General features: G+C 34.2%; 61 protein-coding genes, 3 pseudogenes and 2 other annotated features. Of the genes and pseudogenes, 54 read left to right on the top strand and 10 right to left on the bottom strand.

The window, feature by feature from the left end; genetic code table 11:
• Window positions 1-119: 119 nt before the first annotated feature.
• From ADJ83_RS12115 to ADJ83_RS12135, 4 genes are all read left to right on the top strand, one after another.
• Window positions 120-1,529, top strand: a complete 1,410-nt coding sequence (locus ADJ83_RS12115) for an IS110 family transposase (RefSeq protein WP_016205067.1) — start codon at window positions 120-122, stop codon at window positions 1,527-1,529.
• A gap of 1,307 nt (window positions 1,530-2,836) precedes the next feature.
• Window positions 2,837-3,085 carry a DUF3841 domain-containing protein gene (locus tag ADJ83_RS26225; protein ID WP_231512558.1) on the top strand — a complete coding sequence of 83 codons (249 nt, stop codon included), beginning with the start codon at window positions 2,837-2,839 and terminating at the stop codon, window positions 3,083-3,085.
• A 367-nt stretch (window positions 3,086-3,452) separates the two neighbouring features.
• On the top strand, window positions 3,453-4,337 hold the full coding sequence (locus tag ADJ83_RS12130) for an NAD-dependent epimerase/dehydratase family protein (protein WP_031537789.1): 885 nt from the start codon (window positions 3,453-3,455) through the stop codon (window positions 4,335-4,337).
• Window positions 4,338-4,415: 78 nt separating this feature from the next.
• Window positions 4,416-4,829, top strand: a complete 414-nt coding sequence (locus tag ADJ83_RS12135; protein ID WP_031537790.1) for an HIT family protein — start codon at window positions 4,416-4,418, stop codon at window positions 4,827-4,829.
• 225 nt (window positions 4,830-5,054) lie between these two features.
• On the opposite strand, the gene ADJ83_RS12140 is transcribed toward ADJ83_RS12135, so the two are convergent.
• On the bottom strand, window positions 5,055-5,513 hold the full coding sequence (locus tag ADJ83_RS12140) for a DinB family protein (protein WP_031537792.1): 459 nt from the start codon (window positions 5,511-5,513) through the stop codon (window positions 5,055-5,057).
• A 134-nt stretch (window positions 5,514-5,647) separates the two neighbouring features.
• Here ADJ83_RS12140 and ADJ83_RS12145 point away from each other — a divergent pair, with 134 nt between their 5' ends.
• From ADJ83_RS12145 to ADJ83_RS12175, 7 genes and pseudogenes are all read left to right on the top strand, one after another.
• Window positions 5,648-5,956: a hypothetical protein gene (locus tag ADJ83_RS12145; protein WP_031537793.1), complete on the top strand. Its 309-nt coding sequence runs from the start codon at window positions 5,648-5,650 to the stop codon at window positions 5,954-5,956.
• A gap of 227 nt (window positions 5,957-6,183) precedes the next feature.
• A complete protein-coding gene (locus ADJ83_RS12150; RefSeq protein ID WP_031537795.1) occupies window positions 6,184-6,876 on the top strand; it encodes a response regulator transcription factor in 693 nt (230 codons plus the stop codon).
• On the top strand, window positions 6,854-9,121 hold the full coding sequence (locus ADJ83_RS12155) for a sensor histidine kinase (RefSeq protein WP_031537797.1): 2,268 nt from the start codon (window positions 6,854-6,856) through the stop codon (window positions 9,119-9,121). The genes ADJ83_RS12150 and ADJ83_RS12155 overlap by 23 nt, the downstream gene beginning before the upstream one ends.
• 291 nt (window positions 9,122-9,412) lie before the next feature.
• Entirely contained in the window at window positions 9,413-10,333 is a 921-nt protein-coding gene (locus ADJ83_RS12160) for a ketopantoate reductase family protein (protein WP_031537798.1), read from the top strand.
• A gap of 31 nt (window positions 10,334-10,364) precedes the next feature.
• On the top strand, window positions 10,365-10,796 hold the full coding sequence (locus ADJ83_RS12165) for an NUDIX hydrolase (protein WP_031537800.1): 432 nt from the start codon (window positions 10,365-10,367) through the stop codon (window positions 10,794-10,796).
• A 31-nt stretch (window positions 10,797-10,827) separates the two neighbouring features.
• Window positions 10,828-11,502 (top strand): HAD family hydrolase, encoded by a 675-nt coding sequence (locus ADJ83_RS12170; protein ID WP_031537801.1) that lies wholly within the window; start codon window positions 10,828-10,830, stop codon window positions 11,500-11,502.
• A 20-nt stretch (window positions 11,503-11,522) separates the two neighbouring features.
• Window positions 11,523-12,015: pseudogene (locus ADJ83_RS12175) on the top strand (dihydrofolate reductase).
• A 29-nt stretch (window positions 12,016-12,044) separates the two neighbouring features.
• Here ADJ83_RS12175 and ADJ83_RS12180 read toward each other — a convergent pair.
• The 4 genes from ADJ83_RS12180 to ADJ83_RS12195 form a co-directional block, all read right to left on the bottom strand.
• Window positions 12,045-12,590, bottom strand: coding sequence for a GNAT family N-acetyltransferase (locus tag ADJ83_RS12180; RefSeq protein ID WP_031537802.1), 546 nt, complete (start codon window positions 12,588-12,590; stop codon window positions 12,045-12,047).
• An 83-nt stretch (window positions 12,591-12,673) separates the two neighbouring features.
• Window positions 12,674-13,180, bottom strand: coding sequence for a GNAT family N-acetyltransferase (locus tag ADJ83_RS12185; RefSeq protein WP_031537805.1), 507 nt, complete (start codon window positions 13,178-13,180; stop codon window positions 12,674-12,676).
• Window positions 13,181-13,372: 192 nt separating this feature from the next.
• Window positions 13,373-13,627, bottom strand: coding sequence for a YueH family protein (locus tag ADJ83_RS12190; protein ID WP_048717823.1), 255 nt, complete (start codon window positions 13,625-13,627; stop codon window positions 13,373-13,375).
• Between the two features lie 140 nt (window positions 13,628-13,767).
• Window positions 13,768-14,295: an isochorismatase family protein gene (locus tag ADJ83_RS12195; RefSeq protein WP_031537807.1), complete on the bottom strand. Its 528-nt coding sequence runs from the start codon at window positions 14,293-14,295 to the stop codon at window positions 13,768-13,770.
• Between the two features lie 235 nt (window positions 14,296-14,530).
• On the opposite strand from ADJ83_RS12195, the gene ADJ83_RS12200 reads away from it, so the two are divergent.
• From ADJ83_RS12200 to ADJ83_RS12235, 8 genes are all read left to right on the top strand, one after another.
• Complete coding sequence (locus tag ADJ83_RS12200; protein WP_031537809.1) at window positions 14,531-14,968, top strand: DinB family protein; 438 nt, start codon at window positions 14,531-14,533, stop codon at window positions 14,966-14,968.
• Between the two features lie 55 nt (window positions 14,969-15,023).
• Window positions 15,024-15,857 (top strand): alpha/beta fold hydrolase, encoded by an 834-nt coding sequence (locus ADJ83_RS12205; RefSeq protein WP_031537810.1) that lies wholly within the window; start codon window positions 15,024-15,026, stop codon window positions 15,855-15,857.
• Window positions 15,858-16,147: 290 nt separating this feature from the next.
• The gene (locus ADJ83_RS12210; RefSeq protein ID WP_109769020.1) at window positions 16,148-16,792 is read left to right on the top strand and encodes a TVP38/TMEM64 family protein; all 645 of its coding nucleotides are present in this window, start codon (window positions 16,148-16,150) and stop codon (window positions 16,790-16,792) included.
• 119 nt (window positions 16,793-16,911) lie between these two features.
• A complete protein-coding gene (locus tag ADJ83_RS12215) occupies window positions 16,912-17,139 on the top strand; it encodes a hypothetical protein (RefSeq protein ID WP_031537814.1) in 228 nt (75 codons plus the stop codon).
• A 79-nt stretch (window positions 17,140-17,218) separates the two neighbouring features.
• Window positions 17,219-17,686, top strand: a complete 468-nt coding sequence (locus ADJ83_RS12220) for a hypothetical protein (protein ID WP_031537815.1) — start codon at window positions 17,219-17,221, stop codon at window positions 17,684-17,686.
• 354 nt (window positions 17,687-18,040) lie between these two features.
• Entirely contained in the window at window positions 18,041-18,898 is an 858-nt protein-coding gene (locus ADJ83_RS12225) for an AraC family transcriptional regulator (RefSeq protein ID WP_031537817.1), read from the top strand.
• 177 nt (window positions 18,899-19,075) lie between these two features.
• Window positions 19,076-19,234: a hypothetical protein gene (locus ADJ83_RS25610; RefSeq protein ID WP_204375766.1), complete on the top strand. Its 159-nt coding sequence runs from the start codon at window positions 19,076-19,078 to the stop codon at window positions 19,232-19,234.
• A gap of 192 nt (window positions 19,235-19,426) precedes the next feature.
• Window positions 19,427-19,852 (top strand): hypothetical protein, encoded by a 426-nt coding sequence (locus tag ADJ83_RS12235; RefSeq protein WP_031537820.1) that lies wholly within the window; start codon window positions 19,427-19,429, stop codon window positions 19,850-19,852.
• 77 nt (window positions 19,853-19,929) lie between these two features.
• Here the strand turns inward: ADJ83_RS12235 and ADJ83_RS12240 are convergent, their stop codons facing one another.
• Window positions 19,930-20,223 carry a hypothetical protein gene (locus tag ADJ83_RS12240; RefSeq protein ID WP_031537821.1) on the bottom strand — a complete coding sequence of 98 codons (294 nt, stop codon included), beginning with the start codon at window positions 20,221-20,223 and terminating at the stop codon, window positions 19,930-19,932.
• 122 nt (window positions 20,224-20,345) lie between these two features.
• Window positions 20,346-20,560: a binding site (T-box leader), on the top strand.
• A 52-nt stretch (window positions 20,561-20,612) separates the two neighbouring features.
• Between ADJ83_RS12240 and argS the strand changes: the two genes are divergently transcribed.
• From argS to ADJ83_RS12295, 12 genes and pseudogenes are all read left to right on the top strand, one after another.
• Window positions 20,613-22,289 carry an arginine--tRNA ligase gene (gene argS / locus ADJ83_RS12245; protein WP_031537823.1) on the top strand — a complete coding sequence of 559 codons (1,677 nt, stop codon included), beginning with the start codon at window positions 20,613-20,615 and terminating at the stop codon, window positions 22,287-22,289.
• 208 nt (window positions 22,290-22,497) lie between these two features.
• Window positions 22,498-23,166 (top strand): YcnI family protein, encoded by a 669-nt coding sequence (locus tag ADJ83_RS12250; RefSeq protein ID WP_031537824.1) that lies wholly within the window; start codon window positions 22,498-22,500, stop codon window positions 23,164-23,166.
• A 218-nt stretch (window positions 23,167-23,384) separates the two neighbouring features.
• Complete coding sequence (locus ADJ83_RS12255; RefSeq protein WP_031537825.1) at window positions 23,385-23,756, top strand: VOC family protein; 372 nt, start codon at window positions 23,385-23,387, stop codon at window positions 23,754-23,756.
• Window positions 23,757-23,837: 81 nt separating this feature from the next.
• On the top strand, window positions 23,838-24,764 hold the full coding sequence (locus ADJ83_RS12260) for a DUF2268 domain-containing putative Zn-dependent protease (RefSeq protein WP_048717827.1): 927 nt from the start codon (window positions 23,838-23,840) through the stop codon (window positions 24,762-24,764).
• A 143-nt stretch (window positions 24,765-24,907) separates the two neighbouring features.
• Complete coding sequence (locus ADJ83_RS12265) at window positions 24,908-26,344, top strand: PLP-dependent aminotransferase family protein (RefSeq protein WP_031537829.1); 1,437 nt, start codon at window positions 24,908-24,910, stop codon at window positions 26,342-26,344.
• 167 nt (window positions 26,345-26,511) lie between these two features.
• Entirely contained in the window at window positions 26,512-26,946 is a 435-nt protein-coding gene (locus ADJ83_RS12270) for a YfmQ family protein (RefSeq protein WP_031537830.1), read from the top strand.
• A gap of 245 nt (window positions 26,947-27,191) precedes the next feature.
• Window positions 27,192-27,485, top strand: a complete 294-nt coding sequence (locus ADJ83_RS12275; protein ID WP_031537831.1) for an antibiotic biosynthesis monooxygenase family protein — start codon at window positions 27,192-27,194, stop codon at window positions 27,483-27,485.
• Window positions 27,486-27,616: 131 nt separating this feature from the next.
• A pseudogene (locus ADJ83_RS12280) lies at window positions 27,617-27,946 on the top strand (DUF2441 domain-containing protein); the annotation flags it as partial.
• 120 nt (window positions 27,947-28,066) lie between these two features.
• Entirely contained in the window at window positions 28,067-28,255 is a 189-nt protein-coding gene (locus ADJ83_RS12285; protein WP_031537835.1) for a hypothetical protein, read from the top strand.
• 227 nt (window positions 28,256-28,482) lie between these two features.
• Entirely contained in the window at window positions 28,483-28,638 is a 156-nt protein-coding gene (locus tag ADJ83_RS24915) for a DUF3934 domain-containing protein (RefSeq protein WP_081836642.1), read from the top strand.
• Between the two features lie 141 nt (window positions 28,639-28,779).
• Window positions 28,780-29,235, top strand: a complete 456-nt coding sequence (locus tag ADJ83_RS12290; RefSeq protein WP_031537838.1) for a GNAT family N-acetyltransferase — start codon at window positions 28,780-28,782, stop codon at window positions 29,233-29,235.
• 60 nt (window positions 29,236-29,295) lie between these two features.
• Window positions 29,296-29,829 carry a dihydrofolate reductase family protein gene (locus ADJ83_RS12295; protein WP_031537839.1) on the top strand — a complete coding sequence of 178 codons (534 nt, stop codon included), beginning with the start codon at window positions 29,296-29,298 and terminating at the stop codon, window positions 29,827-29,829.
• Window positions 29,830-29,949: 120 nt separating this feature from the next.
• Here the strand turns inward: ADJ83_RS12295 and ADJ83_RS12300 are convergent, their stop codons facing one another.
• Window positions 29,950-30,132 (bottom strand): hypothetical protein, encoded by a 183-nt coding sequence (locus ADJ83_RS12300; RefSeq protein ID WP_414630339.1) that lies wholly within the window; start codon window positions 30,130-30,132, stop codon window positions 29,950-29,952.
• 178 nt (window positions 30,133-30,310) lie between these two features.
• Here ADJ83_RS12300 and ADJ83_RS12305 point away from each other — a divergent pair, with 178 nt between their 5' ends.
• From ADJ83_RS12305 to ADJ83_RS12320, 4 genes are read left to right on the top strand one after another with little or no spacing between them, the layout of a single operon-like run.
• Entirely contained in the window at window positions 30,311-30,481 is a 171-nt protein-coding gene (locus tag ADJ83_RS12305) for a hypothetical protein (RefSeq protein WP_031537842.1), read from the top strand.
• A gap of 20 nt (window positions 30,482-30,501) precedes the next feature.
• Window positions 30,502-30,729, top strand: coding sequence for a hypothetical protein (locus tag ADJ83_RS12310; RefSeq protein WP_031537843.1), 228 nt, complete (start codon window positions 30,502-30,504; stop codon window positions 30,727-30,729).
• 24 nt (window positions 30,730-30,753) lie between these two features.
• The gene (locus tag ADJ83_RS12315) at window positions 30,754-31,227 is read left to right on the top strand and encodes a GNAT family N-acetyltransferase (RefSeq protein WP_031537844.1); all 474 of its coding nucleotides are present in this window, start codon (window positions 30,754-30,756) and stop codon (window positions 31,225-31,227) included.
• Window positions 31,228-31,265: 38 nt separating this feature from the next.
• Window positions 31,266-31,970: a hypothetical protein gene (locus ADJ83_RS12320; RefSeq protein WP_081836643.1), complete on the top strand. Its 705-nt coding sequence runs from the start codon at window positions 31,266-31,268 to the stop codon at window positions 31,968-31,970.
• A 225-nt stretch (window positions 31,971-32,195) separates the two neighbouring features.
• Here the strand turns inward: ADJ83_RS12320 and csaA are convergent, their stop codons facing one another.
• Together csaA and ADJ83_RS12330 are read right to left on the bottom strand one after the other, a co-directional pair.
• Window positions 32,196-32,525, bottom strand: a complete 330-nt coding sequence (gene csaA / locus ADJ83_RS12325) for a chaperone CsaA (RefSeq protein WP_031537846.1) — start codon at window positions 32,523-32,525, stop codon at window positions 32,196-32,198.
• 70 nt (window positions 32,526-32,595) lie between these two features.
• Window positions 32,596-33,372 (bottom strand): class I SAM-dependent methyltransferase, encoded by a 777-nt coding sequence (locus ADJ83_RS12330; RefSeq protein WP_031537847.1) that lies wholly within the window; start codon window positions 33,370-33,372, stop codon window positions 32,596-32,598.
• 179 nt (window positions 33,373-33,551) lie between these two features.
• Between ADJ83_RS12330 and ADJ83_RS24920 the strand changes: the two genes are divergently transcribed.
• Genes ADJ83_RS24920 through ADJ83_RS12340 form a run of 3 tightly spaced genes read left to right on the top strand, consistent with a single transcriptional unit; the run spans window position 33,552 to window position 34,935 of the window.
• A complete protein-coding gene (locus ADJ83_RS24920) occupies window positions 33,552-33,713 on the top strand; it encodes a sigma factor (protein ID WP_081836644.1) in 162 nt (53 codons plus the stop codon).
• 15 nt (window positions 33,714-33,728) lie between these two features.
• Entirely contained in the window at window positions 33,729-34,082 is a 354-nt protein-coding gene (locus tag ADJ83_RS12335) for a sigma factor-like helix-turn-helix DNA-binding protein (protein WP_109769017.1), read from the top strand.
• On the top strand, window positions 34,042-34,935 hold the full coding sequence (locus ADJ83_RS12340; RefSeq protein WP_031537850.1) for a DUF4367 domain-containing protein: 894 nt from the start codon (window positions 34,042-34,044) through the stop codon (window positions 34,933-34,935). Before ADJ83_RS12335 ends, ADJ83_RS12340 begins: the two co-directional genes overlap by 41 nt.
• Before the next feature lie 106 nt (window positions 34,936-35,041).
• On the opposite strand, the gene ADJ83_RS25615 is transcribed toward ADJ83_RS12340, so the two are convergent.
• The gene (locus ADJ83_RS25615; RefSeq protein WP_155986752.1) at window positions 35,042-35,188 is read right to left on the bottom strand and encodes a hypothetical protein; all 147 of its coding nucleotides are present in this window, start codon (window positions 35,186-35,188) and stop codon (window positions 35,042-35,044) included.
• 379 nt (window positions 35,189-35,567) lie between these two features.
• Between ADJ83_RS25615 and ADJ83_RS12345 the strand changes: the two genes are divergently transcribed.
• The 16 genes and pseudogenes from ADJ83_RS12345 (at window position 35,568) to ADJ83_RS12420 (ending at window position 46,204) form a co-directional block, all read left to right on the top strand.
• On the top strand, window positions 35,568-36,227 hold the full coding sequence (locus ADJ83_RS12345; protein WP_048717832.1) for a Type 1 glutamine amidotransferase-like domain-containing protein: 660 nt from the start codon (window positions 35,568-35,570) through the stop codon (window positions 36,225-36,227).
• 106 nt (window positions 36,228-36,333) lie between these two features.
• Window positions 36,334-37,036, top strand: a pseudogene (locus ADJ83_RS12350) (class I SAM-dependent methyltransferase).
• A 106-nt stretch (window positions 37,037-37,142) separates the two neighbouring features.
• Window positions 37,143-37,436 carry a hypothetical protein gene (locus ADJ83_RS12355; RefSeq protein WP_048717834.1) on the top strand — a complete coding sequence of 98 codons (294 nt, stop codon included), beginning with the start codon at window positions 37,143-37,145 and terminating at the stop codon, window positions 37,434-37,436.
• A 7-nt stretch (window positions 37,437-37,443) separates the two neighbouring features.
• Window positions 37,444-37,623 (top strand): hypothetical protein, encoded by a 180-nt coding sequence (locus ADJ83_RS12360; RefSeq protein ID WP_031537854.1) that lies wholly within the window; start codon window positions 37,444-37,446, stop codon window positions 37,621-37,623.
• Between the two features lie 68 nt (window positions 37,624-37,691).
• Complete coding sequence (locus ADJ83_RS12365; RefSeq protein WP_031537855.1) at window positions 37,692-37,895, top strand: hypothetical protein; 204 nt, start codon at window positions 37,692-37,694, stop codon at window positions 37,893-37,895.
• 61 nt (window positions 37,896-37,956) lie between these two features.
• Window positions 37,957-38,493 (top strand): DUF5412 family protein, encoded by a 537-nt coding sequence (locus ADJ83_RS12370; protein ID WP_031537856.1) that lies wholly within the window; start codon window positions 37,957-37,959, stop codon window positions 38,491-38,493.
• A gap of 165 nt (window positions 38,494-38,658) precedes the next feature.
• The gene (locus tag ADJ83_RS12375; RefSeq protein ID WP_031537858.1) at window positions 38,659-38,976 is read left to right on the top strand and encodes a HesB/IscA family protein; all 318 of its coding nucleotides are present in this window, start codon (window positions 38,659-38,661) and stop codon (window positions 38,974-38,976) included.
• Between the two features lie 266 nt (window positions 38,977-39,242).
• A complete protein-coding gene (locus ADJ83_RS12380; protein ID WP_152910821.1) occupies window positions 39,243-39,578 on the top strand; it encodes a hypothetical protein in 336 nt (111 codons plus the stop codon).
• Between the two features lie 180 nt (window positions 39,579-39,758).
• Complete coding sequence (locus ADJ83_RS12385) at window positions 39,759-40,148, top strand: VOC family protein (protein WP_031537860.1); 390 nt, start codon at window positions 39,759-39,761, stop codon at window positions 40,146-40,148.
• A gap of 228 nt (window positions 40,149-40,376) precedes the next feature.
• Entirely contained in the window at window positions 40,377-40,847 is a 471-nt protein-coding gene (locus ADJ83_RS12390) for a hypothetical protein (protein WP_031537861.1), read from the top strand.
• A 126-nt stretch (window positions 40,848-40,973) separates the two neighbouring features.
• Window positions 40,974-41,228: a binding site (T-box leader), on the top strand.
• A 72-nt stretch (window positions 41,229-41,300) separates the two neighbouring features.
• Window positions 41,301-42,977: a glutamine--tRNA ligase/YqeY domain fusion protein gene (locus ADJ83_RS12395; RefSeq protein WP_109769022.1), complete on the top strand. Its 1,677-nt coding sequence runs from the start codon at window positions 41,301-41,303 to the stop codon at window positions 42,975-42,977.
• 224 nt (window positions 42,978-43,201) lie between these two features.
• Entirely contained in the window at window positions 43,202-43,717 is a 516-nt protein-coding gene (locus ADJ83_RS12400) for a GNAT family N-acetyltransferase (RefSeq protein WP_031537863.1), read from the top strand.
• 238 nt (window positions 43,718-43,955) lie between these two features.
• Window positions 43,956-44,432, top strand: coding sequence for a DUF2975 domain-containing protein (locus ADJ83_RS12405; RefSeq protein WP_031537864.1), 477 nt, complete (start codon window positions 43,956-43,958; stop codon window positions 44,430-44,432).
• 10 nt (window positions 44,433-44,442) lie between these two features.
• The gene (locus ADJ83_RS12410) at window positions 44,443-44,661 is read left to right on the top strand and encodes a helix-turn-helix domain-containing protein (protein ID WP_031537865.1); all 219 of its coding nucleotides are present in this window, start codon (window positions 44,443-44,445) and stop codon (window positions 44,659-44,661) included.
• Between the two features lie 86 nt (window positions 44,662-44,747).
• Entirely contained in the window at window positions 44,748-45,503 is a 756-nt protein-coding gene (locus ADJ83_RS12415) for an isoprenyl transferase (RefSeq protein ID WP_031537866.1), read from the top strand.
• Between the two features lie 104 nt (window positions 45,504-45,607).
• Window positions 45,608-46,204, top strand: a complete 597-nt coding sequence (locus ADJ83_RS12420) for a class I SAM-dependent methyltransferase (RefSeq protein ID WP_031537867.1) — start codon at window positions 45,608-45,610, stop codon at window positions 46,202-46,204.
• Window positions 46,205-46,394: the final 190 nt, after the last annotated feature.

The following is a 46,394-nucleotide window of genomic DNA, read 5'->3' on the forward strand; positions in this document are numbered from 1 at the left end:
GGTGCCTAGTATAGTAAATAGGTCAAATAATTAGAAAAAAGCCACCGTTTTCATTGTAAAATGGAAGTACCTATCACAGAACTTCCAATCTTACTACCCTTACCAAGGAGATGAAAACGATGGCATATTCAATATTTAACCACATTCAAGGTAAAAAAGGAAGTCGATGGGCAGAGTTCTTGAGAGAGACAGGGACAGAAAATTTAATGTTAGTGGCGATTGATGCGGCAAAGTTTACACAAAAAGCATTGATTTGTACGTTTTATGGGGACATTTTAGTCAAACCTTTCGAGTTTGATGCTTCTATGACTGGTTTCGACTATTTAAAGAGAATCATTGAGTCGGAAAAGAATAAAAACAGACTGAAAGAAGTAGTAGTGGGGATTGAAACGACAGGGCATTATTACGAGGATCTTGTTAGAAAAAGTCATTCGCTTGGCTATCATGTTCGAACTTTGAATGCAGCTACTACTGCCCAGGAAAGACAAACCCTATTAAATTGGTCTAAGACGGATAATTTAGATCTAATGGCCATTGTTCAATCCATGATTCATGGCCGGGGGACATCCAACGAGTTAGCTTCTGGTGATGTGCTAAGCCTACAGAAACTTACACGTGCCCGACGCGAATTAGTGGGGGAACGAACAGCTACTCAAAACTTGATTCGTATGCATTTAGACCATATTTTTAGGGAATTTCAGGGGAAATCCGTCTGGGTAAAAGGAAAGCGTGAAAAAGTGGAACCATTTAGTAATTTGTTTGGAAAAGCACCTCTCTACCTCATGAGGCATTATCCCCATCCAAGCGATATTTTAAAGCTTGGGGAAAAGGGATTACGTGATCTTTCCATTCGTGAAAACTTAAAAATAAGAGACAACACCATTCAGATTCTATTAAACTATGCGGAAAATTCGATATCTCAACCCAAAGCATCTTTAGAGGGGGACATTTTTCTCCTAACTCAAAAATTGGATCGTTTTGAATTATTGAATAACCAAATTGGTGAATTAGAACGTAAAATTGAAGATTTGTTTGTTGGTATGGAGGGAGCAGTTATTCTAAGTGTTCCTGGGATAGGAGTGGTTACTGGAGCTGAATTATACGCTGAAATGGGCGATATCTCCGATTTCGAACATGCGGGGCAATTAATTAAATTGGCAGGGACCAATCCTATTGTGAAGCAATCGGGAGGGAAAAGACCATCTTATTTCTGTATTTCTAAACAAGGAAGAAGAACATTCCGAAATATCACCTACCAGGTAGGTAAATCCCTAGCTGTAAATAATCCCGAAATGAAACAAAGATATAAAGCCTTTAAGGAGCGTGGAAAACTCACGGGTCAGGCCTATATAGCCTTAGGAAACCGAATGATTCGCCTAGCCTTTTCCATGATTCGAAACCATACCTTATACCATACGGATCAAGAGAACTATGTTCTAGTAGATGAAATAAGTAAGAAGCTTAGAGTCGCTAACACAAAACGGTTTTATGAAGTCCACGTCTTGTCAAATACTTGCCTATCAGCTTAATTTAGAAGTTTATCGTACCATTATTTAACCTTTTATAAATTTATTATTGTTTGAGCTAAAATGGGGCTCCTCTAGGACGTTAGATCACATTGTATTTCGTGCCTGAGGCTTTAGACCTCGTGTGCCAGCGTTATGGATCTTGTCCTGCAAATACGAATAATACGTGAAAATCGAAGTTTATATTCGCTAGGCGGTATCCCTGTAGGATGAAACGCAAGGTCCTTTCACGCTCTAGAGGAGCCCTATAATAATACTCTGTGATGGTTGATTCTTCCTAAAAATGGAAATAGGGGACTTTTCTTAAAGTTTGTCTTTTTTCTAAGAAATTTCCATTTGACTTATTTACCATTATACGCTGGCACCATAAAAAGACAAAAGGTATTTAAATGTCCTTGCTGAGAGGACATTTAAATACCTTTATTTATTGTTAAATGGAAGAAACCCTGTTTGAATAAAGATTTCAGACGCTTATTATAGCTGCTTTTGTTAAAGAGGTGAAGATGAAAGCGTTTCAGTGGTAGCCTACTAATCTTCTAAAAATATAAGTAACCCCGTTCAAACAAATTAATATTACCATCTCTCCAAACGAAAAAACCAATATAGTTAAAAATAAATCAAAGTAGAATTCGCCTATAGATAAAAAATCTGCTGTATCTGTTGTCGAAGTTTTAAACAGAAAGAAAAAGAAAGTGGAGCATAGGAGTCCTATATAAATACATACCCAGTGATGATAAAAATTTATCTTAAATTTACTGCGCCAAAACCATACATTTAAAGGCAAAAAAGTGATAAGAAAATATAAAAGCTGCAAAAGGAAATCGGAAATTTTAACATAAAAGAATAAATACTGATGTAAACAAAAAATGACGATATTAATAAGTATGATTAATAGAAGTGATTGTTTTTGTTGCAAATAAATACCCCCTGTCAATATTTATAAGATCATTAAATGAAATCAAGGTTGATTCCAAAAAAATGAGGTAACGAAAGGGATTACAACCATTAATATATAAAAGAAGGACATTACCGATAAGGCCGCAAATTTTGAAGAATCCTTTTTTTCCTAAGCAACCGAAGATTATCCCAATAATAGGAAAAAGCCTAAGGAGTATTATAGAGAGAGTATTGGGAAAAGGGAGACTCATAAAAAACGCAAGTATGTAAGCCACAGAAGATACGGAAAAAATAGTAAAAGATCCAACGCTATAGTAATTCTGTTTCATAGAATTTCCTTTCCTTTTTTGTTTAATATTACCATAACGATGATTTTTCTGAAATAGCGAAATAAAAGATAAGGAGCTTGATTGATGCCTATATACTTCACCAACCAAGCAACCGAAGTGGTAAAAATCTTAAATCAAATCGGCTACTTCATTGGGGATGAGAAGTTTGTGGATAAAGATTTCCTCCATTCTTATCAATGGATGATCAAACAAATGGATAAGAGGCTGAATAATAATGGTTTGTTTCCAGTTTGGCTTTGGATGAAAAAACCGAATTTAAAGCATGAAAGTCTCTTTCAGAAAGGTACAAAAATTGTATGTTTAACAGTATAAATACCTGATAAAAAAGTGCTCCTTTCTGATTTTGAAGCATGGCATTGTGTGTTAAATAACGGCTTTTGTGCGATTTCAGAGGAAGAAGATAGGGTGTTTGAACAGGGGGAATTAACGATTACAAAGGAACAAAGCTGGAAAGAATATTTCACTTAGCGAAATTACGACACGCAGAAATGTGGAATAATGGGTGCCAAATTGTTCAGGGCGTTACATCTGGGATTTAGAAAGAACAAATTTTGAATGCAGAATATTTTATTGCAAAATAATGTAGTTTTTTGGAAATAATATAATGGATTAAAAAGGAGGAAATAGCTCCTCTTTATGGAATTTCTAAAGTAAAATCAAAGAGTAGGGGATAAAAAGAATGAAAAAAATATTAGTACTTGGTGGAACTCGTTTTTTCGGAAAAAAGCTTGTGGAAATGTTATTGGAAGAGGGGCATCAGGTTACGATTATGACCCGTGGGACAACAAGTCATTCATTTGGCGATCAAGTAGAGCATATCATCGGTGATCGATCTATGAAGGAACAACTTATTAATCATTTTGACTGTCGAAAATTTGATATTGTTTATGATAATATTTGCTATACATCAAATGAAGCAAGAGATTTTTGTGAGATTTTTAACGGGAACATTGGCAAGCTTGTGTTTACTTCTTCCTTATCGACGTATGCTGCAGATGGAATGGAAAAGAGAGAAGAAGACTTTGATCCGTATCATTATCCGATAGCATGGGGAGATAAAGAGGCATTTACATATAACGAAGGAAAGCGACAAGCAGAAGCCGTTTTCTTTCAGTATGCAACATTTCCAGTTGTGGCAGTAAGGTTCCCTATCGTGTTAGGGGAAGATGATTACACAGGTCGTTTGCATTTTCATGTGGAGCGGATTCAGCAAGGAAAAACGATTGGCTTTGTTAATATGGATGCAGAAATGTCCTTTATTCTTGCCACAGAAGCTGCTATGTTTCTAAAATGGGCAGGTTTTTCAGACGTGGAAGGACCATTTAATGCAACCGCAGATGGGAAAATTTCAATGGGAGAATTAATCCGTATGATTGAAAAGGTTACAGGGCATGCTGCGAAAATAACGTTAAAAGGGGACGAAGAAAACACCTCCCCATTTGCCATTCCTGCCACATGGTATATGAATACGGAAAAGGCAGGAAAAGCGGGCTTTGTGTTCACTAATCTGGATGATTGGTTGCCAGCTTTGATTGAGAAAATTGCAGGCAAAGATAAGCATTGATTGTGATGCTTAGGGGGGAATTTGATATTTTTTGGTGATGTGGCGGATGAATAAAGAGATAGTTATAGGAGAAGAAAAATGGCTTATGATTTAGATTGTCCTTTATGTAATCCACATAAAGATAGGGACCAAAATATTGTCCTGGAGAATGAAACATGTTATTTTTTGCAACATAACAAACATCAAGGTATCTTAGAGGGTAGCGGTTTAATAATTCCTAAAAAACATCACAAGGACGTCTTTGAATTAACACAAGAAGAGTGGAACGATACATATGAGCTAGTACATGAGGCAAAAAAGTTTATAGATAATTACCATTCTCCTGATGGCTATACAATAGGATGGAATGTAGGAAAAGTTTCTAACCAAGAGATTTTTCATTGTCATCTTCACCTAATACCAAGATATAAGGATGAACCATTGGCTGGAAAGGGTATTAGATATTGGTTAAAACAAGAGGAAAATAGACGAGTAAAAGGGGAAAGTGAATAGCTTTTATAGTGTTAAAGACACCAAAACGAGATAATGTAGTCATTTTTTTATAGATACAGATAATAACCACTGAAATTGTTTGTTCAGTGGTTTTGATTTTTTGTAGGATCCGAATCCTTCGTTGCTTTAGATAATAAAACTTTTACCGATTATTTCTAATGAGAATATGGTAAGCATAATTTCGCTTAACGATTTCATAGGGCCATTTTTTCTTCCCAAATATCTCTAAATAAACCTTTTCAAATCATTTATCGCCTGTAAATGCATGCCTTCATGAAAAATCGTTCGAATTAATACTTGTTCGATTGTGTGCATGCCCATATCGATTGGGGGATATTCTTTTTCAAGCTCATTGCGATATTTCTCTAATATTTCTTGTGGTTGAGCGTTTAAAAGCTCTTTTAATTCATGGAAGGATGGTGTCTCATCTGTGAAGTTAGCTGGTGTTGTACCGAAACCAAACCATTGATTAAATTGCTTCGAAGTAGGAGAGGCTACTTTTGTTAATGCCTCGATCCATAAAAACTGATCGAGATAAAGGTGACCGAGATTCCAGCGGATATTATTATTAAATCCATCTGGGACGATTTCCGCTTGCTCGTCTGTCACCATTTCAACAGTCCCTAAAAGTTCCTTCCGATAGGTTTCCAATTGTTTAAATAAATTTTCATGACGTGCTTCCATTTTACACACTCCTTAAACATAAACTTACAATCATTGATTCGCTATGGGGATATCTTTTTCCTGCACTGAAAAGAATAGTGCATTTTTCTAACGGAAATACTAGGGAAAACAGGAATAAAGGTAGGAGGAATACAATGCCTAGCAAAGATGAAGAACTTAGCGAAGAAGTAGAGAAGGAAACGACGAATACAAAAAAGAAAGAAGGAGAGGTAGATAAATTAAACCGCATGCTAGCAGCAGTGTTGGAGTATATTTCGGATGATGAGGTAGAAGAAATCGACATTGATTACATATTGGATCAAACAGAAGGCCTTCGTGACTGGTGGAATCTATACCGAGAGAAAAACCGCAAGCGCATGGAAGAAGAAATAAAAGAGTCATTAGGGGAACTGTCCCTTGAGGAACTAGAGAAGATTCGGGAACAAATAAAGGCTAAACAATAAGAAAAATGGTTTTCATCAATAGTGGATGAAAGCCATTTTTCTTTTACCTAGTGAAAGAAATGATTACAACGAAATAGTGGTGTGAACAAAACTATTCCTCTGATAGAATGAGAGAATGGAATATCCTAGTAGAATATTAAGAAAATCTTAAGAAATTTGCTTAGCAGATATTAAGATTTTTTGCCTATGATAGAGACAGCGAAGAGAGAGAAAGCAGGTGGTTGTTGTTGGAGAAAGTAAGTGTGCTAGTAGTGGATGATGAGAAAGAAATTAGAGATGCCATTGAAATATATCTTAAAAACGAAGGGATTACCGTTTTAAAAGCAAGTGATGGCCTAGAGGCATTGGATATTTTAATGGAACAAACTGTTCATTTAATTCTAATGGATATTATGATGCCGAATTTAGATGGGATTTCTGCTACTTATAAAATTCGTGAACAAAAAAATATCCCGATTATTATGCTGACCGCGAAAAGTGAAGATACGGATAAAATACTGGGATTGCAAATAGGCGCTGATGATTATATCACAAAACCATTCAATCCAATGGAACTAGTCGCAAGAGTGAAATCGCAATTACGAAGATATGTGACACTTGGAACCTTTGATGGTGTGAAGAAAAAAATAGACCTTCATGGCTTAACATTAGACCAGGAGGCAAAAGAAGTAGCGGTAAATGGAGAAAGTGTAAAGCTAACGCCAATTGAATATAAAATCGTTGTTTTATTGATGAAAAATGCAGGCAGAGTGTTTTCCATTGCGGAGATTTATGAAAGTGTATGGAAGGAACCTGGATACAATGCCGAAAATACAGTCGCGGTACATATTCGAAAAATACGCGAGAAAATCGAAGTGGATCCAAAAAATCCGCGTTTTTTAAAGGTGGTGTGGGGCATTGGCTACAAAATGGAGAAGTAGAGGGGTTTTTATTGTAGTTTTTATTGTTTGGACATTGTTGGTTACGATAGGGCTTAGTGGGCTAGCGCCGCTAAAAATATGGCTAACGCAATATATACATACAAATTATTATGACTCCACCAAGTTTGAAGACAAACGAATGTATTTTACAGAACTATTAAGTGATTATCAGTTATATCAGGTGCCAATAGAAGAAGCGAAAAAGAACATCAGCGTCACGAAAGAAGAAATCGCTGAATATCGTGATTCATACGCAAGTCTAAATGAACAAATGCAATTAATTAATGAGCAATATGAAGAAGATATAGCCCTAGCAATCGAAAATGGCGATGATGCAGTAGAGGAGCTTTTAACAGAAGAAAGAGATCGAGATATAAAGGAAATCACAGAGCTATTGCCAAATGATGAATATGTCCAAGAAAAAATAAAAGAAGAAAAGCAATTAGAGGTAGATCGATATTATCGAGATTTGGAAAATACAAAATATGAATTTGAGCAATGGGCTGAATCATTCTATTATTATTTAAAAAACAGTAAAACGGAAGCAGTTGTAACTAATATGACTCTTTCTCCAGAAGAAACAGTAGATAAGATAATTAACAAGGAAAATGCAAATTTCTTCGGCAACTACTATTTTACTGCGGAAACAGAGAAGTTAAATTTGCCAGGACAATCAATAATCTACAGGGATAATGGATTTACAATGTGGTCATGGGAAGATGGAAATACGCCTACTATCGTAAATCAGTTAAAAAAAGAGATTGGTAATTATGAAGGAGTTGTTGCTGTACCAAAAAAATTAAGTAATGGTAGTTTGCTGATAGAGGAAGAGAATAAGTATTATGCTTATCAAAAGAAAATGATTTTTGGAAGCTCATTGAGCATTATCAGTTTAGTAGTATGTATTTTCATGCTTGTAAAAAGGAAAATCAGCTTTGCGCAATGGGACTATCCTTCTTATCGAAAGGTTCCAATTGATATCCGATATATGCTATTGGTGATAAGTGCCATATTAGCTGTTATTGGACTATGGGGAATCGGGGACCAACTATCCATGAAGGTGAATGAATTAGGAGGAAATTGGGGTGATATTCTTGCCTTTCTTCTTTTGGCATGGGTATTTGTAACACTATCTCTCATTCAAGGCTATCTACTATTTAAAGAGAAAATAAAGTGGAAAAATACTTTTATAAGTATAAGTTTAAATAAGATGAAAACAGCTATTTCACAGCTTCTATCCAGTAGAGATTTTACCAAAAAAGCGATTGGTAGCTTGCTAGTGATTTTTATGTTAGGTCTATTTTTACCAATAAGTCTGGTATTGCAAATTCTTATCCCATTCTATTTAGTAGCTGCCCTTATCATTGGAATTCCAGTTATTATTTTTGTGGTGAGAAATATAAAGGCTTCTAGTAAGCTGCTTGCACAAACGAATGCGGTAATAAATGGGGACTTACATCAAGAAATATCAATCCAAGGGGCGAAAGAGTTAACAGCATTTGCGGATCATATTAATACGTTAAAATCTGGGGTAATTGTTTCAAAGACAGCCCAGGAAAAAAGCGAACGCCTAAAAACCGAATTAATTACGAATGTCAGTCACGATCTACGAACACCTTTAACATCCATCATTAACTATACGGAATTATTGAAAAATAAACATCTATCAGAGGAAGAAAAAGATGGTTATCTGGCCATTATTGACCGTAAATCACAGCGGTTGAAAGTATTGATTGATGATTTATTTGAAGTTTCGAAAATGGTTAGTGGCAATGTGGAATTGAAGAAGGAAAAGGTAGATTTAGTGCAGCTTTTACAGCAAGCATTAGGAGAATATGATGAAACAATCAAATCCTCTACTCTTGATTTTCGTGTAACCAATCAAGAGCCGTCGATTAATGCAGTAGTAGATGGGCAAAAACTATGGAGAGTATTTGATAATTTAATAGGAAATATTTTGAAGTATTCCTTGAAGCATTCTCGTGTCTACCTTTCGATTAAACAAGAAAAAGGGCAAGCGATTCTTCAATTTAAAAATATTTCTAAGTATGAACTAGATGACAATATGGATGAATTATTTGAGCGTTTTAAACGAGGGGATACCTCTAGACATACGGAAGGATCCGGACTTGGACTTGCGATTGCAAAATCGATTATCGACCTTCATGAGGGAGTAATGACGATTGATACAGATGGAGATTTATTTAAAATAACGCTCGTGCTTCCTGTAAATAACATGCAGTGAAACTAACCATATATAGAAAACAAGCGGCATATTTGTATTCATTGGTTTACCCGATAATGAGAAATGAAGTGACTTCAAGGAAAATTGTATGCGATATACTGAAGGAACATAAAGATGTAGAAGAGAAAGCAATCATTCGCAAAGCCATTAACAAAGCGATTGAAGCAGGTAAAGATAAGATAGGATAGAAGATACTTCCTTTTCGTTGATGAAAAGGAAGTATTTTTACTAGAAATATATGTTAGAATAATTTAAAAGATTATGAATAATTGCAGAAAGAAGGAAAGAAAAGTGACCATCAAAAAAATCGGTATCGTAGGACTTGGAGCAATTGGTGCAGTATACGGCAAAATGCTTCAGGAAGTAGAAGGATTAGAAGTACAAATTATTGTCGATGAGCATAGAAAAACAAAATACGAAAAAGAAAAGTACTATATAAACGGGGAGGAAACCTCCTTTCAGTACATCAATCATGAAACACAATCAGAAGCCTTTGAACTGATTATTCTTGCAGTAAAATATGGACAGCTTCAAGAAGCAATCTCCCTAATTCGTCCATTTGTAGGAGGGAAAACAGTAATTCTTTCCTTATTAAATGGGATTACAAGCGAGGAAGAAATAGCACAAAGCTATGGGGAAGAAAAGATTCTCTATTCCATCTGCAATGGTATTGACTCAACAAGAGAAGACAATCGAATCTATTACAGTACTCCTGGGATTATCACTTTTGGGGAAAGAGTAAATATAGAGCTGACGGATTGCGTAAAAGAGGTCAGAGAATGCTTAGAAAGAGCAAGCATACCAGTTGATGTACCAGAAGATATGGAACGAGCACTATGGAATAAGTTCATGATTAACGTAGGCATGAATCAAGCTTCCGCTGTAACGAGAGCTCCATATGCCTTCTTTCAAAAAGAAGGACCAGCAAGAGAACTAGCAAAAAGTGCGATGAAGGAAGTAATTCAGCTTGCTCAGGCTAAGGAGATTGACCTAACAGAAAAAGACGTGGATTATTTTTTTGCCAATGTATTAAGCAAAGTTAGTGGTACAGGAAAGACATCAATGTTGCAGGATATCGAAGCTGGCAGAAAAACAGAAGTCGCTTTATTTGCCGAAAAAGTTATCGATTATGGTCAGAAGCTTGGCATCGAAACACCTATTAATCAAGCATTCTATCGAATTATTAAAACAGTGGAGGAAATGCAAGGGTAGAAAAGCTCTAAAAAGAACGGAGGGAAATCAATTGATTAAAAGTACACAACAGCAATGGTCACCGCCAAAACATATCGTTTCAGCAGCGACGATTGTTATCAATGAACAGGGCGAAATTCTATTAATCAAGGGACCTAAAAGAGGCTGGGAAATGCCAGGCGGACAAGTGGAAGAGGGAGAGTCCTTGAAAGATGCTGCAGTTAGAGAAGCGAAAGAAGAATCAGGTATTGATATTGAAGTAATCAAATTTTGTGGAATCTTTCAAAATGTCAACCGTTCTATATGCAATACGCTGTTTTTAGCAAAACCAGTTGGAGGGGAATTAACCACTTCTCCAGAAAGTTTGGAAGTAGGGTATTTTTCCATTGAGAAAGCGTTGGAAATGGTGACACATAAGAATTTTAGAGAAAGAATAGAGAAATGTTTGGATGAAAGTAGCCAACCTTTTTATGTGGAATTTTAAATGGTAAGGGTAAGAAAGGCGATGAAATTATATGAGCAACTACAAAGCAGTGCTATTTGATTTAGATGACACCTTGCTTGATAGAGATAATGCCGTAGATAAACTGTTTTTCATTATGTTAGAAAAATGTTATGAGGATATTAACGATTCCTTAAAAAAAGAAATGCTGCAAGAATTCAAAGAACAGGATAAGAAATGCTATGGTCAAAAGGATAAAACAAAGGTTTTGGAAGCATTTTTCGATGCGTTTCCACCGAAATACAGAATACCACACAATGATATCTTAGTTTTTTGGAATAATCATTTTCCGTATTGTTTTTCTGTGAATCAAGATACGATTAATATAGTTAATAGGTTAAAGAGCCTAGTGAAGGTTGCAATTATCACAAATGGTACTGTTCAAAGACAAAAAGCAAAAATAATCAACACCAATTTACATCATTATTTTGATACCATCATCATTTCCGATGAAGTAGGAATTAGTAAACCGGACAAACGCATATTTGAGCTAGTTTTAAATAAGCTTAATGTGCAGCCAGAGGATACATTATTTGTTGGGGATGACATAGAAAGTGATATTGGTGGTTGTCAAAATGCCAATTTAAAAGGTATATGGTTTAATCCACGTAAGATTAAGAACGCTACCAAGATAAAACCATTTGCGGAGATTGATTCTTTTGATCGACTATTAAGCTATTTTACATAAGTCAATAGGGGGAGTGCTTCATGAAGGACTCTTTAATTGTAGCGATGGACAAAAACAGAGTAATTGGGAAGGATAATGATATTCCTTGGAGAATTCCGAGAGATTGGGAGTATGTGAAAAAGATTACTTCAGGGCATCCAATTATTTTAGGAAGAAAAAACTTTCAATCTATTGGAAGAGCACTAAGTAGCAGAAGGAATATCGTCTTATCTAGAGACAGAGAAATAGTATTTGATGGCTGTGAAATGGCTCATTCACTAGATGAAGTCTTTACATTATGTGAAAAGGAAGAAGAAATATTTATTTTTGGCGGAGAAGTAATTTATAGAATATTTCTTCCATATGTAGAAACAATGTATATAACCAAGATTCATGCAGAATTTGAAGGTGACACTTTCTTTCCAAATGTTGATTTGCACGGAATGGAAGGAGACATCTGTTACCCAAGGAATAACAGATGAAAATAACCCTTATTCTTACTATTTTCATGTATATGAACGCTTGGCTTTTTAAACAGTATGTGTGTTTATTAACTAACACCATTACTTGAATAACTTATACCAGTACAAAGTGGTCTCAATAATTGGATTATATGACTGCTTTAGTGTATCAGCCCCACCTAGTATGAATCCTTGTTTCACATAAAATCTGCATGCACCAAGATTATCATCTTGTGCTTCCAAGGACATCCCGATAAGATTTCTTTGTTTTGCCCACTCTTCCGCTTTATTTAAGAGCAACTTTCCGATTCCATTTCCTCTATAATCTTTTTTTGTAGCAATGTTTTCAATATAACAGAAGCGATTCCAATCCTTCATTATTCTAATTTGTCCTATGCAAGTATTATTCATATAAGCTAAAAACAAAGCTTTATCCTCTCGATTTATATATTGGCTCCAATCAAGTTTATCATCTGGAAACCGTGTTTCTCTAATTTCTTCAAAAAGAATCTCTTTATAAGACCATTTGCCTGATTGTAAACTAGGGACAACTCTGCCATACAACTTAAAACAATCATTTGTCTTATTGATATCCTCTATTAAATCAATGTTTAATGGAGTTATAATAATTTTATTTTCATTATTCAAAATTTCCCACTTCCTTTTTAAATGTACGGTAGGCAAGGGGTCAAGTTAATATTCTTGTTCCCCTTGAGAAAACTATTATCCATTCACTTAAAAACAAACCCAAAATAAGCTTCTTCCTGTTCTGTATCCTCGAAATATTTTATTCCCATATACTGAAAGCCAATTTTGCCAAGTACTTCTAAAGAAGCCTTGTTTTCAATACTAGCAGAGGCAATTACTTTTTGAACACTTCCTTGCTTTTCAGCAAACTTCATACATGCAATCGCCGCTTCTGTCGCATACCCTTTGTTCCAATTTTCTTTTGTAAAATGGAAAATTAGCTCTACTTCGTCTATGGAATCCTCTATATTAAAGCCAGCTGCCCCAATCACCTGATTGCTAGCCAAATCAACTACTCCATAAACAGAAAGACCGAAGTCAGCTTGACTTTGCTCGTAAAAGTCAATAACTTGTGGAAGTAAGGAAGAGTCTGTACTTCCGCCACAATACTTCATGACTTCTTCGTTTCCCCAAAACTGTTCACATGCTTCTACATCTTCTATTGTTAATAATCGAAAACCTAATCGTTTACTTGTAAAAAGAAACTCCAAGAAAAAAACTCCTTTACATTCTGTTCTTTATTTCCCCATTTTAGCTTAGGAGAATCGGTTTATGCAATGAATTGTAGAGTAGAGAATAGGCAGGGAGAAAATTAATGGATGGAAAAGGCACAAAAGAACACTGATGATGATCTTTTGTGCCTTCAAGCATGACTTTATATGAATGAAAGGATAGAGACTTTCTTACAATGAATTTTCATACTTTCCAAGAGATGCCGTGATACATTCTGCTAGTTCAGAGCAATTTCCTTCAAACATGTGAAATGTTAAAGAATGAAGTAAATGATTAAATTGATCATGGGCTGATTCTGATTTACGGAGTTCTGTAGACCAATTAATTTTAGGGATAGAAATAACAAAAGAATCAGTTGTTTTCATGATATATAATTTCGTGTCTTTTAGTCCGAAGGGAGCAATATCCTCTAGCAAGGTAATCATAACAACAACCTCCGTCTTTTTTTATTTCCATTATACTCCTTTTTTTCGACTTTATTTTCCAAAAGTAGAAGATTTAAATAAAATGTTAAAGGAATGATATGTTTGAAATATAAAAGTGCCAATGAATTTATTTGTAACCTTTATAGTTTTAATACCCCTTTTATCACTGTCAGAAATCGATTATTCCAAATTGCTTCATGATGATTAATAATATCATCTGCATGTAAAACGGAGCCATTAATCGTACTTTGGGTGTTTTGGAAAAGTAGATTATTTTGATATCCCAAGCTATAAGCTGCTCGAATAGTAGTATCAAGACAAAATTCAGTTTGTGCACCAGCAAATATAAGCTGTTCTATTTTCATGCTTTTTAAATAATCCAAAAGTTCTGTTTGATAGAAAGCGTCCCATTTTGTTTTTTTGATTATCTTATCCTCAGAGGAAACTATTAAATTTTGGTGAAGTTTCCAATCATCTTTTCCCTCAAAAAGCTCATCCTGATCATTTAAATCTGTATGTTGAATAAAAATAACCTGAATATTTTTTTCGTGAGCTTGATTGATTAGTATATTGATGTTTTGTAAAATTTGATCCTTATTGAATAAATAGTATTGGGGATGGTTAAAGAAAATTTCTTGCATATCGATGATAATAAGTGCTTGTCTCATAAAATAACACTTCCTGTTTGTTTCTTTTAAAGTATAGCAGATGGAAAAGGAGCTAAACAAGGACAAATCATGGCTAATAAATTATAAGCTAAAGGTCGATTCGTTTAAAAGTCAGAATAAACGAATTTTAGTGTTGAATTTATGATAGAATAGTCTATAATCAAAATGCGAACATATATTCTTTTTAGGAGGAGCGTTATTGGAGAATACATATATTACTAGCGCACTAAATCAAATGGAAATAGCTTTAAAAACAATAATTGAAATAATAGAGACATTAGAAGAGGCTGACTTACAGAAAATGCCTGCAAGTAATAAGCGTTCGATAGGTGAGCTATTAGAACATATTGCTGTAATTTGTAAGGCTGATTTATTGATAGCGAACAGTGCAACACAAAAAGAGATGAGTGAATATTATTCTAGTGTTTCATTAAAAAGTGTGAACGCTATAAAAGATGCTATCGCTTATAATTATGAAACATTAAAAGAAAGCTATAGCAATCTCACAGAAACGGAATTACAAGAAAGAACGACATCCTATTGGGGAGTAACCTATACAAGGTATGAATGGCTATTAGAAATAGTCGCACATATCTATCATCATAGAGCTCAATTACACACCTTGCTTGTTTTCTGTTATGGAAAAGACTTGAATATTTCATTATTTGAATAAGCTACATCAATAGATACATATATATTTTAGAGTAAATTAAGAGGGAGACTGAAAGATGCCATACTGCAAAGTGAAAAACGCAAATATATACTATGAAGATATAGGTTCAGGAATTCCGATAATTATGGTACATGGATTTACTCCAGATCATCGACTTTTGAGCGGTTGTATGGAACCTATCTTTAAAGAGAAGGAAGGATGGAGACGAATCTATATTGATCTACCTGGAATGGGAAAAACTAGGGATTACGAAAAAATACATAACTCGGATGGAATGTTAGAAGCAGTAGTAAGCTTTATTCATACGGTGATACCTAATCAACCATTTTTAATCGTAGGAGAATCCTATGGTGGCTATTTAACTAGAGGAATCATTAAGGAACATAAAGAGCAAATATTAGGAGCTGCATTCATTTGTCCTATGATTATACCAGATAAAGAAAAGAGATTACTTCCAGACCACACAATTGTTTATGCGGATCATGGATTTTTAGCAAGCTTAGCAGAAGATGAGCTTAGCGATTTCCAATCAAATCAAGTAGTTTTGGATGATTACAATTGGAAGCGATATAAGGAAGAAATACTGTCAGGATGCAAAATAGCGGATTCTGTATTCTTAGATAAAATTCAAGAGAGCTATGGATTTTCTTTTTCAATCGATGATGTCCTATTTCAGAAACCAAGTGTCTTTTTACTTGGCAAACAAGATTCTGTGGTTGGATATAAAGATGCATTTGCAATTCTTGAAAATTATTCTAGAGCAACATTTGCTGTTTTAGATAGAGCAGGGCATAATTTGCAGATTGAACAAACAAAGTTATTTACTTCTATTATCATTGAGTGGTTAAATAGGGTAGAAGAAGATATTAGCCTTGCTCAAGAAAAGTAGACAAATATACTGGGTAAAAGACATTATTCATTTTTAAAGGTTTATGCTAATGAATAGTGTTTTTTTGTGCAATCATATATTGTTTGATGCCATTCATGAACATTTATTAGATAACACAGATTTATAGAAAATAAAAAAGGGTAGAAAACTGATAATTATAAAAAAAAGAAAAAGAATAAATTTGTAGTAAAATGAATCATCTAAAGTGTACCACTCTTTAGCATGTGACATATAATTTATGAAAAAGGTGATTTATTATAAAACATTTTTTGAAGCCATTCACGTTTTTTGTGACGATCAGCCTCTTTATTCTATTTATCCGTTATACAGATATCTTACAGGCGATTCGTCAAGGGGAGATTGATTCTGTCACATCTGTATTTAATGATAATATTTCATATGCACTTATAGTAAGTTTATTTATTATGATCATTCAAAATAGCTTTACCGTTATCCCGTTAATATTGGTTATTACCCTTAATTTTTACTCGTTTGGCTTCTTTTATGGTTTTTTGTGGAGCTGGCTTTCTAGTGTCGTAGCCGCGGTGCTTATCTTTCTTGCTACTCGTTTTTGGTTTCAAGATTTTGTTCATAGAAAAGTCAAAAATCACCAAGATATGCTTGATAAAATCGAACATAAAGGAATGAAATATGTAATATATGGTAGGGTTTTTCCTTTCTTCCCGACAAGTATTTTAAACATCATTGCAGGTGTAAGTACTATTTCCTTGCGTCCTTTTACTATTGGCACAGCGATAGGAAATTTCTTTTACTTCTTTATTCTTGCATTAATTCCCTACGGTGTATTTTCCACAAATATTAATCCACTCGCATTAATTGTTATTATTTTGCTGATAACTGGAATTTTTTATTATTTTAACAGAAGAAAGCCATCCGTTAAGGAAAAAGTAAAGGAAATAAAGAAAAGAGCATAGTCAATTTTCCCGATAGGTAGGATAGCTACTTTTCGGGTTTTTTATTTGTAAAAATTATGAAACTATTTCAGCGTAAGGTTCGTATACAAACTATAAGTATAAGAAGGGAGGAGTTTGCTATGTTAGGATTCATAATGATTGTATTTGCTGTGATCTTAATAGTAAATATTTTTAATGCTTCATCAAAAGGAAAGACAAATAATATAAGTCAACATGATAATAGCTATTATTTCCCACCATATTCAGGAAGACCAACAGATAGCTCTAATACATCATTCTTTGATGGAGGGAATGACTGTGGAGGTTCCTCTGATAGTGGGGGAGATTGTGGTGGCGGTGGAGAGTAAAAATTCCTCTTGAATTTTCTATTTATAATGAAAAATCGAAACTTTTCTGCAATATCAATCGTCCAATAATGAAAGAGGGATGAAAGGGGATAATAAGGTTCGCATGTTAATGGTGGTAACAATAATAGCATTTATTTTTGTTTGTATTTGGGTATTCATGGATACATTTTACTTTTCCAAGCCACCAAAACCTGAGGTGCTATGGGAGAATAATAGAATACCGACAACAATTGGCTCCAATTGCTGGCAAGGTTCTTTGAAAGGCTCCTGTGTCGATTATGTTTATGCATCAGCTTGGGATATGGGATTGAAAAATGGTTCTGTTCGAGTGGAACCGAATGCAACCATCACGATTGATTTTAATAAAAAACCTTTAGATGGATCATTACAGGTTGCAAAAGTATTTAAAGATGGTGAAGAGGAATTTATAGAGGTAGACAGAAACAAAATGACTGTTCCAGCCAAAAAAGGAATATATGTATATATGATCTATGCCCAATGGGATCAAGGAAATCCTAATTATACGTTCTCTGTTAAAGTAGAATAGGTTGTCTAAACCGAGCAGTTAGCGGGATAGACAGCCTATTTTACCGTGAGAAATACATACATAAATTATAAAGCAGGGATGGGAAAGAAATGAAAAATTATCCAATTTTAAATTTATTGGTGGCACTAATTTTTTTATTATTATTCTTTGCTAGTAAGAAGATATTTGACAACTATTTAGCTGCTCTCATTATATTTGGTACTTTATTTTGTATTTATTTAGGGCGGTCGATTCTCTATTTAATCCGTCATTTTGACAATCAGAAAACAAATCGTATATCTGTCAAAAGAAAGCAGAAATGAACCGGAAAACGATTAATAATAACTATATGATAGTACCAAGGATGTGAGAAAGGTGTCATGGTTGGAAGGATTACAAAAAGCATTGAACTATATCGAAAAAAATTTAGAAGAAAAGCTTGAGATAGAAGAAATTGCGCGTGTTGCGAATGTTTCTGCTTTTCACTTTCAACGCACATTCGCCATCCTTACTGAAATACCAGTAGGGGAGTATATAAGAAGAAGGCGGCTGACAATAGCTGGGCAAAGCTTGCTTCACTCAAGGGAAAAGATTATTGATATCGCTTTTAAATATGGATATGAAACACCTGAAGCTTTTACAAAAGCATATCGCAGGCAGCATGGTGTTACGCCGAGTGAAACGAGAAGAGGAGTTGGCAGCCTGAAAATATATAACCCACTCGTCATTCAAGTACAGCTGAAAGGGGCAGAACCAATGAAGGTAAAAATTGTAGAGAAAGAAGCATTTACTATTGTAGGTTTGAAAAAGTCTTATTCAATTAAAGAAGATGAAAATCTTCGTGAAATCCCTAAGCTTTGGGAAGAGGTAAATAATGAGGGAACAGTAAACGAACTATTAATGTTATCAGTAGGTGAAGTACCAGGTGTTCTTGGTGTTTGTGTAGACCAAACAGAAGTTGCAGGGAAAGACATGGATTACTGGATAGCGGTTGCTACAGAAGAAAAATCAGCAAAATATGACCAGCTTATCATTCCAGCATCTAAGTGGGCAGTTTTTGAAGTACATGGACCAATGCCCCATAGTATACAGAAAGTGTGGAAACAGATTTATTCGGAATGGATGCCAACTACCAGCTATAAACAGGGAGGATTCATCTCTTTTGAACGCTACACAGAAGATGATCCGTCCAGCGAAGATTGCTATTCGGAAATATGGATTCCAGTTAAATAAAAAAAACCGATGGAATGACAATGCTAGTAGGTAAGCATAAAGTCAGCTTCCATCGGTTTTTTTATTGGGGAAAAGCAGTGTTCATAAATGGAATGAAAACCATTTTTGGAGAGAGGAAGAGAAAAGTGGCGTTCATAAACGAGATGAGAACCATTTTTCAAAGGGAAGTAGAGAAAAGTGGTGTTCATAAACGAGATGAAAACCGTTTTTCAAAAGAAAGAAGAGAAAAGTGGTGTTCATAAACGAGATGAGAACCATTTTTCAGAAAGAGGAAGAGAAAAGTGTGTTCGTAAACAAGATGAGAACCATTTTTCAAAAGAAAGAGAGAAAAAGTAGCGTTCATATTCAAAATGAAAACCATTTCTCAAAGAATGCTATGAAATAATAGCGTTCATAATTACAACAAACGCGATTCTTCAGAGAATGATAGAAAAATACTTCTTATCTTTCCATCTATTAAAAAAATTTAAGAAAAAATTAAGCCAACTCTAGCATAATAAAAATACATTACAGATAGGAGAGATGAAAGTGAAGAAAATACAAAATTGGATCGCGATCCTTGCGATGGTATTCTTATTGGTTCAATCAACAATTGGAGTTGTATCATATGTAAATAGAGAAGAACCTTCTGAGAGAATAGGCATGATGGGCCAAGGTCAAGCGCCGACTAATGCAACTGCATCTGCAAATACAAATACAGACACAAATACAGACACAAATGCAGATTCAGATACTAATAGCAATACGACAGAGGACAATGGATTCTCAATGGATAATCAAAATGGTATGACGCCGTTTAATGGGATGGAAGAAAGAGGCGGTGCACCAAACGGGGATAATGTAAGTACTGCAAGTTTAGTAGGATACATTATTGGTATAATCCTTTCACTTGGGGGATTAGTAGTAACCTTCCTCGGCTGGCGAAAAAACAAAAAAGTTACTATTGCAGAATAATAGCTCAAAGTTGAAATAAGCAGCAACCAGATTCCTATGATTTTAAAGGGAGTCTAGTTGTTGCCTTTTTCATTAAGTTAATAAAATGGGTAATTTCCGTAAGTAGAATAAGCTGGATTATAGCCATATGGTTGAGAGTAAGAGGGAAAAGTTTGACCATAATTCCAATGCTGTTGATGAGTAGTAGGAACATGATGGAAAGGAGTAATAATTAGTGGGTTCCCTGCAGTAAAGCCAGCTGCTGGCGTAACTGCACCAAGAGGAATAGCTCCAACTCCTACAGCACCATGGCCAACACCTGCAAATCCACCAGCTCCAACTGGACCAACTGCACCTATATGTCCACCAAAAGCTCTATTTTGAAAATTCATTATCGTTTCACCTCCCTCCATACTATATGTAAATGGAAATGATTGGCGCTTGCCAGATTTTTTTAAAAAGCAAAAAAGTGTTGGATTCTTCCGGAGAGTGTGTGTATAATAAGAAAAAATATGGAAAGTCGTTGAAAAAGAGACTAGCTAATTGGAAAGCGATAGCGAATTAGGGATGGTGGAAGCCTAATGTAGAACAATTAGTGAAACGCACTTTGGAGATATCATTCTGAAAATGGAAGTAGGAATGATCGGTGACAGGCCGTTAACTGATTTAAGTGGTTATGGAAATAGCAATTAGAGTGGTACCGCGGGAATTTAAGCTCTCGCCTCTTCGTTTGGAAGAGGTGGGGGCTTTTTTATTTTATCTTTAAAAAGGAGAAGAATAGATGGACATCAAATCAGAAATAGCAAACGTATTAGAACCATATTTAGATTTAACAAAGGAAATGATTGAACAACTATTGGAAAAACCGAAATTTGCTCATTTAGGAGATTTGGCTTTTCCATGCTTTACCCTTTCGAAATCAATGCGGAAAGCACCGCAGCTCATTGCTGCAGAGATTGCCGGAAAAATCGAGTCTCCACTAATTGCTCATGTTGAAGTTGTTGGCGGCTATGTTAATATTTATTTAAATCAGCAATTGCTTTCCTCTAAAGTAATTGGGGAAATACTTGAACAAAAGGAGCATTATGGCGATATCCAGCAAGATAAAGGAGTAATGACAATTGATTTGTCTTCTCCTAATATTGCCAAACCATTTTCAATGGGGCATTTGCGTTCAACGGTTATCGGGAATGCCATTGGACTTATTGCAGAGAAAAATGGCTATACCCCCATTCGCATTAATCATCTTGGTGATTGGGGGACACAGTTTGGGAAATTAATTGTTGCCTATAAAAAATGGGGAATAGAAGGGGAAGTAAGGAAAAATCCCATTAAAGAATTATTAAAGCTATATGTTCTGTTCCATGAGAAAGCCGAGGAAGATCCTGCCTTAAATGAGGAAGGGAGAAAATGGTTTAACTATTTGGAGCAGGGAAATGAAGAAGCGACAATACTTTGGAAATGGTTTCGAAAGGAATCGTTAAAAGAGTTTAATAAAATCTATCAACTATTAGGAATAACATTCGATTCAAACGATGGAGAAGCTTTTTTTAACGACAAGATGGAAGCTGTTGTCAAGTTATTAAAGGAGAAGCAGCTTTTAGTCGAATCAAAAGGGGCACAGGTGGTAGAGCTTGAAGACTTCCCGCCATGCTTAATCAAAAAGAGCGACGGAGCAACTCTTTATGCAACACGGGATCTAGCGGTAGCGATCTATCGCCAGGAAAGTTACCATTTTAAGAAAAGCTTATATGTGGTAGGCAATGAACAAACTCTCCATTTTAAGCAGTTATTTCAAGTATTAGAAAAAATGGGTTATGATTGGGCAAAAGGAATGGCTCATATTCCATTTGGTATGATGCTGAAAGAAGGCAAGAAAATGTCTACAAGAAAAGGGAAAGTGGTGCTATTAGAGGAGGTACTTCAAGCAGCAATCGAGTTGGCAGAGAAAAATATCGAAGAAAAAAACCCCTCTCTAAAAAAGAAAGAAGAAGTAGCAAAGCAAGTTGGAACTGGGGCAATCATTTTTCATGATTTAAAGCACTATCGGTTAACAGATATAGAATTTTCCTTAGAGGATATGCTTAAATTTGAAGGAGAAACAGGACCATATATCCAATATACACATGCAAGAGCGTGTTCCTTATTACGGAAAGGACAATTTTTCCAACCAGCTAACATTACTGCCTTACAGTGGGATCATGGAAGTTTTCCAATTGTGAAGAGTTTAATGTACTTTCCAACAAGTGTGGAAAGAGCAATGGAGCATTATGATCCTTCTGAAATCGCCAAGTATGTTATCGACTTAGCGAAAGCATTTAATAAATACTACGCACATGTTCAAATCTTGGAAGAAAACGATGAGAAACAAGCGAGACTATCATTGGTATACGCAGTAACACTTGTTTTAAAAGAAGGATTAAGATTGCTAGGTATATCCGCTCCTGAAGCGATGTAGAAGATTAAAAAGGATTTATTTTGGCGAAAATAGGATATAGCTCGTTAAAAATACATTTGATATAAAACGTTCACAGAATAGACACAAAAACAGCTATTTTATCTTTGAATGAAGTTACTTGATTTGTTATGATGAAGGAGGTTAACACGTGAGAGATAGTGTTAACCTCTCTTTATGGAATCAGTAAAAAAGTAAAGGAGATTTAAAAATGATACATAACAAGAAATTATTATCGGTACTAGTTGCTTTTGCAGCTGTCTTTTTCATTGCATTACCAGTGAATGCTCATGTGACAGTAAATCCTTCTCAATCAACTACAGAGGCTTGGGAAACATATCAAGTAAGAATACCGGTTGAAAAAAATGTGGATACAACCAAAGTTACAATCAAGATTCCGGAAAATGTGGAATTCAAAATGTATGCACCAGTGGATGGCTGGAAGACGACTACAACAACAGATGATAATGGGAAAGTTGCTACAGTTACTTGGGAAGCGGAATCAGAAGATACGGCAATTAAAGCTGGTCAATACCGCGACTTCACCTTTAGAGCACAAAATCCTAAAGAGCCTGGCGATATTGCCTGGGATGCATTCCAATACTATGCAGATGGCAGCATTGTCGAGTGGACAGGAGACAGTGATTCTGAATTACCTCATTCTATTACAAGTATTGCTCAATCCAATGAAACGGTTGATAGTCATGGACATAGCCATGGAACGGATGAAGCAACAGATGACACAGCAGATGATCATCATGCTTCAGACGAGGATACCGAGCATGCACATGAAGGTACGAATGTAAATATGATTCTTTCCATTATCGCGATTGTTTTATCAGTTGTAGCGATTGGATTGACTTTTATTAGAAAAAAATAATAAGATAAAAAAGTTCATTTCCTAAGGAATAGATTAGCTTCTAAGGAATGGACTTTTTTGTTTGTAAATGAATAATGTTTATTGAATTTTTCAAACGGTTGTTCTTTCACCGGTAACATTCCGATAAAGATAGGGTTAATTTAATTCAATTATCGGAAGGAAATAGGGATATAGAAAGGGAATATAGATATACCGGATTAAATAAAGGGGAGAAGGCTATGAGTAAATCATTTATTGAACAAGTCCATTATATTCGAATTCCTGTAAAAGATTTAGAACTGTCTGCAAAATGGTATAGAGATGTACTAGGGCTGCAGTTGCTAAACAATACAGAGGAACTTGCCATTATAAAAGTGAATGAAGGACCTTTTTTACTTATCTTAGTTCCTACTGAGGATGAAACATTTGCACATTTTACAATTGATAATAAACAAGAATTTAGCATTGGTTTTACAAGTCCAGAATTATCTAAATTTCATCAACACTTAATTAATAATCAAGTTAAGGTGGAGGATATAAAAGAAGATAATGGTCACACCTTTTTCCACTTTTATGACCCAAATGGAAATAAGCTCCAAGTACACTGGTAAGATTAAAATAATTCCCCATATTTTTACCTAAAAAACCTATTTACTATCTGTTGGACTTTGTAATTATTGAGGAGATATTTTATGCGTTTATTTGGTGTTTTTATCGTTTTACTTTTTTGTACAGTGCTGATATCATTTGATCAAAAAACTTTAGATGAAACGTTGATTTATTCGTACAATCATCCTGAAACAAATCAAGAATTTAATATTATTCATGTTTATAAGCTATATGACAACTATGAAAAGAGGATAGAAAAGGATTCTACTATTCCAAAAGAGCAAATATTTGAAGAAGAAGTAATTGAACCGGTTTTTGAAGCATGCTACCAGGATGGGGAATACTTTGAAAGAAGTGGGAAAACATATTCAGTCGAGCCTCCAGAAGACATGGAACTTGTTAACGCGATTATAAATACAATGGATGAGGAAAAAATAAATAATGCAATTAAAGAAGCATTAATAGAATCCGCTAATTATATTCCATCAAACAAAGCTACAGATGTATGCATTTATCCAACTCCATACGATCCTGATTTGCCACAAATGGTAACCGAAGGAACAGGGAAAATCAGTGTTCTTTACACGTTATTTTTTGATGAAGAATTTTTGAAGGTTGGAATAGCACATGAATACCATCATAGTGTTTGGACGGAAAAGTATTTTAATAGAGAAAGCTCTGATACAGTATTGGATATTTTAGTTTTAGAAGGAAAAGCAGTGATGTTTGAAAACATTGTTTATCCTGGTAATTCGTATGAAGATCCAAGCTATCCTTTCTTAACAGAATATTGGGAACTAGTAGAGCCTGAATTGAATTTTTATGATGGATACCGTGCCTATGAAATAATCTATGGAGGGGACGAACTTCCTGAGAATTATGGGTATAACGCGGGATATCATTTAGTAAAAGCTTATTTAGACTCGCATACAAGTCTTACCCCCGAAGAATGGACAGAGGTATCTGGAGAAGAGATTTATGAGGATGGAAAATATATTGAGCTATATTAGTAAAAAGTAGTGAAATATTCTATAGGAAAAAAGGAAAGCACTATAGCTGTTTAAAGGGAGAATATTAAGTTATAATGGAAAACAATATAATTTAGATAGCAGTCCTATATGGATGCAATTTGTGGTAAAGAAGTGTGGAGACAATGGAGTGGAAACCTGATCGACAAATAAAAAAAGCAATTTATAAGCAACTAGCTGAGTTTATTGAAAATGGTATCGCAGATGGATCTTTTCTTTTAGACAAGCCGTTGCCATCTGAAAGAACTTTAGCAAAATTGCTAGAATTGAATAGAAGTACAGTAGTTGCAGCCTATGATGAGTTAGAGTCAAATGGATTAATTGAAAGAAAACGCGGCAGTGGAACAACAATCAGTAAGGATATATGGGGAATAACCAAAAAGCGTGTGCCTAGCTGGAATCGCTATATTGAAGCTGGATCTTTTCTGCCTAATGTACCTGTCATGCAACGGATACGAAAAGAGATGGTGGATCATCATTTGATCAATTTAGCTAGTGGGGAGCTTTCAGAGGATCTTTTTCCTTTAAAATCGCTACGGGAAATTACTTCTGATCGCTCCTATATTGGGTCATTAGGCTATGATCATCCACAAGGTAGCGAGGTGCTAAGAAAGACCATTGCCCATCATATGGAGGAATTTCGAGGTTTGCATACGAATCCGTCTTCTATCTTGATAACGTCGGGAGCCCAACAAGCATTGCATTTAATCATTCAATGTTTGCTTAAACCCGGGGATGCGGTAGCGATTGAGGATCCCTCTTATCATTATAGTCTGCCATTATTTGAATCAGCAGGAGTTAAAAGCTATTTTTTGACAGCAGATGAAAATGGCATAAAACCTGATGATTTAATCTCGTTACATAGAAAGCACAGGATTAGAATGATATTTCTAAACCCAGCTTTCCAAAACCCAACTGGCATTTCCCTCAGTCAAAAAAGGAGGAAGGAGATTTTAGAAATTTCTTCCCTATATGGCATACCAGTAGTAGAGGATGATCCATATAGTTTAACCTCTTTTTCTGGAAAACCGGTCTTTCCGCTGAAATCGATGGATGAAAATGGAAATGTGTTATATATTAGCTCGCTCTCTAAAATTGTTGCTTCTGGACTTCGAATTGGCTGGATTATTGGTCCAAAGCCAGTGATTGAAAGATTATCCGATGCTAAGCAACAGGTTGATTTTGGACATTCGAGTTATTCCCAATGGATAGCAAACGATTTTCTAGAATCGCCTTCGTTTGCATCCCATTTAAATCATTTAATTAAACAACTTGAAAGTAGAAGAAATCAAATCATCGAAAGCTTAGATACCTATTTAAAAGGAGAAGTAGAATTCATCATTCCAAATGGCGGGATTCATTTGTGGTGTAAAATAAAAAATGAAGTCAACGAAAACCGTTTATTGGAGGAGTCTTTAAAAAATGGGGTTATTTATGCACCTGGCTCCACTATGGGTTCCAACTCTCATTATGTTCGATTTACTTATGCGAAAGAAAAAGAAACCAATATTGAAGAGGGGATAAGAAGATTTGCAGAAGCAATAAAGTCCAGTAGAGAATAATACAGATGAGATGCAAAACAACTTTGCATCTTTTTTTATAGAGAAGTCAGCATAAATTGAAAGTGGATGGTCAATTTATATAATAATTGGATGGTCAATGTGAATGAGAAATTTAGTACTATTAATATCGTAGAAATGTTAATTGAATAAGTATGGAGTGAATGAGAATGACCTGGATTTCTATCATAGCATTAGCCCTATTTTGTATGATAAAAGTTTTAATGACGTGCTTACCAACTGGAGTGGTAGATTGGCTTTTGGATAAATATAAGATGCATTTAAAACTTAATGATTTGGAGACGGAAATTATCTACAACGAGAGGAAGGTAGATGGGGAGAATAAAGAGACGATAATAAAACTATTTAATGAAGCGATTGTCAGGGAAAAATATAGTCTCTATCCAGGAAGTGAAGAAACATACCTCAAACCAAATAATGCTGAGTATTCCCTCATTATTCATACGAAAAAAGGAAATAAGAATATAAAATTATTCTTAAATAGTTATCACGATCATGTAGATATTGTGAAAAAATACAAAAATAAAATAGTCGCATATAGCACCTATCCTCTTCATTTAGATGTTTTAAAAAATAGAATTTGATTGTTACAAGATTATAACTACCAGTTTGGTAGTTTTTTTATGCGTTTTTTTTGAAAGGTGATGTAAGAGGCAAGGAAGAAAAAGGAAATTGGCAATAAATGTTGAATTGTTTATTTATCAATTATCTCTAATGAACAGAAAAACACGAAAAAGAAGTGTAGGAATACGGAATTTAATCAGCAAGTGATTCGAAAAAAATAAGTGTTTTATCCAATAATTTAAATAAAGAAAATAGGGAGAAATATATGATACTAGAAGCTGTGATGTTACAAGTTAAGGAAGGCATGGAGTCAAAATATGAAGAAGCATTTCTCGAGGCATCAAAAATTATTTCTTCGATGAATGGATATATCTCCCATGAATTACAGAAATGTATGGAAGCAAAGGGGAAATATTTGCTGCTTGTTCAATGGGAAACATTAGAAGACCATACTGTTGGCTTTAGACAATCGAATGAATATCAGGATTGGAAAAAGCAGCTACATCATTTTTATGATCCCTTTCCAATAGTTGAACATTTTACAAAGGTTGTCCTTTGAGGGGATATACATTTCTTTTTAGCATATAGTAGATGAGTAAAATAATATAAAGAAAAAAGCAGTGTATATATGGTATTTATCATATCGATTGGAATAGTTATAGTAGTTATTACTTGTCTATAAATAGAAGTAAAACACAGGAATATCCAGATTATCCTTCCAGGCTGGCTTGTTTATATGCTGCGAAAAGTTATGATGAGGTTCTAAAATGGAAAGCATTATTTGATTCCTATAACCGCAATGTATTACAGATTGTTAAGCTTCTTGTGATGGGGAATTATTTTGAAGGAGATGGAGAACTATTGCCAACTATAGAGGCTGCACCTTTCCACAAAAAAATAGAACAGGCTCGGCAATATTGGAAAGGAAACGAGAAAAATGAGCTACCTGAGCTTTTGATCAATGGAAAAATTGAAGTGGTCGAGATTATTCATGATTTTACAATTGGCAAATTTAATTAAAAGTGGATAATGAAAATTTGAACAAACATTTTGAAACCTATTTGTTCAACAAACTTATAAAATATAAGGCGAATAGCAGCTAATATAAGCATTCATAATGATCAAAAAGGTGTGAAAAAAATGTTTAAATCTGAAATGGTTAACAGAATAGTTTCATTGGTCGGTTTTTGGATTGTCGTCCTTATTGTCTTATTTAGTGATAATTCGATTGGTAGCAGTATCTATTTTTGGGGAATAGTGGTTGTGTTTACTGCTTATGATGTATATAGGGTTGTAGTTGCTGGAAAGAAAAACAATAGTGAAGTATAAAGGAACGAGTGCTTAATCTAAGAAAGAATAGTGCTTCTTTTGTAATATGTTATGGTTGGTGGAAGAAAAAATAGTTTATTATCGTATACAAAAATTATTAATTGTTTCAAACATTAACTCCTTGTTATATACTTATAGTTCATTATGTATGTTTTTTTACCATAATAAAAGGATAAGACTAACTAATGATAGATACGTAAATGGACAAGAAAATCGGAGTTGATTCTATGAGTAAAGCAAAAGGTAAGGGCGGAACAGGCAGAGGAACAGATAAGAAGGGTTGGAATCGCTGGCAACCTAGTGCAAACAAAAAAAAGAGTAACAAGCCTTACACGAGTAAAGGTGTTAAAAATCGCAAAAATACAGAGACATCGGAAAAATAGTTTCTGTTGCTATATAACAGACGGAGCGATTCTTTCATGAGGAAGGATCGCTTTTTCCTTATTTAAATTTTTTCCAAGCTAGGTAAAGCAGGAATCGATTGTTAAAAACTAGAATAAAAAGTGAAGGGGGAGTGATAAGCAATGATTAAATTAGATTTAATGAATTCTGATGAATATAAAACATATCTATCTTCTGCAATTAAAACCTATGCACAAGAAAAAGTTTTGTCAGGAAATTGGAAGCAGGAAGAATCCATAAGAAAAGCGGAAGAGGAATATGCAAAACTTTTGCCGCAAGGAGAAAAGACGGAGCGGAATTTCTTATACACGATTCGAAAGGATGACGAGTCAGTTGGCGTTATTTGGCTCGCACAAAAGTCTGAAAAACTAGGGTTTATCTATGATATACATATAAGAGAAAAATACCAAGGGAATGGCTATGCCAAAGAAGCACTAAAGCAAATAGAGATGGTTGGGCAGGAGGTCGGATTGAAAAAAATAGGTCTCCATGTTTTTGGTCATAATCTAGTAGCCCGAGGATTATATGAGAAAGTAGGGTATGAGACTACGAATGTTTTGATGGAAAAAGACATTTAATTCTACTATTTATGAAAATCGTTATTATTGAATAATTGATAATTTAAAAAAGGAGAACTTATGAGTGAAAAAAGAAAATTAGTATTATTTATTGCCTCAAGCTTAGATGGATATATTGCGACGAAAGACGACTCTCTTGAATGGCTATTCAAAGTAGAAGGGGAAGGGGATAACGGAATTAGCGAGTTTTATGAAACTGTGGATACCATTTTGCTTGGTAAAAGGACTTATGATTGGATTATGAACCAAGAAGGAGGGGAATTTCCATATAAAAACAAAAACTGTTATGTATATACAAAGTCTTCTATTGAGGATACAGAGTATGTGAAATTTGTTAATGAAGATGTCACTAAATTTGCTGATAAGCTAAAAAGCGAAGAGGGAAAATCGATTTGGATTGTTGGTGGAGGAGAACTATTATATTCTTTTATGAAAGAAAAATTGATTGATGAAATCATTGTAACAATAGCTCCAACTATTCTAGGCAATGGCCTTCCGTTATTTAAAGAGGGGAATTATCAATTAGACCTTTCTTTGAAAAGATTAAGAACCTTTAATCAGTTTGTAGAGCTTCATTACGTAGTAAAAGAATAATTTATAAAATGGCTAATTAAAGCATTGCTGCAATAAGTGGTAATGCTTTTTTCTATAGTTGGACACAAAAAGAACCTCCACCAATGCAAAGGAAGTTCTGTGAAAAATGTAAATCGGATTTTAAGATTGGAAATTTTGAAAAAGGGAAATAGTCAGAATAATGGTTGATAAGGTACCTGCAGACATTAAAGTTATGACTTTACGCTTGTTTTTTAATTTATTCTTCTCCTCTGAAGTTTTTACAAGTTCTCGAGATAGCGTACTCCATATAACGATCGATACGATTGCTATTAGTAAAAGCAATATATAATCACCTCCTACAGAAATTTTCATTGATTGAATAATTTGAATTCTAATAACTTAAATGTAACATATGTGTCTGCATTTTTCATTTGAGCTTAGTCTAAATGGGGATAAACGGAACTTTTAATAGCTATTGTCCGTAGTAAATAGTAGATAAATTATATAGGGAGGAACAGCGATGTTTAAACTAAAACCCCAATGTTCCTATTGTGGCAAACATATTAAAGGGAATGAAGTTGTTTTTGTGAAAATGCTCTATCCAAAGCGAAAAGGGATGACGGAAATAAAAGCTTATATACATTATGAAGGGAAATTAATTTGTGAAAAATGCTTTAATACGAAGCAGTAGATAATTTAGGAGGGAAGAGATTGAGAACGATATTATATAATAGTGCATTTGCAATAGTGGCAGTGTATATAATCATTCATATAGATAATTATTTGGTAGGAATTATTCCGTTAATTTCTTTATGGGTTATGTATGACTATACACATAATTTAGAGAAAAAAACAGATGTGAATCGTAAAGTGAAAACTATCGGAACCATATGTTATTTGGTAATTGCCATTATTGGATTATTCCTATTCCTTTTATAAATAATATTAATTAGGAGGTTAACTATGTTTGAAACAAGATGGGCTACTTATGACGAGCTGAGTATTATGACAGACTACTGGTATAAAATGGCTTGTGAAATGGGAGAAATAGATGGAATACCAAAGCCAAATCTTCGGCGGATTGAAGAAGTGAAAAACATATTTCTAAAGGAATTTGAATTAGGCAATTTAATGTTTAGAGTTGCTTTAGATAACGACGATGAAAAGATTGTTGCTTGTGCAGGCGGTTTAATTAGAACAGAGTATGCCTTTCCACTTGCAGAAGAACAAAGTCTCTTTGGTTGGGTGATAGCGGTATATACGATGAAAGAATATCGGAAAAATGGTTTAGCTTCTCAGTTAGTAGATGAAGTTTGTTTATGGCTAAAACAAAAAGGCGCAAAACGAGCAAGATTATGGTCCAGTTCTACTGGACGAACGGTTTATGAACAGCTGGGCTTTGATAATATGATGGATTTATCAAAGAAGCTTTCTTAAAAATAGAAAAAGAAACGATTGAGAGAGGGAAGAGGGTATTGAAATTCACAGAAAGATCTTTAAGAATTCTACATCAAGCAGAAAAGCAAGCTAGTTGGACAAATACGATTATGTACCCCATTCATCTGTTATTTGGTATTTTGCATGAAAAAACAGGAGTGTGTGCTGAATTACATAATACATGTCCCGATCTTATAGTTAAAGTAAGGGAACAATTAAAGAATCCAAGTGTAAGGGAAAACGAACAAGGAATTCCGTTTGAACATTTTCAAGTAAATATTTCTCATTCTACGAAAAATATTTTTGAGTTTGCAAGTAATCGAATGAATAGATTTAAGCAGATTTATATAAATGAAGGACATTTGTTTGAGGGGATATTGGAAAGTAATGACCAATTAACAAGTGCAATATTTGAAGCATTTGATATAGCTAGTATCCTAGAAATAGTTGCTTATCCAAGGAATTTGACTGTTTCATTAAAAGAGTATTCTTTTCCACATCCACCATCAAGCAAGATTACGTATAGAAAAGCAACAAGAAAAGATGTTGCTTTATTAAAACGCTTTGTGAATATGGAATTTGGAAATGGATGGATGGAAGCAATCGAAAATGGTTTATTTATGAACGAAATTCCTATTTTTATTGCATTTGATAATACAAGCATAATTGGTTTTGCTTGCTTTGATGTAGTAGGAAGAAAAAAGGGATTATTTGGACAAATGGGAGTCGCTCTTTCTAATTGAGCACAAGGTATTGGATATACTTTGCTGCATTTATGTTTAAATGAGATGAAGGAAATGGGCTATGAATCTATCATTATTGACGAAGCAGGTCCGATTGAGTTCTATGAAAGGGCAAATTTAGTATAACTATTCAAATATCTACCTTAAGTATATTGAAATAACAGTATATTCAGTAAAAAGAAGACCGACTTGTTCAAGCGGTCTTTACCATTTTTATTTGAATCTTCACTCTATCGGTGTTCCATTTTTTACATGCACGTCTGGTTTTAAAAGTACCACATCACCTTCTTCCGGGACACCTCCAATTACCAATACTTCAGATTTAAAACCAGCTATACGTCGTGCTGGGAAGTTTACTACTGCAACTACTTGGCTACCAATAAGTGCTTCTGGTGTATATCGTTGTGTAATTTGTGCAGAAGAATGTTTAATGCCAATTTCTCCAAAGTCAATTTCTAATTTTATAGCAGGCTTACGTGCTTCTGGAAAAAGTTCTGCTTTTATAATAGTGCCAACACGGATATCCAATTTTAAAAAGTCTTCAATTGTTGCCATGAATACATCTCCATTTTCGTTTTATTTTAGTCTATCTTTAAATGAAATCTGTTTTTTAATTGATTCCCTATTATTCTTTCACACCAATCACTCGGAGCCTTTTATAGTCTGCCATCCATTTTCCTTTTATATATAATCTATCTTTTACATTTTCTTCAACCTTTGAAATGATTTCGGTCTTAGCATCTATAGAAATACCATGAAACAGAAGATCTCCAAACATAGTAATCCAATTCCTCAAGCCATTGTCTCCATCTAATGGAGTCGGTCGATCATAGTGTTGCGCAAAGGTAACCCTAAATCCGACTTTTTCCATTAAATGTGAATACTCCCCAATACTTGGATAAAACCAGGGGAATTGTTCTTCGCTAAACGGAAATCCTGCTCCTTTTATTTGACGTATTATTTCATCTGTTATTATTTGAACATTCCCTTTGCCACCAAATTCGGCAACAAATCTTCCTTCTTTTTTTAAACTTTGATAGATTCCTTCTAATGCTTTGACAGGAGGGTGTACCCAATGCAGAGTCGCATTAGAAAATACTGTATCAAATTCGCTAGGAAAATGTAAGCTTGTTGCATCTTGAACCAAGAATTTTAAATGAGGATATTTATTGAATGCTTGCTTCACCATATTTTCCGATTTATCGATACCTAAAGTCTCAGCACCAAAATTATGGATGGTATTCGTTAAATCACCCGTTCCACAGCCAAGATCGAGGATCGTTTCGCCAGGCTTTGGATCTAACAACTCTACTAAATTATTTCCAAATTTTGAAACAAACGAATGCTTATCATCATATAAATCCGCATTCCAATTGTCTTTTCCATTTTGAAAAGATTCCATTTCTACACTCTCCCTATGTATATATTTGTAAGTTGAATTATAATGGAAAATATTGATAAAGGGAATTAGTATTATGATAGATGCGAGATTTTATTTTTAAAAAATGGGAACCTTTCCTAAAGAAAAGACATCTTACATATGAAAGACGTCAACTAGATATTGAATAAGGAGGTTAATTCTTGGATAAGAAAGAAGTTCTAGAGTTATGGATAGACCAGTATACGCAACGTCTTGTTAGGCTTGCATATACATACACGAAAGATTGGTTAAAAGCAGAAGATCAAGTACAAGAAGCATTTGTTAAGGCATTTTATTCGATGGATCAATTAAAGAATAAGTAAGAGCCATTCTCTTGGCTGGCGAGAATTGTAATAAATGAATGCAATAGTTCGTTTCGAAAATCTTGGCGAGAAGTTATATCTGATTTTTTACCGGAAATGAATCAAGAAAGCAGTGAAGACTCCTATCTCCGAAGTGTACAGGAAGAAGAAATACATAATGCTGTCTATGATTTACCGAAACCTTATAGTTTGCCTATTACACTTTTCTATTTTGAAGAGCTATCGATTCAGCAAATAGCAGACGTTTTATATCTTAAAGTTGGCACAGTAAAATCTAGACTTGCTAGAGGTCGTCAATTATTAAGTAATAGAATGAAGGAGGATGGAAATGGAAGAAAAAGAATTAAGATTAGCAAAGATGTACTTTAAGCATGAAGTGAATCTGGAAAAGTTTAAAAAAGAAACATTCGAAAAAATAGATCAGGAATTAGATAGAGAAGAAAAGCGAAAGAAAAACTACCCTAAGTGGGTACTTGCATCTGTAGCTTCGTTAATGATAATTGGAGCGAGTCTAGCTTTTGGTGGTTCGCACATGGCAGATGCTGCACAATCTTTCATTAGTCAGCTATTTGGGTCGAAAGAGAATCTAATGAAAGCATATCCCGAAGAAACTCAAGGAGAATTAGATTTCTTTGAGCGCAGCATGCAAATAGCGAAGGAGAATTTAACCAACGAAGAATTCAAACAGTATAGTCAATTGTATACAGAACAGGCTGAGACATGGAAAAAGAAAAATAAAGAAAATCGACAGCCAGATAGCAAAGAAGCTAAAAGACTACATGAAATTAAAGAATTACAAAGTACTTATGAACAGAAATTTGCTCTTAAGGAAGCACAGGTATTCGCAAGTTTTCCTATTATAAAACCTACTTATCTACCAGAAGGATATAAACAAGTAGATGAAAGCTTTGCTATATATAAGGAAGGGGAAGAACCGATTGTTTCATTAGAATATAGCGATGGCGCGTCTAGAATTTCAACCCAACAGCTAAATGTAAATCAAAAAGCTGATTTAGAAATGGAAGAGTCCGGTTTTTTTGAACAGCCTGATTCTTATTTTATAAATGGATTTCAGGTGGATTATGTTTCCCCTAGTGATGAATGGCCGTTTGTTGGGATGAGGGTAATAGTACCTGAAAAAGGATATAAAATCATCTTAACTGCAGATACAATGTCTAAAGAAGAAATGGAAAAAGTATTGCTGTCAATGATTGAAAAGTAAGAGATATGTGTAATGGAAGATCGAATTATTCCTACGATAACAATGGAAAAAGAAAGCATAATCATTCTTGATCATGCTTTCTTTTTCCATAGATGATTGTGTTCTATTACTGTTGTTTGCCTGATTTAGCTGCTTCCTTATTTGGAACAGATTGAGGAGAATGGTGTTTTTCACTCCCCCCATTAGTCGGCCCATATGTATGAGCATCGTCCGTGATTTTAGCGCCTTCTAAAAAATTATCCTTCGTTTTCATATTTTTCACCTCCGTTTTTAGTATGTGGCTTCATTTAAATATTATGAATTGGATTTGTAACAGTAAGCTTGATTCCAGGTATTATATTATTTGTTGTGTATTCTTCCATTCACAATTGCCATTTTTCCTATCTCTGTAAAGCCGTTAAAAAAGCCGAGAAGTTTAGCTTTTATAAAGAAATGAAGATGGTTTTTCCATTATTGTAGCCAAATCTTTGGATTTCGACTTTTTTAATTAGTTAATCAGTATTTCTCTGCTCATTTGTTCTCCCGTTACTAGAAATTAACATTGAATCAGATAAAAAAGATTTTTTAGATATATCAATTAATTACTATCATTGTAAGATAGAACATATTTATTTTAAGGAGAAGCAAAATTTATGGGGATTATAATATTGTCCGGTGGTGGAGATTTAAAACAGACCTTTGAAATTAATCAGTATTTTGTGCAATTGATCAATAAGGACAAACCGTTATTATATCTACCTATAGCAGGAGACTCGAAAGTAAGAACATATGAATCTAGTTTAGTCTATATAGAGAAAATGTTTCGTCCTTTGGGAATCCATAATATAACAATGTGGACAGATATCAATGGGAAAACAATAGAAGAATTAAACGAGTTTTCAGCAGTTTATATCGGTGGAGGAAACACTCTTTCTTTATTAAATGATCTTAAGGAATCTGGTTTTGATCAATTACTAAGCTTATATTTTCACAACGGCGGTACAATATATGGTCAAAGTGCAGGGGCAATAGTGCTTGGAAATAATATTTTACATACTTGTGGTGAAAATTACTCGTTTTATGTATATGCAGGATTAAATTTAGTTGCAAATTATTCAATATGGTGCCATTACTCCACTAAAGATGATCTATTAATAGAAGCTTGTTTAAAGAAAAATCAACAAACTTATATACTACTTCCTGATGGTGTTGCTGTCGTATTTAATGAGGGAGATTTAAGTGTAATAGCTAAAAGTAAGCCAAAGATTGCCACTTTAAATAAATTAGGGAAGATGGGTTTAAAAGAAATCTGAATTATCAGTATGTTGCGGGAGGATTTAAATAAAAGACTAGAGGCGGATTTTACTCTGAATATTAGCTATATATGGAGAAAGTTATTAGAAGAATGGAGGGCTATATGTGTCTAGATTAGATTTATTCCGAAAAGAAGAAAAGAAATACAATGATTATTTTTATGAAAAATATAAGTTGTTTGAAGAAGGATCGTGGTTATATAAGCCGGTAAAAGTTGTTTTAGATTTTTTCCTAATACTGAAAATAGGCGGGTACTGGATTTAGGTTCAGCTGTTGGGAGAAACAGTATTCCCATTGCGCAAGAATTAAAGGTAAGAACGGGAAAGTCATTTGTGTTGATCTATTAGATTCCACTTTAGAAAATTTGAAACGGTATAGCAAAGAATATAAGGTTGAAGGAATCATTGAAATGAGAAAGGCAGATATCGGCCATTATGTAATCGATGAAAATGAATTTGATCTCATTGTTGCTGTGTCCACTTTGGAGCACGTCGAATCAGATGAGGTTTTTGAAGATGTATTGAAACAGATGGCAGTCGGAACAAAAAATGATGGAATAAACTGCTTGATTGTTAATTCTGAGATAGAAGAAATCGAACTGGCAACGAATAAAAAGTTAGATGCAATGATGGAAATAAATAAGAAAACGGAAGATATGATACATACACTAAGTAGAATCTATAGAGGGTGGGAAGTGTTGTTCCAAGTAGTTAAACCGTTGGAATATACAATTGTCCGTGATGAAAAGGTAGTATTGCTAAAAATAAATGCTGTTACTTTTATTGTAAGAAAGCCAGCTATTAAATAATAAATTCTGATCGTTGATAAGGCTTGTCTTTTTTTGCGTGAAACTTAATTACGTTCTAAAACGTATAAATAGATAACAAATAGAAAAGGTATGAGCATGCTATTGGTTGAAGACTATTTTATCACTAATATTAATAACCGTTCTTGTTTCTTCGCTAATTATCGTAATTAAAAAGAGGAAAAATACAGGAATAACGGGAATTAAAAGTGCTTTAACACATATTTGCTTTTTTCTTATAAGTATATTCAGTTTATTAGCTTATTGGTTAAAGTATACAGGGCTTACCGTTTGGCTAATCAATGTTATTCTATTAATTATGGCACCCTTTTTTACAAAATATATGCCAAAAGGTAAAAATGGAACCGGAGTATTTAAAGATAATGATTTAATAAGAGGGTGAATTACTTATGAAAAACAAAATTTTAAACTTCGTTGTTCTTACACTGATATTATCAGCAATGGTGATTAATAATTTAGAAGGACTTCATCCTTTCAAAATGATAGTTAATAATGTTGCGATGGGGATTTTAATTTTGATTGGTAGTGACCATCTGTATAGGCATTTGAAGCGAAGTAAAATACAATAAAAAAAAGTTTTTTTCATAAAAGCATACATATCTAACCGTAAAATCTAAACAACTAGTTAGAGGTGTTTATGATGATCAATCTATTAGAAACAATCAATCAATTATCGGTGGTATTGCTATTACTATGCACTTTTTTCTATTATTGGCATTTAAAAAGGAATAAAAAGCAAAGAAAACTAACAACATTTGAATTTTGGATGTTTTTCACTATTAAACTAGCTATTTTTGTTGGCGCAGGTAGTTATGTTCTGCTTTTTTTAGATCGGAATTAGACTTGAGAATTTAACAAATGAATAGATAGCATGGATGAACATTTTAAATAGGGGGAGCTTTATGGAAAAGAGCTATAATGTATGGTCATTATATTTAATACTTGTTTGTTTAGTCTTAGGAGCTTACTCCTTGTATTCAAATATTAACAACACTTGGTTGATTGCACCTCCAAATTATATTTTACTTATATTTAGTGTAGTAGCCTTTATTTTCGCTATTATTGGTTTTAAAGATAAAAGAAATAGGCGCACAAAGACAAGAAGTTGGTTAACGGTCATTTTATCCGCCATCCTTTCCATTGCATTCTTACTTGCAACCTTGTTTGTATTATTTGCCTCTGGGTTTGGAGCAAACAAGCATTTGGAAAAAGTACAATCTCCTGAAGGAACGAACACATTAGATTTTTACCGATATGATGCCGGGGCAATGGGGTCATTTGGAGTTAGGGGAGAATTAAACGGTCCACTATGGTTTAAAAAGAGAATATATTATCAAGATAATATCGAAAATGTAGAGGTTAAGTGGGAAAATGAAAATACTGTTTCGATTAACAATCATCTGTTAGATCTGAAAAAAGGAGAACGATACGGATATTAGTTTCTAGAAAACTAATTTTTTTATCAATATTTTTCTTTATCCATACATCAGAAAGCAGTTTTTTTGCAACCCTTTGCGAAATCCATTATGCTGAAAGTAAGATGATTTACATTCTTATATTGGAATAGTATATATAAGATGTAAAAATAGGTAGGAGATGGCAAAATGAAGGTAACAATCACAGATGCTGCTGTTGAAAAATTTCGTAGTTATGAAGTTCCTGAAGGTGCAGTTTATCGGTTAAACACAATTTTTAGCGGTGGCTGCAGCTATGTTTATAATTTCGATTTAGCGGTTGATTTTCCACAAGAAGGCGATACAGCCTTTGAAGATAATGGCTTAACGATTTATTTAGATCCCTTAACAATTAAGCATATTAACGAGGATTTAAAGTTTGATTATGTACAAGGAAAAGGATTTCGCTTAATTGGTGCTAGTGAAATTTATTCTTTTCATTTGGAAGTTAAGCAAAAAGCGAATTAATAAAGGGAAGAATCAGGTCTCTAATAGGGGCCTGTTTTTTTTATTTTAAGCGGATATATGATTTGATTTATCCTATTCTTTAGTTTTTATAAGCTGTAAAAATAAATTAATTGAAACATTTCCTCCTTTCACTCGTATACTCAATGAAAGAGAGGGATTATTAGAAAATGGTTATGTATTTCATAATGCTCTTACTTGGAGCTTTATTCGTTTTTGGGTCATTATATTACATAGTTGCTATGTACTTCGATAAAGAGTTTCCCTTAATGAAAGTAGCAAAAATTATAGGTGTCTTGTTATTAGGCATTTTGCTGTTCACTTTCACTTTGCCAAGTCTAAAATATATGCTGTTTAAAGAATACGATGTGGTGAAAGGAGAGTGTGTTATTGACATAGATACATCAGGCCGCTCTGCTGAAGCAATCTTCAAAATGTTAGATACAGACGAAATATTTACATTTGATGATATTCCTAAACTGGATGCATATGGTAAGAAAGTGCCTTATTCTTGTACAATGACAGTCACGAAAGATCATAAATGGGAAATAGGCTATAAAATATACGAAATCGATATAAAAAAGCCCATTTTAACTAGTGAATAACTTACTATTCTCCTGTTAAATGGAATGAAGAAATAAAAGTGCCTTTCTAAAAAATGGGAAGTAAAACGAAAAGGATTATTGAATGTAATTGTCGAACTATTACAGACTTAGCTGTTCTAAAATCTCCATAAAGTGGGAGATGTCTATTTATAGAAAAAATAAATAAGGAAGTGAAGCATCTTGATTAAATACAAATCGCTCCATCATGTAAGTCTTACAGTTACGGATTTGGAAAAAGCCAAATATTTTTATGAGAAAATTCTTTGTTTAAAAGAATTACAACGTCCTGATTTTGATTTTCCAGGTGCCTGGTACCAAATAGAGAATCAGCAACTTCACTTAATTGTTTATCCTGAGTCGCAAACCATTCGAACAAATAAAACTCTAAATAGCAAAGAAGGGCACTTTGCACTTCGAGTAGAGAACTACTATGATACGCTGAATTGGTTAAAACAGAATAATATAGAAATCATTGAAAAACCATATGGAGTAAGTGGATTTGCTCAGATTTTCTGTGCGGACCCCGATGGTAATTTAATCGAATTAAATGTTGATCAGATGGATTTATAAGATAGAGGGGGAATATTCTCATTTCCTTACCAGGATGTGTTTACAACAATTTCGGATATTTTTTTGATAGCCGTAGTAACGAAAGTATCGATATTAAAGAATTTCTTTAAACATATTTGTAGATGGAACGACCGATACATAGACAGTTTGGGAATATCAAAACCATGTGGCTTTTTCAATTGTTCCAAATAGGCAAATATAAATTTGTTCAATAGGAGGCAACTGTTTTTGAAAAAGTTTCGAGGGAAAAAGCGTTATTTTCGCAACTTGTGGAGAGACTTAAACGTAGAGCAATACGATTTAGACTTTAGCCAAGATGCTTGGTTTGATGCTTGGCATACCCATCTTGATTTTTACGGGTATGGGAATCATAGCGGGAAAATAAGAAGAGAGCATATAAAAGCACATATCTTTTTGTATAACAGTTTATTAGAAAAGCTCAGCACATTCGATAAACCTTATCAATCATGGATAGGGTTAGTGGAAGAAGAGGCAGGTTTAGATGCAGTCTATATCCACTCACCCAATCCTAATGATGACAATTTTCCTATTAAGATAGAAAATTTAAATTGGGAATGCACTATCCCACATGATTTCAAGGATTTAATCAACCGAAAAGATTTTAATGTGGGTCATTATAAGTGGGAATCGGATAATTATTATATTATCCAATCAAAAGATATGGGGATTAAATTGTAGTCTTATATAAGACTAAGAGCATTTTTGTGATATGGATTTTTGTTTATTTTTTAATTTAATGAATATATTACCTTTACAAACAGAAATTACCTTGTTATCATAGGAATAATTTAAATCCAAAAAATAGCAAAAGCGATGAAGAGAAGAGTAAATAACCTAATTCTTTAAAGAGAGCTCCAGCTGCTGAAAAGGAGTAAGAATTACTTATTGAACCAAGACTCTGAGCATTCACATTGGAACTTATGTTGAAGGGATAGTGTGACAGGTGCTCCTGTTATAGAGCTAGGGTATAAGTAGGTAACTACCGTACCGGAAGAGTTTAATATGGCGACATATTAAAAAACTGGGGTGGCACCACGGATATTAAATCTCGTCCTCAAGACTAATTGTCTTGGGGGTGGGATTTTTTTTATTGGATAAAATAATTTTTTCAAAATAGATGGAGGGATGAAAATGAAGGGAGAAATAAAATTAGATAATAATTTGGAAAAAATGGTGGCAGAGGATATACAAAATAGTGCATTGAATCGAACGATTTGCACAAGATTTCCCCCTGAGCCAAATGGTTACCTGCATATCGGCAGTGCATATGCCATCCATATGAACTATGCGATTGCGCAAAAGTTCAACGGGAATTTTAATCTGCGCTTTGATGATACCAATCCTTTAAAAGAAGATATGGAATATGTGGATTCGATTATAGAGGATATTAATTGGCTAGGATATTCTCCAGAAGAACGGATTTTTTACGGGTCTGACTATTCTAATAAAATATTTCATGCAGCATTGAGTTTGATCAAGAAAGGAAAAGCATATGTTTGTGATTTGTCTCCTGAGCAAATAAAGGAATACCGCGGAACACTTACAGAGCATGGTAAAAATAGTCCTTATCGAAACAGGACAATAGAGGAAAATATCGATTTATTTTTGAGAATGAAAAATGGAGGATTTCCAACAGGATCGCATGTATTACGAGCCAAAATTGATATGGCCTCCCCAAATATCAATTTAAGAGATCCCATTCTTTACCGGATTATTCATGCTAGTCATTATAGAACCGGGAATGATTGGTGTATTTACCCAATGTATGATTTTGCTCATCCATTTCAAGATGCAATCGAAGGTGTTACCCATTCCTTATGCTCCATTGAATTCAAAGACCACAGACCTTTATATGAGTGGGTATTGACTGAGCTAGAAATAAAGGAAGCGCCAAAACAACGTGAATTTGGAAGAGTGAATATAACTGGTGTTGTAACAAGTAAACGATATTTAAGGGAATTAGTGTTAGGGAAGCTGGTAGATGGGTGGGATGACCCTAGATTACCAACAATCCGTGGACTTAGGAGAAGAGGCTTTACCCCAGAAAGTATTCGCACCTTCGTTGATGAACTTGGATTTGTAAGAAATCAAAGTACAGCTGACATAGCAATGTTGGAAAGTACGCTTCGGAGAGAATTAAAATCAAAAGTAAATACAGTGATGGCAGTATTAAATCCATTAAAGGTGACGATCACCAATTATCCTGAGGACAAGACAGAGCTTTTATCAATGGAAAATAATCCGGAAAATCCTGCATTAGGAAATAGAGAGGTTGTTTTTTCAAAAGAGATTTATATCGAAAAAGAAGACTTTATGGAAGTCCCAATAAAAGGGTTTAAACGATTAGCTTTACATGCAGAGGTCCGATTAAAAGGGGCGTATTTCATCAAGTGTAATGAAGTGATTAAAGATGAAGTTACAGGTGAAATTATCGAGCTCAGATGTACTTATGATCCAAAGACCAAAAGTGGAACAGGATTTTCTGAGCGGAAAGTAAAAGGAACGATTCATTGGGTTTCCGCTATAAATAGTGAATTAGTGGAAGTGAATCTCTTCGAAAAATTATTTGAAGACGAAATGATTGTGAAAGATGCGGGAAAAACTTGGGAGGAAAAAATGAATCCCAATTCTAAAGTTACACTAAACCATTGCCGAATTGAATCTTGGATGAAGGACGCAAAAATCGAAGATAGGTTCCAATTTTTGCGACACGGTTATTTTTGTGTAGATAAATATGCAACAGAAGAAAAATTAATTTTCAATAGAATTGTGTCATTGAAGGATTCTTGGAAAGGGAAAAAAGGATAAAGTTGAAATCGAGTGTAAAATTTTTGCACTCGATTTTTTTACAAATAGATATTTTAACATCTATAAGCAAAGGGGATTGAAAGTTGGATGAATTGCTGTAAAATTATCAGAGAATAGGTAATTTATGTTAATGTGGATTAAAGCATGAAAGAACTAGGGAAGATGGATGGAAAAGTTAGAAATTTAGATGAAAGATAAAAATAGATAGAGAGAAGGCGATATTAATGGAATTAGTGAGACCATCTGAGCAGTATTGGGAACAATTAATGGAATATAGAACAGCATTTTTACATATAGAAGAACACCTTTATGGCGGCAGCTCCTTGCAAAATTATACCGACTTTCAGGAATGGCTTAATAAAGTTATTAGCCAGGAAAATGGTGATAACCTACCTCCAAATCGAGTTCCTGCCACTCAATTTTTAAGCATTAGCAATGGGAAATTAATTGGACTTATTAATATTCGCCATCGATTAACCCCAGAATTGTTGATGGAAAGTGGACATATTGGCTATAGCATTCATCCAGATGAGCGCAGGAAAGGATATGCGACAGAGCAGCTGCGACTGAGTTTATTAGAAGCTAGAAAACTGGGCCTAAATAAAGTCTTAGTAACATGTGATAAAGAAAATATCGCCTCTGCTAAAACGATTCAAAAAGTGGGTGGAGTGTTAGAAAATGAGGTGATTTCCGCAGAAGGGAAGGAGATTGTTCAGCGTTATTGGATTGAAATTGGTTAACATTTTATGTAATAGAAAAATTAAGGTAGCAAACTATTCTGCAGTCCACTTCACAATGAATTGGACTGCCTTTTTTACAGAATCTTTTTTAGCAGAAAAATGAATATGTATAAGTTTAAAATAATCATCCAACCTGTTTATCAATAAAAAAAGTATAAATTTAAATAAAAATTTATTGTAAAACGATAAATTATATGGTAAATTTCAATAAGATAATAAATAGGAGAGGTGCTTTTTTATGAAAAGAGGAACAACACTTTTTTTAAAGATAGCTGTCGTTCTTATTGGAACCCCAGTTCTTGTTTTAGGATTATGGGGAATGTATGACTTGGCTAAGAATCCAGTAAATCCAGATTATGCCCATATTCTATATCCGATTGTAATTGGAATATATCTATCTACAATCCCGTTTTATATGGCTCTTTATCAGACTTTTAGACTTTTGGGTTATATTGATAGGAATGAAGCTTTCTCGGTAATGTCTGTAAAGGCATTAAGCCATATAAAGAAAGATGCAATTATCATTTGCAGCTTATATGTACTAATGATGCCTTTCATTTTTCTCTTGGCTCAGTCAGATGATGCTCCAGGTCTTATCTTATTTGGAATGATTCCGATTTTTGCTTCCATCGTAATTGCGGTCTTTGCAGCTGTTCTTCAAAGACTTTTACAACAAGCGATTGATATAAAATCAGAAAATGATTTAACAGTCTGAGGTGAATGAAATGGCAATTGTAATTAATATTGATGTGATGTTAGCGAAAAGGAAAATGAGCGTGACCGAACTTTCAGAGAAGGTTGGAATCACGATGGCAAATCTATCTATTTTGAAAAATGGAAAAGCCAAAGCCATTCGACTTTCCACATTAGAGGGAATATGCAGGGCTTTAGAATGTCAACCTGGAGAAATCTTAGAATATCGTAGGGATAAAGATAGTGAATAAGCAGGACATCAAAGGATTCCCAGAAAGCATCATGACATATTGGAGGAATAGAAATATAAAAAAACTTTTCGAAAGGAGGGAAATCAATGAAACTACCTTTTTTCAATAACAAACAAGCAGAAGGATTCGTCCATTATCCGAATGATACTATACCGGAACATATTGCCATCATTATGGATGGAAACGGACGCTGGGCAAAGAAGCGAGCCATGCCGAGAATGGCTGGTCATAAAGAAGGCGTGTCTACTGTCGTAAAAATTGTTAAGACAGCAGTTAAATGCAAGGTGAAGGTTCTCACACTTTATACGTTTTCTACAGAAAACTGGAAACGTCCAAAGACCGAGATTGAGTTCATATTGAGGCTTCCTAAGGAGTTTCTATCTATTTATCTACCAGATCTGATTGCTAATAATGTGCGCATAGAAATAGTTGGGGATATGGAAAAGCTTCCAGCTCATACACGTGAAGCCATTGAGGATGCAATGGTACGTACCCGGTATAATGACGGCCTTTTGCTTAATTTTGCACTAAACTATGGAAGCCGACACGAGATTTTACATGCGATGAAAGAGATGTTTTCGGATATAAACAATGGAAAATTTTCACTAGAAGAATTGGATGAACAGAAGTTTTCAGACTACCTATATACATCAGGTACGAAAGAACCGGACCTCCTTATTCGAACAGGAGGGGAAAAACGTCTAAGTAATTTCCTGCTATGGCAGCTTGCTTACACGGAGTTCTGGTTTACTGATATACTGTGGCCAGATTTCTCTGAGAAGGACTTTCTACAAGCGGTAGAAGAATATAGAAATCGAAAAAGACGTTATGGTGGGCTATAAGAGTTTGGTAATATATGTTGAATCAACGCATACCAACGCTAAATTGTACTTTAACGGTTGATTATTGCTAGAATATTCAATGTTTAAAGTTGGAGGGCCGAAAGATGGAAACGAATGTATTTGAACAGCTTGCAAAAAGATATGATACAGAAGATAGAATAGAATTGGCGAAAGTTATCGCGAAGGAAGTAAGGACAGAATTAGAAAACAGTAAATCCCAATCTTTAATCGACTATGGGAGTGGTACTGGTCTCGTTAGTTTAGAATTAACCGACGTGGTGGATTCGATTTTGCTAGTCGATTCATCGGAACAAATGCTGGAGATTGCGAAAGCGAAAATAGTGCAAAAAGGTATTAGGAACGCAAACGTACTTTATTCCGATTTTACGAAAAATACTACGGAATTAAAAGCAGATATTATTCTCATGTCTTTGGTCCTTCTTCATATTCCAGATACGAAAGGAATATTACAGGAATTGTTTTCTATCTTAAACACTGACGGTAAGCTAATTATTGTTGATTTTGATAAAAATGATAATATTAGTCATCCAAAAGTTCATAACGGTTTTTCCCATGAAGAATTAAAAAAAATATTATCCGAAGTAGGTTTTAAGTTGTCCAAAATGAAAACATTTTATCATGGTAATCGCATATTTATGAATCAGGATGCGTCAATGTTTATATCCAGCAGTATAAAATGATTTATTTTATTTTTAGTGCTTTTTATGATAGTAATTCATCAATATGTCCCTATGGTAATTATATTTCTATAAATTTAAGATAGTTTGTGACTTTGGAAAAAGGTATCGTGTCATTATTTAAGAAACCTTTCCATTGTAGAATAAGGCGTATGAGTAAAATGTTTGTGGGAGAATAAATATCCTTTTTGTC

This window comes from Bacillus sp. 522_BSPC, from assembly GCF_001076885.1.
Taxonomy (GTDB): domain Bacteria; phylum Bacillota; class Bacilli; order Bacillales; family Cytobacillaceae; genus Niallia; species Niallia hominis.

Excerpts from the sequence above, each read along its gene's own strand:
- ADJ83_RS12115 (WP_016205067.1), top strand. The coding sequence starts at position 120 with ATGGCATATTCAATATTTAACCACATTCAAGGTAAAAAAGGAAGTCGA.
- ADJ83_RS26225 (WP_231512558.1), top strand. The coding sequence starts at position 2,837 with ATGCCTATATACTTCACCAACCAAGCAACCGAAGTGGTAAAAATCTTA.
- ADJ83_RS12130 (WP_031537789.1), top strand. The coding sequence starts at position 3,453 with ATGAAAAAAATATTAGTACTTGGTGGAACTCGTTTTTTCGGAAAAAAG.
- ADJ83_RS12135 (WP_031537790.1), top strand. The coding sequence starts at position 4,416 with ATGGCTTATGATTTAGATTGTCCTTTATGTAATCCACATAAAGATAGG.
- ADJ83_RS12140 (WP_031537792.1), bottom strand. The coding sequence starts at position 5,513 with ATGGAAGCACGTCATGAAAATTTATTTAAACAATTGGAAACCTATCGG.
- ADJ83_RS12145 (WP_031537793.1), top strand. The coding sequence starts at position 5,648 with ATGCCTAGCAAAGATGAAGAACTTAGCGAAGAAGTAGAGAAGGAAACG.
- ADJ83_RS12170 (WP_031537801.1), top strand. The coding sequence starts at position 10,828 with ATGAGCAACTACAAAGCAGTGCTATTTGATTTAGATGACACCTTGCTT.
- ADJ83_RS12190 (WP_048717823.1), bottom strand. The coding sequence starts at position 13,627 with ATGATTACCTTGCTAGAGGATATTGCTCCCTTCGGACTAAAAGACACG.
- ADJ83_RS12195 (WP_031537807.1), bottom strand. The coding sequence starts at position 14,295 with ATGAGACAAGCACTTATTATCATCGATATGCAAGAAATTTTCTTTAAC.
- ADJ83_RS12200 (WP_031537809.1), top strand. The coding sequence starts at position 14,531 with ATGGAAATAGCTTTAAAAACAATAATTGAAATAATAGAGACATTAGAA.
- ADJ83_RS12205 (WP_031537810.1), top strand. The coding sequence starts at position 15,024 with ATGCCATACTGCAAAGTGAAAAACGCAAATATATACTATGAAGATATA.
- ADJ83_RS12215 (WP_031537814.1), top strand. The coding sequence starts at position 16,912 with ATGTTAGGATTCATAATGATTGTATTTGCTGTGATCTTAATAGTAAAT.
- ADJ83_RS12220 (WP_031537815.1), top strand. The coding sequence starts at position 17,219 with ATGAAAGGGGATAATAAGGTTCGCATGTTAATGGTGGTAACAATAATA.
- ADJ83_RS12240 (WP_031537821.1), bottom strand. The coding sequence starts at position 20,223 with ATGAATTTTCAAAATAGAGCTTTTGGTGGACATATAGGTGCAGTTGGT.
- argS (WP_031537823.1), top strand. The coding sequence starts at position 20,613 with ATGGACATCAAATCAGAAATAGCAAACGTATTAGAACCATATTTAGAT.
- ADJ83_RS12250 (WP_031537824.1), top strand. The coding sequence starts at position 22,498 with ATGATACATAACAAGAAATTATTATCGGTACTAGTTGCTTTTGCAGCT.
- ADJ83_RS12255 (WP_031537825.1), top strand. The coding sequence starts at position 23,385 with ATGAGTAAATCATTTATTGAACAAGTCCATTATATTCGAATTCCTGTA.
- ADJ83_RS12260 (WP_048717827.1), top strand. The coding sequence starts at position 23,838 with ATGCGTTTATTTGGTGTTTTTATCGTTTTACTTTTTTGTACAGTGCTG.
- ADJ83_RS12265 (WP_031537829.1), top strand. The coding sequence starts at position 24,908 with ATGGAGTGGAAACCTGATCGACAAATAAAAAAAGCAATTTATAAGCAA.
- ADJ83_RS12270 (WP_031537830.1), top strand. The coding sequence starts at position 26,512 with ATGACCTGGATTTCTATCATAGCATTAGCCCTATTTTGTATGATAAAA.
- ADJ83_RS12275 (WP_031537831.1), top strand. The coding sequence starts at position 27,192 with ATGATACTAGAAGCTGTGATGTTACAAGTTAAGGAAGGCATGGAGTCA.
- ADJ83_RS12285 (WP_031537835.1), top strand. The coding sequence starts at position 28,067 with ATGTTTAAATCTGAAATGGTTAACAGAATAGTTTCATTGGTCGGTTTT.
- ADJ83_RS24915 (WP_081836642.1), top strand. The coding sequence starts at position 28,483 with ATGAGTAAAGCAAAAGGTAAGGGCGGAACAGGCAGAGGAACAGATAAG.
- ADJ83_RS12290 (WP_031537838.1), top strand. The coding sequence starts at position 28,780 with ATGATTAAATTAGATTTAATGAATTCTGATGAATATAAAACATATCTA.
- ADJ83_RS12295 (WP_031537839.1), top strand. The coding sequence starts at position 29,296 with ATGAGTGAAAAAAGAAAATTAGTATTATTTATTGCCTCAAGCTTAGAT.
- ADJ83_RS12305 (WP_031537842.1), top strand. The coding sequence starts at position 30,311 with ATGTTTAAACTAAAACCCCAATGTTCCTATTGTGGCAAACATATTAAA.
- ADJ83_RS12315 (WP_031537844.1), top strand. The coding sequence starts at position 30,754 with ATGTTTGAAACAAGATGGGCTACTTATGACGAGCTGAGTATTATGACA.
- csaA (WP_031537846.1), bottom strand. The coding sequence starts at position 32,525 with ATGGCAACAATTGAAGACTTTTTAAAATTGGATATCCGTGTTGGCACT.
- ADJ83_RS12330 (WP_031537847.1), bottom strand. The coding sequence starts at position 33,372 with ATGGAATCTTTTCAAAATGGAAAAGACAATTGGAATGCGGATTTATAT.
- ADJ83_RS12340 (WP_031537850.1), top strand. The coding sequence starts at position 34,042 with ATGGAAGAAAAAGAATTAAGATTAGCAAAGATGTACTTTAAGCATGAA.
- ADJ83_RS25615 (WP_155986752.1), bottom strand. The coding sequence starts at position 35,188 with ATGAAAACGAAGGATAATTTTTTAGAAGGCGCTAAAATCACGGACGAT.
- ADJ83_RS12345 (WP_048717832.1), top strand. The coding sequence starts at position 35,568 with ATGGGGATTATAATATTGTCCGGTGGTGGAGATTTAAAACAGACCTTT.
- ADJ83_RS12360 (WP_031537854.1), top strand. The coding sequence starts at position 37,444 with ATGAAAAACAAAATTTTAAACTTCGTTGTTCTTACACTGATATTATCA.
- ADJ83_RS12365 (WP_031537855.1), top strand. The coding sequence starts at position 37,692 with ATGATGATCAATCTATTAGAAACAATCAATCAATTATCGGTGGTATTG.
- ADJ83_RS12370 (WP_031537856.1), top strand. The coding sequence starts at position 37,957 with ATGGAAAAGAGCTATAATGTATGGTCATTATATTTAATACTTGTTTGT.
- ADJ83_RS12375 (WP_031537858.1), top strand. The coding sequence starts at position 38,659 with ATGAAGGTAACAATCACAGATGCTGCTGTTGAAAAATTTCGTAGTTAT.
- ADJ83_RS12380 (WP_152910821.1), top strand. The coding sequence starts at position 39,243 with ATGAAAGTAGCAAAAATTATAGGTGTCTTGTTATTAGGCATTTTGCTG.
- ADJ83_RS12395 (WP_109769022.1), top strand. The coding sequence starts at position 41,301 with ATGAAGGGAGAAATAAAATTAGATAATAATTTGGAAAAAATGGTGGCA.
- ADJ83_RS12400 (WP_031537863.1), top strand. The coding sequence starts at position 43,202 with ATGGAATTAGTGAGACCATCTGAGCAGTATTGGGAACAATTAATGGAA.
- ADJ83_RS12405 (WP_031537864.1), top strand. The coding sequence starts at position 43,956 with ATGAAAAGAGGAACAACACTTTTTTTAAAGATAGCTGTCGTTCTTATT.
- ADJ83_RS12410 (WP_031537865.1), top strand. The coding sequence starts at position 44,443 with ATGGCAATTGTAATTAATATTGATGTGATGTTAGCGAAAAGGAAAATG.
- ADJ83_RS12415 (WP_031537866.1), top strand. The coding sequence starts at position 44,748 with ATGAAACTACCTTTTTTCAATAACAAACAAGCAGAAGGATTCGTCCAT.
- ADJ83_RS12420 (WP_031537867.1), top strand. The coding sequence starts at position 45,608 with ATGGAAACGAATGTATTTGAACAGCTTGCAAAAAGATATGATACAGAA.